The 56578-nt window shown below is 69.0% G+C and carries 48 protein-coding genes and 3 tRNA genes (1 of these 51 only partly in view); 29 read left to right on the top strand and 22 right to left on the bottom strand.

The window, feature by feature from the left end; genetic code table 11:
• On the top strand, positions 1–476 hold the 3' portion of the coding sequence (locus CYFUS_RS26205; protein ID WP_095987716.1) for an RluA family pseudouridine synthase. It extends 232 nt beyond the left edge of the window; 476 of the gene's 708 nt are visible here — the last part of the coding sequence; its start codon lies beyond the left edge, outside the window; it ends in the stop codon at positions 474–476.
• On the opposite strand, the gene CYFUS_RS26200 is transcribed toward CYFUS_RS26205, so the two are convergent.
• From CYFUS_RS26200 to CYFUS_RS26185, 4 genes are read right to left on the bottom strand one after another with little or no spacing between them, the layout of a single operon-like run.
• Positions 461–1828, bottom strand: a complete 1368-nt coding sequence (locus CYFUS_RS26200; protein WP_095987715.1) for a M50 family metallopeptidase — start codon at positions 1826–1828, stop codon at positions 461–463. The two genes, CYFUS_RS26205 and CYFUS_RS26200, sit on opposite strands and share 16 nt — an antisense overlap.
• Before the next feature lie 12 nt (positions 1829–1840).
• A complete protein-coding gene (locus tag CYFUS_RS26195) occupies positions 1841–2533 on the bottom strand; it encodes a hypothetical protein (protein WP_095987714.1) in 693 nt (230 codons plus the stop codon).
• The gene (locus CYFUS_RS26190; protein WP_095987713.1) at positions 2530–3942 is read right to left on the bottom strand and encodes a hypothetical protein; all 1413 of its coding nucleotides are present in this window, start codon (positions 3940–3942) and stop codon (positions 2530–2532) included. The genes CYFUS_RS26195 and CYFUS_RS26190 overlap by 4 nt, the downstream gene beginning before the upstream one ends.
• Before the next feature lie 40 nt (positions 3943–3982).
• Positions 3983–4561 carry a hypothetical protein gene (locus CYFUS_RS26185; protein WP_095987712.1) on the bottom strand — a complete coding sequence of 193 codons (579 nt, stop codon included), beginning with the start codon at positions 4559–4561 and terminating at the stop codon, positions 3983–3985.
• A gap of 290 nt (positions 4562–4851) precedes the next feature.
• Between CYFUS_RS26185 and CYFUS_RS26180 the strand changes: the two genes are divergently transcribed.
• From CYFUS_RS26180 to CYFUS_RS26150, 7 genes are all read left to right on the top strand, one after another.
• Positions 4852–5601, top strand: coding sequence for an MlaE family ABC transporter permease (locus CYFUS_RS26180; RefSeq protein WP_395848413.1), 750 nt, complete (start codon positions 4852–4854; stop codon positions 5599–5601).
• 26 nt (positions 5602–5627) lie between these two features.
• Positions 5628–6368 carry an ABC transporter ATP-binding protein gene (locus tag CYFUS_RS26175; protein WP_095987710.1) on the top strand — a complete coding sequence of 247 codons (741 nt, stop codon included), beginning with the start codon at positions 5628–5630 and terminating at the stop codon, positions 6366–6368.
• Positions 6369–6380: 12 nt separating this feature from the next.
• Positions 6381–7904 (top strand): MlaD family protein, encoded by a 1524-nt coding sequence (locus tag CYFUS_RS26170; RefSeq protein ID WP_095987709.1) that lies wholly within the window; start codon positions 6381–6383, stop codon positions 7902–7904.
• Positions 7905–7997: 93 nt separating this feature from the next.
• A complete protein-coding gene (locus CYFUS_RS26165) occupies positions 7998–8924 on the top strand; it encodes a PfkB family carbohydrate kinase (RefSeq protein WP_095987708.1) in 927 nt (308 codons plus the stop codon).
• A gap of 164 nt (positions 8925–9088) precedes the next feature.
• Positions 9089–9439, top strand: a complete 351-nt coding sequence (locus CYFUS_RS26160) for a TIGR02266 family protein (RefSeq protein ID WP_095992234.1) — start codon at positions 9089–9091, stop codon at positions 9437–9439.
• Positions 9440–9451: 12 nt separating this feature from the next.
• Positions 9452–10183 (top strand): metallophosphoesterase family protein, encoded by a 732-nt coding sequence (locus CYFUS_RS26155; RefSeq protein ID WP_095987707.1) that lies wholly within the window; start codon positions 9452–9454, stop codon positions 10181–10183.
• A gap of 119 nt (positions 10184–10302) precedes the next feature.
• Positions 10303–11256, top strand: coding sequence for an NADase-type glycan-binding domain-containing protein (locus tag CYFUS_RS26150; RefSeq protein ID WP_157758659.1), 954 nt, complete (start codon positions 10303–10305; stop codon positions 11254–11256).
• 33 nt (positions 11257–11289) lie between these two features.
• Here the strand turns inward: CYFUS_RS26150 and CYFUS_RS26145 are convergent, their stop codons facing one another.
• Positions 11290–13578: a hypothetical protein gene (locus tag CYFUS_RS26145; protein ID WP_095987705.1), complete on the bottom strand. Its 2289-nt coding sequence runs from the start codon at positions 13576–13578 to the stop codon at positions 11290–11292.
• 24 nt (positions 13579–13602) lie between these two features.
• Positions 13603–14253, bottom strand: coding sequence for a peptidoglycan-binding protein (locus CYFUS_RS26140; RefSeq protein ID WP_095987704.1), 651 nt, complete (start codon positions 14251–14253; stop codon positions 13603–13605).
• A 173-nt stretch (positions 14254–14426) separates the two neighbouring features.
• Between CYFUS_RS26140 and CYFUS_RS26135 the strand changes: the two genes are divergently transcribed.
• Positions 14427–15050: a Uma2 family endonuclease gene (locus CYFUS_RS26135; protein WP_232536804.1), complete on the top strand. Its 624-nt coding sequence runs from the start codon at positions 14427–14429 to the stop codon at positions 15048–15050.
• 301 nt (positions 15051–15351) lie between these two features.
• Positions 15352–16458, top strand: coding sequence for an NAD(P)/FAD-dependent oxidoreductase (locus CYFUS_RS26130; protein ID WP_095987702.1), 1107 nt, complete (start codon positions 15352–15354; stop codon positions 16456–16458).
• Positions 16459–16462: 4 nt separating this feature from the next.
• Here the strand turns inward: CYFUS_RS26130 and CYFUS_RS26125 are convergent, their stop codons facing one another.
• The 4 genes from CYFUS_RS26125 to CYFUS_RS26110 all read right to left on the bottom strand — a co-directional run bounded on the left by CYFUS_RS26125 (position 16463) and on the right by CYFUS_RS26110 (position 21994).
• Entirely contained in the window at positions 16463–17743 is a 1281-nt protein-coding gene (locus tag CYFUS_RS26125) for a tetratricopeptide repeat protein (protein WP_095987701.1), read from the bottom strand.
• A 104-nt stretch (positions 17744–17847) separates the two neighbouring features.
• On the bottom strand, positions 17848–18462 hold the full coding sequence (locus tag CYFUS_RS26120) for a PH domain-containing protein (protein WP_095987700.1): 615 nt from the start codon (positions 18460–18462) through the stop codon (positions 17848–17850).
• 171 nt (positions 18463–18633) lie between these two features.
• Entirely contained in the window at positions 18634–20013 is a 1380-nt protein-coding gene (locus CYFUS_RS26115; protein ID WP_232536803.1) for an SET domain-containing histone-lysine N-methyltransferase, read from the bottom strand.
• A gap of 58 nt (positions 20014–20071) precedes the next feature.
• Complete coding sequence (locus tag CYFUS_RS26110) at positions 20072–21994, bottom strand: RecQ family ATP-dependent DNA helicase (RefSeq protein ID WP_095987698.1); 1923 nt, start codon at positions 21992–21994, stop codon at positions 20072–20074.
• Between the two features lie 104 nt (positions 21995–22098).
• Here CYFUS_RS26110 and CYFUS_RS26105 point away from each other — a divergent pair, with 104 nt between their 5' ends.
• The 4 genes from CYFUS_RS26105 to miaA all read left to right on the top strand — a co-directional run bounded on the left by CYFUS_RS26105 (position 22099) and on the right by miaA (position 25954).
• Positions 22099–22821 (top strand): hypothetical protein, encoded by a 723-nt coding sequence (locus CYFUS_RS26105; RefSeq protein ID WP_095987697.1) that lies wholly within the window; start codon positions 22099–22101, stop codon positions 22819–22821.
• A gap of 62 nt (positions 22822–22883) precedes the next feature.
• Positions 22884–23726 carry an archaetidylserine decarboxylase gene (gene asd, locus CYFUS_RS26100; RefSeq protein ID WP_095987696.1) on the top strand — a complete coding sequence of 281 codons (843 nt, stop codon included), beginning with the start codon at positions 22884–22886 and terminating at the stop codon, positions 23724–23726.
• 23 nt (positions 23727–23749) lie between these two features.
• Positions 23750–24997 carry a histidine--tRNA ligase gene (gene hisS / locus CYFUS_RS26095; RefSeq protein ID WP_232537830.1) on the top strand — a complete coding sequence of 416 codons (1248 nt, stop codon included), beginning with the start codon at positions 23750–23752 and terminating at the stop codon, positions 24995–24997.
• Positions 24998–25045: 48 nt separating this feature from the next.
• Positions 25046–25954: a tRNA (adenosine(37)-N6)-dimethylallyltransferase MiaA gene (miaA, locus tag CYFUS_RS26090; protein ID WP_095987694.1), complete on the top strand. Its 909-nt coding sequence runs from the start codon at positions 25046–25048 to the stop codon at positions 25952–25954.
• Here miaA and CYFUS_RS26085 read toward each other — a convergent pair.
• From CYFUS_RS26085 to CYFUS_RS26075, 3 genes are all read right to left on the bottom strand, one after another.
• Positions 25942–27666: a response regulator gene (locus CYFUS_RS26085; protein ID WP_095987693.1), complete on the bottom strand. Its 1725-nt coding sequence runs from the start codon at positions 27664–27666 to the stop codon at positions 25942–25944. The genes miaA and CYFUS_RS26085 overlap by 13 nt on opposite strands.
• Positions 27667–27720: 54 nt before the next feature.
• On the bottom strand, positions 27721–28686 hold the full coding sequence (locus CYFUS_RS26080) for a diguanylate cyclase (protein WP_095992233.1): 966 nt from the start codon (positions 28684–28686) through the stop codon (positions 27721–27723).
• Positions 28687–29014: 328 nt separating this feature from the next.
• Complete coding sequence (locus tag CYFUS_RS26075) at positions 29015–29761, bottom strand: tetratricopeptide repeat protein (protein WP_095987692.1); 747 nt, start codon at positions 29759–29761, stop codon at positions 29015–29017.
• Positions 29762–29854: 93 nt separating this feature from the next.
• On the opposite strand from CYFUS_RS26075, the gene CYFUS_RS26070 reads away from it, so the two are divergent.
• From CYFUS_RS26070 to CYFUS_RS26045, 6 genes are all read left to right on the top strand, one after another.
• Positions 29855–29940: transfer RNA gene (locus CYFUS_RS26070), tRNA-Leu, on the top strand.
• Between the two features lie 63 nt (positions 29941–30003).
• A complete protein-coding gene (locus CYFUS_RS26065; protein WP_232536801.1) occupies positions 30004–30678 on the top strand; it encodes a response regulator in 675 nt (224 codons plus the stop codon).
• Positions 30675–32075 (top strand): RsmB/NOP family class I SAM-dependent RNA methyltransferase, encoded by a 1401-nt coding sequence (locus CYFUS_RS26060; protein WP_198316068.1) that lies wholly within the window; start codon positions 30675–30677, stop codon positions 32073–32075. Before CYFUS_RS26065 ends, CYFUS_RS26060 begins: the two co-directional genes overlap by 4 nt.
• A 61-nt stretch (positions 32076–32136) precedes the next feature.
• Positions 32137–32535, top strand: a complete 399-nt coding sequence (locus tag CYFUS_RS26055) for a hypothetical protein (protein WP_095987691.1) — start codon at positions 32137–32139, stop codon at positions 32533–32535.
• A gap of 51 nt (positions 32536–32586) precedes the next feature.
• Positions 32587–32659, top strand: a tRNA-Ala gene (locus tag CYFUS_RS26050).
• Positions 32660–32733: 74 nt separating this feature from the next.
• Positions 32734–32806 (top strand) — tRNA-Ala (locus tag CYFUS_RS26045).
• 195 nt (positions 32807–33001) lie between these two features.
• On the opposite strand, the gene CYFUS_RS26040 is transcribed toward CYFUS_RS26045, so the two are convergent.
• Complete coding sequence (locus CYFUS_RS26040) at positions 33002–34108, bottom strand: polyprenyl synthetase family protein (protein WP_232536800.1); 1107 nt, start codon at positions 34106–34108, stop codon at positions 33002–33004.
• Positions 34109–34475: 367 nt separating this feature from the next.
• On the bottom strand, positions 34476–35399 hold the full coding sequence (locus tag CYFUS_RS26035) for a class I fructose-bisphosphate aldolase (protein WP_095987689.1): 924 nt from the start codon (positions 35397–35399) through the stop codon (positions 34476–34478).
• Between the two features lie 219 nt (positions 35400–35618).
• On the opposite strand from CYFUS_RS26035, the gene CYFUS_RS26030 reads away from it, so the two are divergent.
• Positions 35619–37154: a TolC family protein gene (locus tag CYFUS_RS26030; protein ID WP_420042653.1), complete on the top strand. Its 1536-nt coding sequence runs from the start codon at positions 35619–35621 to the stop codon at positions 37152–37154.
• A gap of 76 nt (positions 37155–37230) precedes the next feature.
• Positions 37231–37797 carry an MlaC/ttg2D family ABC transporter substrate-binding protein gene (locus CYFUS_RS26025; RefSeq protein ID WP_095987687.1) on the top strand — a complete coding sequence of 189 codons (567 nt, stop codon included), beginning with the start codon at positions 37231–37233 and terminating at the stop codon, positions 37795–37797.
• A 50-nt stretch (positions 37798–37847) separates the two neighbouring features.
• Here CYFUS_RS26025 and CYFUS_RS26020 read toward each other — a convergent pair whose 3' ends face one another.
• On the bottom strand, positions 37848–39029 hold the full coding sequence (locus tag CYFUS_RS26020) for an N-acetyltransferase (RefSeq protein ID WP_095987686.1): 1182 nt from the start codon (positions 39027–39029) through the stop codon (positions 37848–37850).
• Positions 39030–39035: 6 nt separating this feature from the next.
• Positions 39036–40577: an aminotransferase class I/II-fold pyridoxal phosphate-dependent enzyme gene (locus CYFUS_RS26015; RefSeq protein ID WP_095987685.1), complete on the bottom strand. Its 1542-nt coding sequence runs from the start codon at positions 40575–40577 to the stop codon at positions 39036–39038.
• Positions 40578–40962: 385 nt separating this feature from the next.
• On the opposite strand from CYFUS_RS26015, the gene CYFUS_RS26010 reads away from it, so the two are divergent.
• From CYFUS_RS26010 to CYFUS_RS25990, 5 genes are all read left to right on the top strand, one after another.
• Positions 40963–43461, top strand: coding sequence for an efflux RND transporter permease subunit (locus CYFUS_RS26010; protein WP_095987684.1), 2499 nt, complete (start codon positions 40963–40965; stop codon positions 43459–43461).
• Positions 43458–44405 (top strand): phosphatase PAP2 family protein, encoded by a 948-nt coding sequence (locus CYFUS_RS26005; protein ID WP_095987683.1) that lies wholly within the window; start codon positions 43458–43460, stop codon positions 44403–44405. The genes CYFUS_RS26010 and CYFUS_RS26005 overlap by 4 nt, the downstream gene beginning before the upstream one ends.
• A 17-nt stretch (positions 44406–44422) precedes the next feature.
• Positions 44423–45616 (top strand): aminotransferase class I/II-fold pyridoxal phosphate-dependent enzyme, encoded by a 1194-nt coding sequence (locus CYFUS_RS26000; protein WP_095987682.1) that lies wholly within the window; start codon positions 44423–44425, stop codon positions 45614–45616.
• A 99-nt stretch (positions 45617–45715) separates the two neighbouring features.
• Positions 45716–46444 carry a class I SAM-dependent methyltransferase gene (locus CYFUS_RS25995; RefSeq protein WP_095987681.1) on the top strand — a complete coding sequence of 243 codons (729 nt, stop codon included), beginning with the start codon at positions 45716–45718 and terminating at the stop codon, positions 46442–46444.
• A gap of 155 nt (positions 46445–46599) precedes the next feature.
• Entirely contained in the window at positions 46600–47580 is a 981-nt protein-coding gene (locus CYFUS_RS25990; RefSeq protein ID WP_095987680.1) for a hydroxymethylglutaryl-CoA lyase, read from the top strand.
• A gap of 24 nt (positions 47581–47604) precedes the next feature.
• Here CYFUS_RS25990 and CYFUS_RS25985 read toward each other — a convergent pair whose 3' ends face one another.
• Positions 47605–49146 (bottom strand): LysM peptidoglycan-binding domain-containing protein, encoded by a 1542-nt coding sequence (locus tag CYFUS_RS25985; RefSeq protein ID WP_232536798.1) that lies wholly within the window; start codon positions 49144–49146, stop codon positions 47605–47607.
• 190 nt (positions 49147–49336) lie between these two features.
• On the opposite strand from CYFUS_RS25985, the gene CYFUS_RS25980 reads away from it, so the two are divergent.
• Complete coding sequence (locus tag CYFUS_RS25980; RefSeq protein ID WP_095987678.1) at positions 49337–52603, top strand: C45 family peptidase; 3267 nt, start codon at positions 49337–49339, stop codon at positions 52601–52603.
• Between the two features lie 49 nt (positions 52604–52652).
• On the opposite strand, the gene CYFUS_RS25975 is transcribed toward CYFUS_RS25980, so the two are convergent.
• The gene (locus tag CYFUS_RS25975; RefSeq protein WP_095987677.1) at positions 52653–53519 is read right to left on the bottom strand and encodes a DUF1206 domain-containing protein; all 867 of its coding nucleotides are present in this window, start codon (positions 53517–53519) and stop codon (positions 52653–52655) included.
• A gap of 285 nt (positions 53520–53804) precedes the next feature.
• Between CYFUS_RS25975 and CYFUS_RS25970 the strand changes: the two genes are divergently transcribed.
• The gene (locus CYFUS_RS25970) at positions 53805–54404 is read left to right on the top strand and encodes a hypothetical protein (protein WP_095987676.1); all 600 of its coding nucleotides are present in this window, start codon (positions 53805–53807) and stop codon (positions 54402–54404) included.
• Between the two features lie 12 nt (positions 54405–54416).
• On the opposite strand, the gene CYFUS_RS25965 is transcribed toward CYFUS_RS25970, so the two are convergent.
• From CYFUS_RS25965 to CYFUS_RS25955, 3 genes are all read right to left on the bottom strand, one after another.
• Positions 54417–55175 (bottom strand): hypothetical protein, encoded by a 759-nt coding sequence (locus tag CYFUS_RS25965; RefSeq protein ID WP_095987675.1) that lies wholly within the window; start codon positions 55173–55175, stop codon positions 54417–54419.
• A 355-nt stretch (positions 55176–55530) separates the two neighbouring features.
• Positions 55531–55845 carry a PilZ domain-containing protein gene (locus tag CYFUS_RS25960; protein ID WP_269770153.1) on the bottom strand — a complete coding sequence of 105 codons (315 nt, stop codon included), beginning with the start codon at positions 55843–55845 and terminating at the stop codon, positions 55531–55533.
• Positions 55846–55903: 58 nt separating this feature from the next.
• Positions 55904–56527, bottom strand: a complete 624-nt coding sequence (locus CYFUS_RS25955; RefSeq protein WP_095987673.1) for a DsbA family oxidoreductase — start codon at positions 56525–56527, stop codon at positions 55904–55906.
• Positions 56528–56578 lie beyond the last annotated feature (51 nt).

Here is a 56578-nt window from a genome sequence, read left to right as displayed (position 1 = left end):
TGGCCTTCGAGGCGGGAGCGGTGCACAAGCACTACCTGGCGTTGGTGGAGGGCCGGCTGGAGGCGCCCGTCGTGGTGGACGCGGCGCTCGCGCCCGCGCGCAAGGGCCGCATGCGGGTGGCCCGGCCGGGCGAGGAGGGCAAGCCCTCGACGACGCGGATTCAACCCGTGGAGGTGTTCTCCTCGGCCTCGCTCGTGGAGGCCGAGCCGCTCACGGGGCGCACGCACCAGATTCGCGTGCACCTGTTGTCCCTGGGACACCCGCTGCTCGTGGATCACCAGTACGGGCGGGACACGCCGTGGACGGCGCGCGAGCTGGGCGGGGAGGGGGAGGACGTGGTGCTGGCCCGCACGCCCCTGCACGCGGCCCGGTTGGAGTGGCCCGCGCTGCCGGGCGTGGGCGCGCGCCGCCTGGAGTCCCCGCTCCCCGGGGACATGGCGCGCACCGTGGAGCTCGCCCGTCAGGGCTTGCGCTGACCGAGCCGCGCGGCGATCTCCGGCGCGGAGCGCACGGGGGCGAGCGCGGGCTCCAGGCCGACGGCCTCGAGGTCGTCATACCCCGCGTCCAGCGCGCGCTTGAGCCACTCGGCGGCGCGCTCCAGTTGAGCGCTGCGCGCGTGGTTGAGGGCGGCCTGGTAGGCCTCCTCGGCGCGGCCGGTGCTCTCGAAGGTGGCCGCGAAGAGCGCCGCCGCCGCGTCGAAGTCTCCCCGGGCCACCGCGATGTCCGCGAGCAGCGCGTCGCGCCGGGCCAGGGACTTCCAGGCGAAGTCGCGCGCGGTGCGCTCGGCCTCTTCCAGCCGCCGTGCCTTCACGAGCAGACGCACCGCCAGCGCCACGACCGTCTCGGAGGGCTCGCGCTCGAGCGCGGCGAGCGCGGGCGCGAGGGCGCGATCCGGCAGGCCCGCGGCCTCGTAGGCCATGGCCCAGCTGAAGGGCCGCGTGTCCTGGGGCGGCTGCACCTTCTCCAGATGGGACAGGGCGGCGCGGGGGTTGCCCTCGGCGAGCGCCACCCAGGCGAGCAGATCCCTCGCCGCGTTGGTCTCCGCGCCCGGCCGGGCCGACGAGAGCGCCAGGTGGGCCAGCCGCGCCGCCTCGGTCTCCTGGCCCGAGCGCAGCGCCTGCCAGCCGCGCGCGAGCGCTTCCGGCTCGGGCTCCGCGGTCTGCACGGGGGGCAGCGGCTTGACGTCGCGGGTCACCGACAGGGCCTGCCAGCAGTCGTACGCCATGCGGCCGAACATGAAGGCGGAGAAGAACGCGCGCAGGAAGAGGAACAGGGCCGTCACCGCGCCCGCGAAAATCACCCCCACCCACAGGGTGAGTCGCTGCCGGGTGGGGCCCAGCACGCCGCGCAGAATCTGTCCGCCGTCCAGGGGGAGCACGGGCAGCAGGTTGATGATGCCCCAGCCGAAGTTCACCCACATGAGCTGGCGGAAGATGGTGTGGGCCAGCGGCGTCTGCGGGGGCACGAAGTGGTTGACGGCGATCATCAATCCGCCGAACAGGAAGCCCGCGGACGGTCCGGCGGCGGTGACGGCCACGTCGCGCCAGCGGCTGAGCATCCGGTCCGGGTACGTCAGTCCGCCGAAGGCATAGAGCCGGATGCCCGCCACGTCGCAGCCCAGGCTCATCGCCATGAGCGCGTGTCCCAGTTCATGCAGCAGGATGGAGACGAAACAGACGGCCACCCACGACAGCACGCGGCGCCAGTCGTCCATCTGGCCGTACAGGCCGAACATGGCGGTGATGAGCCAGAAGCTCGGCTCGACGACGACCGGGATGCGGCCGAGGTTGAAGTGCCAGGAGAAGGGAGAAGAAGAGTCCGTGCTCATGTGCCTCGTGAATCAGCTCTCGGAGGGAGCCACGGGGAAGGCGTTGGAAAACGCTTGCTCCCCAAGGGCGTCCTCGATCTTGGCGACGAAGTCGTCGCCGGACTGGTCGATGATGACCTCTTGCTGGATCTTGCCCGCCCCGAAGGGACCCAGCTGCACCTCGAAGGCGCTCTTGCCCCCGCTGTAGACCGCCAACACGGCGGTGCCCTCGTAGGGGGGCGCGCCCTCCACCTGTCCACGCACGTTGACGGTGATGGTGACGAGGAAGGGCCGGCCCTGGACCTGGGGCTCGATGCGCGTGAAATCGTACGTCGCTCGCGCCACCGGCAGCTCCGGCTGCACCGCCGTCACCACGTAGGGCGTGGCGAAGGTGGCCTCGCGCCCATCGCCCAGGTTCACGCCGACGGTGTATTGGCCCACCGCCAGCGGCTCCACGGTGCCCTCGAACAGGCCATGGCCCAGGTAGGTGAGGGGGAGGGTGCGCGAGCCCATCACCAGTTGGGGCTGTCCCACCATCCGGGCCGCGGGCTCGCCGTAGTCCACCAGGAAGGCCGGATCCGTGTCGAGCCGCACCCGGACACTCGTCGACTCGTTGGTCTTCTGGGTGAGGGGCGTCACGTCGAGGATCTGGAAGGGCTTCAGGGTGGAAGAGGGCTCGCACGCGCTCAGCACCGTGGCGAGCACCGGGATCAACCGCTTGCTCATAACCGGTACCTCAGGCCCACGCAGGCGGAAAGACCGCCGAGCTGGGCATCGACGAACGAGGCGCTCGCGGCGGCACGGCCCGCGCGGACCTCGAGAAGGGTGCTCACCGCGCCCAGACGCCAGACGGCCTGTGCCGCGACAAAGCCCATGAAGGTGCGCCCTTGCTGGACGAGCGGGGTGTCGAAGAAGGAGCCCGTCGCGCGGTGATTGTAGTACGTCGGCCCGGCGCCCACGCGGCCGTGCAGGGAAAAGCGTCCAAGCTCGAACGCCAGCCCCCTCACCGAGAACAACAGGGGGTAGGCCACCACCCGGGAGTCCACCGTGCCCAGGCCCTCCACGAGGGGGTGGGAGGTGGAGCGCCGCAGGCCCGCCTCGGTCTCCAGGGTGAAGCGACCGTGGAGGAGAGGAAGCTGGAAGCCCACGCCCAGCGAGGCCAGCGGCCCCCGGTTGTCCCCCCCGGCGAAAAAGCCCCCGGCCAACACCTGCACGGAAAAGGGGTGGGAAGGAGGCGGGGGACGGGGAGGAGCCACCACCACGGGCCCGAGGACGAGCCCGGGCATCACCTCGGCCAGGGGCACCACCAGGGCGGGGGGGGCGGGCGCGGGGGTGAAGCGTGCCACGGCCGCCACCACATGGGTCGTGAGACGCGCCGAGCCGGTGCCATCCGCCCGCTGGGCGTCCACCACGACCGCGTTCGCGCCGGGCTCCGGCTTCACGCGGAAGACACTGGGCAGCTCCTCCTGGGTACTGGCGCCCTGGACCCGCAGGCGCAGTTGCGAGCCCGGCACGGGCTGCTCCCCCATGAGGACGAGCCAGCCGCCCCCACCCGCGGGGAGGGACTCGGGGCTCATCACCGCGAGCAGGGGCTGCTCGGGGGGCACGTCGAGGGGGATGGTGCGCAGCGAGGGCCGCTGGCGCGTGGAGGTGACGCGCACACTGGCCTTGCTCACCCCCGGGGGCACCTGCACCGTCACCTTGGCCTTGCCCCGGCGGTCGGCGCGGGCGGGGCCGAAGCTGCGGCCAGCCACCTCCACCACCACCTGGGCGCCCGCGGCCGTGTCCACGGTGAGCTCGTTGCGGCCCAGCAGCGGAATGGGGACGCGGGTGATCTCCGGCGGGCCGTCGGGCGAGTCCGTCCAGAAGGCGAGCACCGCCAGCAGCGGGTAGCGGATGTCCGGTGGTGTCCAGATGAACAGGGACTCGCCGGGCTTGGAGGAGCGCTGGGGCGTGAGCCGACCCGTGGAGGCCGCGGCCCGGAGGGGCGGGGCGTCCGGTGGGGTCGCCACCCGCACCACCACCACCGGATCCCGGCCGAGCAACACCTCGGGGGGCAACAGCGTCACCGGCAAGGGCTCCGCCCCCGCCAGGCCCGGCAGGGCGAGCAGCAGCAGGGTCAGGAGCATGCGCATAGGCAAGGGCCCTTACCGTCCAGCCTCCCCGGCGTCCGTGTCAACCCTCGGCGGTGTCACCCGGGGCTTCGGCGGGCTCTTCCACGGGAGCCGTCATGGGCTTGTCCGCTGGGCCTGTCATCTTCGCGTTGGGCGGGCTGAAAGTGGGCTTCTCCGCGCTGGCGCCCCCCGTGGCGTGCACGAGCGTCTTGGTCTCGGACTTGAAGGTGATGTCCACCTTGTTGCCCCGCACCGCCGTCACCAGGCCGAGGCCGAAGGTGGGGTGCTGGATGACCTGATCCACCTTGTAGGTGTCCTTGGGGGTGTAGCGCGGGGCATTGGCGATGTCCTTGCCCGCCAGCTGCTCCTCGAAGGAGATGATGACCTTCTCCTCGTCCGACGCGCGGCTGGCGCGCGGGGCGCGGGGGGTGCTGGAGCCGCCGCCGCTCGAGCGCGACGAGGTGCTCGGCCGGTCCGTGGTGCCGGGCGCGGACCGGAAGGCGTGGTCGCCGTTGCAGGTGTTGCAGCGCACGCGAGCGATCTTCGTGCCCACCATCGCCAGGATGGTGTGTGCGAGCGTGAGCCTGCAGCGGGTGCAGAACGCGTCGACCTCGCCGCCGACCTTGAGTTGGGTCGCCATGGGTGTGTGCTTCTCGCTTCTCTATGTGGAGGGGGGATGAAAAGGGGGGCGCAACATAACGGCAACACCGCTCGGGAGAAACCCCCTTTGTCGGCCGAGGGGGGATGGTGCCTGGATGCCTGGGGTCCGGCAAGCCGGGGCACACATGGGGAGTGACGGGGGGGGGCGGAGCCTTTGCTTGTGCCTGGAGCCGGGGCACGTAGAGTAGGCCCCCGGTGGCGTCCGAGAGCACAGAGCAGAAGGTGGAGCAATCCCCGCGCACCTCGTGGATCGTCCGGGCCATCGAGAGCCTGGGGCGGGTGTTCGTCGAGGGAGTGGAGGAGCTTGGCCGGCTGGCGACGCTCGGAGCGGACGTGGCGCGCTGGAGTGTGCGCCCGCCGTTTCGCGCGGCCAACTTCTTCTTCCAGCTGGACTTCGTGGGCGTGGGCAGCGTCTTCATCGTGCTGCTCACCGGCCTGTTCACCGGCATGGTGTTCGCCAACCAGTCCGCGCGCGCCTTCGCCATGTTCGACGCCCAGAGCCTCGTGGGCCCCACGGTGGGTCTGGTGCTCACACGCGAGCTGGCCCCCGTGTTCTCCGCGTTGATGATGACCATGCGCGCCGGCTCCGCCATGTGCACGGAGCTGGGCACCATGCGCGTCACCGAGCAGGTGGATGCCCTGGAGACCATGGCCGTCAACCCCGTGCAGTACCTGCTGGTGCCCCGGGTGCTCGCCGGCCTGCTCATGGTGCCCGCGCTCACGCTGCTCTTCGACACCTCGGGCATCTTCGGCGCCTACATCGTCGCGGTGTCGGTGCAGAACGTGTCCCCCGGCACCTTCATCGCCCGCACGCAGCAGTGGTTGGATCCCATCGACGTCTACGAGGGCCTCATCAAGGGCGCCGTCTTCGGCCTGTCCGTGGCGCTCATCTGCTGCTTCAAGGGGTACAACGCCACCGGCGGTGCCAAGGGCGTGGGCCAGGCCACCACCGCCGCCATGGTCAACAGCGCCCTCTCCATCTTCATCCTCGACTTCATCGTCGGGGTGCTCCTGCACTGATGGGCGACCCGACTCCCGCGCGGCCGATGATCGACATCCGCGGCCTGCACAAGTCCTTCGGCCCGAACAAGGTCCTCACGGGCATCGATCTGGCCGTGCCCGAGGGCAGCACCTGCGTCATCCTCGGCGGCTCGGGCTCGGGCAAGACGGTGCTCATGAAGCACATGATCGGCCTGCTCAAGCCGGACTCGGGCCAGGTCCTCATCGACGGCGAGGACATCGTCCCCTTTGGCGCCGAGGGCCTCGAGCGCGTGCGCCACAAGTTCGGCATGGTGTTCCAGGCCGCGGCGCTCTTCGACTCGATGACCGTCTACGAGAACGTGGCCTTCCCCCTGCGCGAGCACCGCCGCCTGCCCGCCAACGAGGAGTACGCGCTCGTGCGCTCCAAGCTGGAGATCATGGGCCTGCCGCGCTCGGTGGAGTCGAAATTTCCCGCCGACCTGTCCGGCGGCATGCGCAAGCGCGTGGGCCTGGCACGCGCCATCGTGATGAATCCGAAGATCGTCCTCTACGACGAGCCCACCACGGGGTTGGATCCCATCACCACCGACTACGTGGACGAGATGATCCTCGCGGCCCAGCGCGAGCTGGGTATCACCAGCGTCGTCATCAGCCACGATGTCGCCTCGGCCTTCAACATCGCCAACCAGATCGCCTTCCTCAGCAAGGGCGTCATCCTGGAGCAGGGCTCCCCGGAGCAGTTGCGCGCCTCCGAGCAGCCCGCGGTGAAGATCTTCCTCCAGACGTGGTTTGGTAAGAACGACTAGGAGTCACTCCCGGTGAAGCGCTTCGTCACACCCTTCCGCGTCGGTCTGCTGGTGCTCATCGCCGGAGGATGCCTCATGGCCTTCATCCTCTTCACCCGCAAGGGCGGCATGGGCAGGGACGAGGCCATGGAGGCCCACGCCTACTTCCGCGATGCCTCGGGTCTGGGCACCAAGAGCCGCATCCAGATCGCCGGCATCCCCGTGGGCGAGGTGACGGGCGTCACCCTGGAGGGCACCCGCGCCAAGGTGACCGTGCGCGTGCGCCGCGACGTGGTGCTCCACCAGGACGCCGCCCTCATCAAACGCTCCGAGTCGCTGCTCGGCGACTACCTGCTGGACTTGAACCCCGGCACCGAGATGACCCCGCCGCTCAAGGACGGCGAGGAGATCCGCAAGGTGGTGGACGTGCAGGGCATGGAGGCCGCCTTCGCCTCGCTCAGTCAGATCACCGAGGACATCCAGCAGGTGACGGGCGCGCTGCGCGACGTGCTCGGCGGCGAGAAGGGCACGGGCTCGCTCGGGCGCATCGTGGACAACATGGTGCGCCTGTCGGACTCGGTGGACATGACGGTGCGCTCCAGCTCCGAGCGCCTGGACGCCATCCTTCGCAACTTCGAGGGCGTGAGCAAGGACGTGCGCGGCATGACGCACTCCAACGAGGAGAGCGTCGGCCACATCGTGAAGAACATCGAGGTCATCACCCAGGACACCCGCGAGGTGCTCGTCACGGTGCGCCAGATCATCGGCAGCGGGGAAGGGGACCTCAAGGACAGCGTGTCCAGCCTCAAGAAGACGATGGAGCGGTTGGATCGCTCGCTCGCCAACATCGAGGAGGTCACCACCAAGGTGAAGAACGGCGAGGGCGCCGTGGGCACGCTGCTGAGCGACGAGCGCCTGGGCCAGAAGCTCGCCGAGACCGTGGAGGACGTGTCCAGCCTCGCCTCCACCCTCACCGGCCTGCAGACCGAGGTGGGGCTCCAGGCCACGTGGCTCACCGGACAGGAGACGTCGAAGAACAGCCTGTCGGTGCGCCTGGCCCCCCGGCCGGACAAGTACTACCTGCTGGAGGTGGTGGACGATCCGCGCGGCATCACCGAGACGGTCTACACCCAGACCAACCCGCCCTCCTCGGGCGAGCCCGTGCTGCAGCAGCAGAAGATCACCCGCCAGGGCTTCACCTTCAGCGCGCAGTTCGCCAAGCGCTACTACTTCACCACGCTGCGCTTCGGCATCATCGAGTCCACGGGCGGCGTGGGCGCCGACTTCCACTTCTTCAAGGACCACCTGATGCTCAGGCTGGACGCCTTCAACTTCTCGGTGGACGAGCTGCGCTACCCGCGCATCCGCACCTCGCTCCGGGCCCAGGCCTTCGATCGCATCTTCGTCACCGTGGGCATGGACGACCTGCTCAACGCACCCCAGCGCGACATCAACACCCGGCGCATGCTCGCCGGCCGGGATTTCTTCTTCGGCGGTGGCCTCTACTTCACCGACGATGACCTCAAGGCGCTGCTGCCCGTCCTTCCCACCCCTTGACCTGACCGGCCCAAAAGTCGTACCTCGCCTCGGCACGGGCCCCTGGGAGCCCCCCGTGCCGTTGTCCGCCGGCCCGCTCCCCCTGGATGGCCCATGTCTCTTCTCGTCGTTGGCTCGGTCGCGCTGGATTCGGTGGAAACCCCCTTCGGGCTCAAGGAGGACGTCCTCGGTGGCTCGGCCAGCTACTTCTCCACCGCCGCCTCGTTCTTCACCCCCGTGCAGATGGTGGCCGTGGTGGGTGAGGACTTCCCCCAGGCCCACCTCGACTTCCTGCGCGCGCGCGGCGTGGACATCGATGGCGTGTCCCACGAGAAGGGCCGCACCTTCCGCTGGAAGGGCCGCTACGGCTGGCAGCTCAACGAGGCCGAGACGCTCGACACCCAGCTCAACGTCTTCCAGAGCTTCTCGCCCCAGTTGTCCGAGCGCCACCGCGACGCCCAGTACGTCATGCTCGGCAACATCCACCCCGAGCTCCAGGCGCGCGTGGTGGACCAGGTCAGGTCTCCCCGGCTCGTGGCCGCCGACACCATGAACTTCTGGATCAACGGCAGCCGGCCCGCGCTCCTCAAGACGCTCGAGCGCGTCAACCTGCTCTTCGTCAACGACGCCGAGGCGCGCCAGCTCTCCGGCGAGCACAACATCATCCGCGCCGCCCGCGCCATCCTCGCCATGGGCCCCCAGCGCGTGGTCATCAAGCGCGGCGAGTACGGCGCCATGCTCGTGGAGAAGGATCACCTCTTCGTCTGCCCCGCCATGCCCCTGGCCGACGTGTTCGATCCCACCGGTGCCGGAGACACCTTCGCCGGCGGCTTCATGGGCACGCTCGCCACCGCCGCCGGCTCCCTGGACATCCCCATGCTGCGCCGCGCCATGGTCATGGGCAGCGTCATGGCCTCCTTCACCGTGGAGAAGTTCAGCCTCGAGCGCCTGCGCGAAATCTCCCGCTCCGACCTCCACCAGCGCTTCTCCGAGTTCAAGCGCCTCACCCACTTCGACGACCTGCCCGTCATCGACGCCTGACCCGCCCCCCTCCAGCCAGCCCGCCAGACCCTCCCGGAATCGCCTCTTGACGGATTTTTACAATCCACCTAGAGTGGATTCCCGTTAATCCGGACTCCCTCGAAACCATGGGGAGGGCCGTGACATGGTGGGTCCGAGAGAACCGGGCTCTGGAGGGCAGCGGGGTGCCGATCGATAACCGGAAGACCACGCGGTTCACCTCGCGCCTGCGCTGCTGGTGCGAGTCGGAGGACATCACCCTCTATGCTCGGGTGGCCAACTTGAGCGAGGGGGGGATGTTCCTACAGACGAGCACACCCCTGGACGCGGGCCGTCGGGCGCGGGTGCGGCTGGGGGGCGGGGTGGTGCACGAGGTGACGGCCGAGGCCACGGTGATGTGGAATCGGTCCCGGCGTCAGGACAAGGGCCCGGCTGGGATGGGCCTGCGTTTCGAGGGGTTGGATTCTGGCGCCCAGGACTTGTTGAGGCGCATCATTTCCAACGAGCAACGGGGGCCCCCGTTCGGCCTTTCGTAGAGACTCCACCACATGCGAATCGCGATCATCTCCGACATCCATTCCAACATCGAGGCTCTCACGCAGGTCCTGCGCGTCACGGAAGAGCAGAAGGTGGACCGGATCGTGTCGCTGGGCGACATCGTGGGATACGGCGCCTCGCCCAACGCGTGCTGCGACCTGGTGCGCTCGGTGACGGAGGTGACGCTGCTGGGCAACCACGACGCGGCGGTGGCCGGGCGCATGGACTACTCGTACTACTACGACGCCGCCCGGCACGCGCTCGACTGGAGCGCGAGCGTGCTGTCCGACGAGAACATGGAGTGGCTCAAGACGCTGCCCTACACGTACCGGATTGGGGACGTGGGCTTCTGTCACGGCTCGCCGGTGGAGCCGCGGGCGTACGAGTACATCTTCGCGTTGGAGCAGGCGCGCGAGCTCGCGCCGTACGTGGAGCACCTGCCCGAGGTGACGTTCATCGGGCACAGCCACCTGTGCAAGGCGTTCGCCATCGGCAATGGCGAGGTGCATGACGTGGTGGCGCAGAAGTTCGGCATCCGCCGGGGCTACAAGTACATCATCTCGGTGGGCAGCGTGGGGCAGCCGCGCGACTACGACAACCGGGCGTGCTTCGTCATCTGCGACACGGGCGCGCGCACGGTGGAGTACATCCGGGTGGAGTACGACATCGAGTCGGCGGCGCAGAAGATCTTCGACGCCTCGCTCGCGCTCAACTTCGGCAAGCGCCTGTTCCTCGGGGTGTAGCGGCCGGGAGGGCCTGGCCCTGGGGGAGGGGAGTCCGTGGCGCGTGAGAGTGCCCGCGCCTCGTTGCTGGGGAGGGCGGTATGCGTGCGTGGAGCGCCAGGTGGGTGGCCTTGGGCTATGTGCTGCTGGGGCTCGAGGCCGCCGCGCAGACGGTCAACCCCACGGCGCAGGTGACGCTGCACGAGGTGCCCATCACCGTGACGGCGTCCTCGGTGTTGGAGGATGCGAAGAACGCCGGCCGGTATGCACCCGCCAACCTTCTCGATGAGGACCCGGGAACAATCTGGGCCGAGGGTGTGAAGGGCAATGGCGTGGGGGAGTGGGTCGAGCTGGGCTTCCCGCCGGGAACTCCGGTGGAGGCCTTCCTGGTGACACCCGGCAATCCCAAATCCCCGAAGCTCTACCAAGCCAATGCCCGCCCGAGAAAGGCTCGGCTGGAGCTGAAGCTCGAGGAAAACAAACAGCTGAACTACGAGTTCGAGTTCCCACGCAACTTCCCCGCCGGTGGGTCCATCTACGTGGCCTATGCGAGGAAGTTGGCTGTTCTCTCGGCGCGGCTGACGGTTGTCTCGGTCTGGCCCGGGAAGAAGTACCGCGACCTGTGCATCGCCAACTTCATCCCGGTGTTCCGGGACGCGGAGAAGTCGTTCCGGGGACAGGGCAAGGAACTCGCTCCCACGCTCGCGGTGTTCATGAGCCAGTCGACACCTGTCCAACATCTTCTGCCGTCCAAGGAGGGTGACGAGCCTGCATGGCTCCGGACCTACCAGAAGGTTCCCCACGATGGGCCACTGCGTTCACCGGTACAGGCGTCCGATCTGCGCAAGAAGCCCCTCAGTGAATGGGGTGATGAACGGCACGCGCTCTACGAGGATAGGGCCGGCGCCTGGGTACAAAGCGAGTTGTTCCGGCTTACACCGGCCCCGCGCGGAATGGGCTACGTGTTCGATCCCCTTCTTCCTCCCAAGCAACCCGACGCATTCGCGAACTTCAGGATTCGATGGCGCATGGTCGATGGGCAGTGGAGGATCTTGGAACTCGATCTGAAATACAGGGAAGAGACTCCGCCTTGAGCGGAGTGCGTTCCGGTCCGCCAAGGTGCCAATCTACTTCGCGGGCGATTTAACACGCGGCACCGCTGGTTTTGGGGGCTTGGGCGCGGGTGGTGATGCGTCCTGGGGGTACAAGGAGTTCCAGTCGCGGTCTCCCAGTTTCGATACGAACGCCTCCATGTTGGTTCGGGTGGTCTCGGCCAGCATGTAATCGAACTTGAAGCCGCAGGTGCCGAAATCACATGGCTCAAGTCCATCTACAAGGTACTCCTCGTACCTGTCTTCGATCTCGCGAGCATAATTACTCTTCACCCAGGCGTCCTTGGTCTCAATCAGCTTCTTGGTGAATTCCTCGATGCTCGCGTCGGCGGCCTTCTTGATGTCCTCTTCGGTGCTCTTGTCGCTCAATGCACTGAGCACCTTCTCCCGCGCGTAGTTCTGGAGCAGTGAATAGGTGTTCTTGTTGTAGTATTTCTCCGAGGGGAATTGTTTCCAGTAGGCCTTCTCCACCTGACTGGTGAACTCCTGGTGACTTTTGCTCTCGGCGAAGAGCTTTTCGACTGCTTCTCGGAGTCTCTTGGAGTCGGGAGTCGCAGCGGCCTTCGGCTCGTTGGGCGCAGACGTTTCGGCGGACGTTGGTGGGGAAAAACCTGTCCGGAGTGCCGGCTCCGCACTCTTCGCGAACTCATCGGGACAACCGCTGATGTAAGCGGTCATGTTCGCTCCGATGCCCTTCTCCACGTCTTCCACGGTGAGCTTCGCGCAGCATTTGTCGGTGCGGGATGGGCAATGCACGCGCTTGGACAGCATGGCCATCCGCATGAAGTGACGGAAGTCATTGGGAGAACGGAACACCTGACAACCTTCGGACCAGTTGTTCACCTCGCGATTCTTTCCCCAGGCCCCTCCTTCTTCCCTGGCCGAGCGGTGCATGTTCGTGCCAGCCGCGGTGCCAAAGGTCACGAGCACGTCATCCTTCGTCAGCGTCAACGTCCTGGGCGGCGGGGGAGTTGTCGCAGAGGCGCCAACGGCCGTGGAGGGGCTCGATGTCGGGGGCGGAGACTTGAAGACGAGCCGGACGCACACCCGGATGGGCGAGGTGTCGTCATCCGCCACTTCCATGCTCGAGACCTGGTTGCCCTCCTTGTCGAAATCCTGTGTCTCGGCGCCGCTGGGTGCCTCGAGCCGGATGTACCGCTCGTTCCCGCCGATCCGGGCCTTGAGCGCGTTGAGCACGGCCTTGGCCGCGTTCGTCCGAAGTTCGAGGAGCTTGGGCGCGTAGGACTCACGGTTGCGTGTGTCGAGTTCTTTCTTCACCGCTTTGTCGAAGGCGGCCTTTTCGGCCTTCGTTCCGCGCTTCATCTCCTTGAACTCTTCCTGGATGCTGGCGATGAGTTCCTTCTGGGCCTTGGCGTCCTTTCGGATGAGCGCCTTTCGGATGTCGTCGTCCGTCCCCTTGTTGAACGCGCTCTCCGCGCGTTTCAGGAAGCGGCCGATGGGGTAGCGCCGCCGGGCGGGAATCGAATCGAGGATGAGCTGGAGTGCGGCGAAGGAGTTGGGGGGCTTGCGCGCTCCCAGGTGCAATCCCACCCGGTAGGAGTTGTTGTAGATGCCGGGAGCGACCGCGCCGACCTCATCTGGAAGCAGGGAAAGGTCGTCGAAGTTGGGGAGCTGTTTTCCCTGTGCATCCTTCTTGGTGTGGGGCGCTTTGGGGTCGTACCCAGGCTCCGTGGTGATGGGAAAGGTGAGCACCCGCCAGTGCATGCACTGAAGGCATGAGACATCCGTCCCCGGGAGGGGCCAGTTCTTCAGGGGCGGGCGATCCTTGTCCGAGAGGATCTTGTCCACGAATCCCTGTGCATTCGCCAGGTTCTCCGGGCGCAGTTCCGGATCCTCCAGGACGGTCTTCTCTCCCTCCTTCAGCAGGGCGGGGTCGTAAAGCACGATCAGCAGGTCATCGAACTTGTTCGAGATGGAGCGCTCCCGGCGCAGTCCCACGAACTGGAGCGTGAGCGGCTTCGCGCGGAGGAACTCGATCTCCTCGTTGTCCTGGAGGTGGTACTTCTGGTTGGTCGGGTCGAGCTTCTTCTGTGCCCGGAGGCTCTCGCTGGTGTACTGCTTGAGCAGGCCGACCACGCAATCCGAGCATTTCGTCTCCTGGAGGGTCGCGTGGTGCGCCTCGTTCTCGGTGACCGTTGGCACGGCGGCCTTCTTGGGGGGGTCCGCCTGCCCGGCCTGCGCCTCTCCTGGCTGGGGCTGAGGCTCGGTGGCGGCTGGTTTCGCCTGAGGAGCACCCTGCTTGGGTGGGGCTCGGGTCTTCTTGGTCACGGCCTTGACTGCCATCGAAATCCTCGGCTGGAGGCGGGCTCAGCTTCCGTGCAGCTCGGTGAGCTTCTTGAGCGTGGTTTCATCCAGGCGGCCGGTGAGCTCGAGGCCGCTCCGATGCTGGAAGGCGCGGATGGCGCTGCGCAGCGCTGGCGTCATCTGGCCCGTGGGCTCAAGCCCGTAGCCCAGGTTGATGAGCCGGGCCTCCGCCCCCGAGATGCTCTCGTCCGGCACGCTCTCCAGTGGGTTGAGGTGTCCCAGTTCGAGTTGCCAGCTCCTCCCGTCGCATTGGAGCAGGGCGCGGGTCGCGGCGTATGGAACCCTCTGCTCGAGGAGCCCCTGGTCGTTGGTTCTTCCCTCTCGCGGCTCATTCCCGAGGGTGAGCGTGTAGGGCGTGTTGGCCAGGGGCTTTCCCTCGGCGTCCTTGAGGGCGAGTCTCACCAGCCGTGTCCTCAGTTGAAGGACGATGCGGTGGGACTGACCGGTGGAGAGACTCACCGTCATGCCCTTCGCGGAGGTGGGCTTCGGAATGACGATCTCGTCCCCGGGGAAGAGGACGTGGGGATTGGGGCGCTTCTCGCGCAGCTCCGCGTTGTCCGGGTGCTCGTAGAGCTTCTTGTAGTCCGCGAAGCCATGGCGCCGCGCAATCAGCAAGAGGCACTCGCCCTGTTTGACGACATGGGTCTTGGTCATCGCCAGAACCCCCCCTTCCAGGCACGTTAGCAGAAGCGGCGTGTCGCGAGAGCGGTAGCGGCTGGATGACAGGGAAGGGCGCTCGACGGGCGTCGGAGCTGATGACCTGGGATGTAGGGGAGCTGTACACGATGAGACACGTCATGGCCTTCGCGTTGCACCACGCGAGGGGCATGCGACATTCTTCATCCATGGCCCTCCGCCGCACTCCCGAGTCCGAGTCCACCGGGCGCAACGCCCCGTCCGTCGAGGCGGCCTTTCAGTCGGCCCCCGAGGAACTGGTGGCGGAGATCCTCGAGGGGGAACTGCACCTCAGCCCCCGTCCAGCCCGGCCCCACGCCAACGTCTACTACAACCTCGCGGGCCTGCTCTCGGGGCCCTTCAAGTTCGGCAAGGACGGGCCCGGCGGATGGGTCCTCCTCGCCGAGCCCGAACTCCATCTCGGCCCACGTCCGGACAAGGTCGTGCCGGACCTCGCCGGATGGCGGCGTGAGCGGCTGCCCCGTGCCGTCGGTGGCGCGGACGCTCCCGCGCATTATGAACTCGTTCCGGACTGGGCCTGCGAGATCCTCTCCCCGGGCACGCGGCGCGTGGACCAGGGGCCGAAGATGCGCACCTACGCTCGCGAGGGCGTGCGGCACTTGTGGCATGTGGATCCCCTCACGCGGACGCTCGAACTCTTCCAGCTCGCCGAGGGCCAGTGGCGGCGCGGCGAGTGCTTCACCGGCGAGGGCCGCGTCCGCGCCGAGCCCTTCGAGGCCGTCGAGCTGGACCTGGCGCTCGTCTGGTCCGAATGAGCGCCAGGGTTGTAGTGGCCGGTGTTGGGGTAGGGCATTGGCTGCGAGTTGCTCCGGTGGATGATCCGCATCCAGTTTTCGAAGGGGGTCGTCTTCAAGGAGCTGGAGGCCCGCTGAGTCCCCAGGCCTTCTGGACCAGGGCGTTGAGCCAACCTTGCCCGCATGGCGACGGAGTGACACCAGCTCCGACTTCTGCTCTCCAGTGAATAGGAGCACCGCGCCTTGGACGGACGAACCATGGACGGCCGAGCCGCCCGTTGGGTAGAGGGGAAGAACATTCCCCTCTGGAGGAGGCCCGCCCATGCCCAAGTCCGTCCTGGAAGCCGATGTCGCCATCGTGGGAGCGGGGCCCGCCGGGACGGCCGCCGCGCTGCACCTGGGTCAGCTCGGGGTGAAGCGGGTGGTGCTCGTGGACCGGGCGGACTTCCCTCGGGACAAGACCTGCGGCAGCGGGGTGAGCCCCAAGGGAATTGGTTGTCTGAAGACGCTGGGCGTCTGGGACGCGGTGGAGCCGCATGCCTATTGGGTGAAGGGCCTCCGGCTCACCACCCGGGGCAACGAGACGATGTTCCTGTCGGGTGGCGAGGCCGCCGCCGCCATCATCTGCAACCGCCGCACGCTCGATGAGATCCTGCTGCGCCGCGCGCAGTCGCTCGGAGTGGAGTTCGTCCCCAACTTCCTCGTGCGCTCGCTCATCGAGGAGGGCGGGCGAGTGGTGGGCTTCCAGGACGACGAGGGCCGCGAGGTGCGCGCACGCTACACGGTGGTCGCCGACGGCGGACACTCCAAGCTCATCCCCGAGCGGGGCCCCAAGTCCATCCTCCAGGCCATCATGGGCTGGTGGGAGGGCGTCGAGTTCACCCCCCACCACGTGGAGATGATCTTCGATCCGCGCGTGGCCCCCTGGTACGTCTGGCTCTTCCCGGAGAACGACACCCGGGTGAACATCGGCATCTGCTACCGGGACGACGCGCACCAGCACAACGCCCGCGCCCTGTTCCAGCAGATCCTCGACACCCACTTCGCCCCCCGCCTGCGGGGCGCGCGGCAGCTCGGCACCTGGAAGGGACACCCCATCCTCTACTCGTACACCATCGAGAAGCTGCACTCGCCCGGGCGCGTGGTGATCGGCGAGGCGGGTCGCATGGTGCATCCGGCCACCGGCGAGGGCATCTACCAGGGCATGCGCTCGGGCATCCTCGCGGCCGAGGCCCTGCGCGACGTGCTCACCGGCGCGAGCACCGAGGCGCGCGCCTTCGAGCGCTACGAGTCGCGCTGCCGCCTCGCGTACTCCGCGTCCTTCGCGGCGACCCGGCTGCTGCAACCCCTCATCGACTCGCCCGTGCTCGACACCGTGGCCAAGGTGCTGCCCAAATCCTTGCGCAACCGGGTGGCGGCCACGCCGTGAGGTCTCACCGCGAACGGCACGTCAGATCCGCCGGGGCGCCGCCCAGCTCGCTCAAGCCCTTGCAGCTCGCCAGGTCTCCGCCCTCACAGGCCGCGTGCAGCAGCCGCTCCCCCTCGGTGCTCTCGCCCTGTCGCAACGGGGGACTGAGGAACAGCACGCCCAGCACTCCACACGCCGAGGCCGACCCCGAGGCGCACCGCGGCCGGGCTGCTTGGGTCACCTCGTCGAGGAACTCGCACGCCTGGCCCGCTCCGAGCAGACACGCGCGCTTGAGCAGTCCGGGCAGCTCGAACACCGGCCGGACCGCGGGCGGCTCGTTGCGGAGCTCATCGTAGAGGGCGAGGCAGCCCAGTGCCGCGCCCCGGTCGCACGCGTGGCGGAAGAGCGCCCGCCGGTCCGTGGCGTTCTTCTGGCGTCCCTGGGAGTCGAGTGTCTCGAGCACCGTCAGCCGGCACGCCTCCGGCGAGCCGAGATCGCACCCCCGCGAGAGCAGTTGCTCGGCGCGCGGCTCGGCCCAGGGTCCTTCGGCTCGTAGGAGCATCCCCTGGCGCGCGCACGCCTCGCCATCGTTCGCCTCGCATGCGCGGGCGTAGAGCCCGGCGGCCTTGTCGGCATCCTGCGCGACGCCGCGCCCCGAGTAGAACGCCTCCCCGAGAATCCGGCAGGACAGGCCGTCACCGGCGTCACAGCCCCGCTGCGCGAACAGCGCCATCCATTCCCACTCGGGCTCCACGCCGTTGCGCAGGGCCTCCTCGGCGAGCCCTTGCACCGCGAGCCCACACGCGCTCCCGGGAAAGCGATCGCAGGCGTCCTCGAGCGCCGCCCGGGCCGCCACCGCGTCCCGCTCCACCCCTTGTCCCCGCAGCGTCATCAGCGCCTTCAGGGCACACCCCTCGCCGTCTCCCAGGGTGCAGGCCCGCTGGAACAGACCCGCGGCCGCGACGAGGTCCGGGCCGTTCTCCTTCGCCAGGCCCCGCGCCTCCCACCGTCCCAGCTCGGTGCAGCCCTCGGCCACGTCCAGCGCACAGGCCCCGCGGGCAAGTTCCACCCGCCGTTGCACCTCACACTCCGACAGGGTGTCCCGCGGCGAGTCCCGGAGTGCCTCGCGGCAGCCAGCCGCATCCGCGCAGGCCTCGGGGGAAGAAACGGCTGGAGACGCCACCTCCGGCACGAGCGGGGTTTTCGGGGGCGCGGTAGCGCAGCCGCCGAGGGCCAGCCCCAGGGTCAGGAGCGCGACGGAGAGGGAGCACGGCGCCTGGGAAGCCACGGGAGCACGAAGGTTCATGCTCCCATCACACCCCCGGCATCTTTCCGCGTCGTGACGCCTTCATGAAGAATCATGAAGAGGCGTGCCGGACATGGCCCGGAGCCGGGGGGAGTGTTTCCAGCTCAGGACTTGAGGTAGCGCTCGAACACGAAGCCGAAGTCCTTCACCCAGTACTTCTGCTGCGCGCCGAGGAACCAGGAGAAGGCGGCCTGGTTGAGTTCCTTGAAGGTCTCCACGAGCGGCGCGCTGCCCGCCTGGCCACGGCCCAGGGTGGTGGAGGCGAGCTCGATGCTGGTCTTGGCCAGACCGAGCGCCACCTCGTTCTCGTGCATCAGCTCGGAGATGCGGAAGAGGGCCTTGTAGAGATCCTTCACCTGCTCGAGGTGCTTCTTGTGCACGTCGATGGAGAAGCTCTTCGCGCCGAGCTGGAACTTGATCTCCACGTCCATGTCGATGGTGCCCGCGGTCTCGAGCCGCACGTTGGACACCGGGTGGGAACCATAGCTGTAGCGGTGCAGCATGCGCTTCTTGCTGGTGGCGCTGGTGCCATCCAGGTGGACGAGGGCCTTGTTGGTGAAGCAGTACTCGTCGGACTTGGACTTGATCAGGAAGAAGATCTTCTCCTGGTCCTCGTGCATCACGTAGTCGTCGGCATCCACCTTGTCGTAGTCGGCCGGAGCGATGACCGCGCCGATGTCACTGAGACCAAGGGCGTCGGCGGCGAGTTTTCCGAACATGTTCATTCTCCCGGAGTAGGGGCCGTGAGGCGGCCGCGCGAAGCATAGGCGAATGACCTGCCCTGAAAAGGGGACCCGCGGCAACTCCTGGGCGAACTCCGCGGCTGGGCGGAGTAGTAGCGGATGACGGCCTTGGTCACGAGCCGAGCCGACCATGCGTTCCAGGTCAGGTCACGCCTTCCGGCCCAGCAGCCCCAGCAGATCGTTGCGCACGTAGCCGTCGAACCATCCCCACGGCGAGTCGGCACGCGCGGCGAGCTGCTCGACTTCCTCGCGGGGCTGGCGCAGCAGGGCGCGGCCCGCGCGGGTCAGCTCCAGGTAGTCGCGCAGCAGCCGCTTCTCCTGGCGGCGCAGGAGTACGCCGCTGCGCTCGTTCGGCGACAGGGGCCCCTCGCGCAGCAGCCGCTCGTCCTCCTCCAGCGTGGTGGGGAATGCCTTCAACCGCTCCTCGCACGCCGCGGCCAGTGTCCCCAGCACCCGCTCCTCGCACGCCACGCTCACGGGCGCGATCGTCTTCGGGCCCGACAGCAGCCGGTTGGACAGGGCGAGGAACTCGTCGGGCGACGCGTGCGCCATGCGCAGGAAGGAGAACACCGACCAGGACGCGAGGTACTTGCCCTGGCGCGACACCTTGAAGGGATGTTTCGCCGTGGCCGAGCCGAGCCCGAACATCTGCTGCTTGATCGACGCCAGCGGATCCCCCGCGGGCAGCCCCACGGAGAGGTACACCTCGTCGTTCTCCTCGTTGCCGTCGGGCACGAAGCCCGAGTGGAGCAGGAACACGTCGCTGCTCTTGGCGCCGTAGTGTGTATGGATTTCCGCCCCGGCCGGCACCGCGCGCTGCGCGATCATCCGGAACGTCTGTCCATCCTCCGAGGTCGACCAGAGCACGTCGGGCGGTTGGCGGTGGTTGAACATGTCCGACAGCGGCACGAGGCTCGGTCCCTGCAGGCCCCCCTTGAGCGAGAACAGGCGCGAGTACAACGAAATCCGCGCCCAGACGTACTCCTCGAAGCCGAAGCGCTCGAACTCGGGCAGCTTCCCGTGCAACTGCGCGTACTCCTGCTCGAAGGACTGGCGCTGCACCTCCACCAGCCGCTCCAACTGCGAGCCCTTCAACTGCGCGCGCTCCTGCTCCGAGTAGAACAGGGGCACGTGGGGATAGGCCTCGGGCAGGCTGTCCACGAAGGGCTTCCAGAAGGAGTCCGCGCCCCGGTGCTTCTCCTCGAGCAGCCAGGAGGCCAGGTAGAGGAAGTCATTGTCCGGCTGGAGCTGGGACTGGATGCGGCGCCCGATCTCCGACGCCTTCGCGCGCTCCAGCGTGAACAGGTGCGTGGTGGGAATCTGGAGCACCACCTCGCCCTCGGCGATGTCCGAGCGCGCCAGCACCGAGCGCTCCCCATCCGCCTGCCGGACGATGTGCATCTTGGGAAAGAGCGCTCCGCCTTGCTCCATCCACCGCAGCAGGCTCGACAGCTTCTGCTCCGAGGACTCGGCGGAGGTCCTCAATCCAGACGTCGCGGGGGGGCTCGGGGGGGATGCGGAGTTCATGGGTGGCTGGGGACGCTACCCCAGGCCAGCACGAGCGCGGAAGTCGGCCGCGCGGGCCCTACCGCGAGGTGTCCTCCACGAAGGCGAGCACCTGCTGGAAGGGCACGTCCGACAGCAGGCCGAACAGCTCGTGGGAGGCGAGCCGCGCCCGGGAGACGCTCGGCGAGGCGATGCCACAGAGAAACCTCGTCAGTTGCCGGGGCGTGGCGAGGGCCTCGTGCCGCTCGGCGCGCAGTTGCTTCAGTCTCGCCACTTCCCGAGCCCCCGGGGCGGGGACGGCCAGGGCGGGCAGGGGGCCGGGACGCTCGCCCGCGCACCAGTCGCAGTGACCGCAGTCGGCCTCCAGATCCTCGCCGAAGTAGGTGAGCAGGAAGCGGGTGCGGCACCCCTCGTGGCCCGCGAAGTCCAGCACCTGGCGCAGCCGCCGCACGTCCCGGCGCTCGCGCTCGTCGAAGCGCTCGATCATCGTCCGGGTGAGCGTGGCGGCCTCGACGTCGCCGCGCGTGCGCCGGTAGCCCTGGCGCACCCCCGTCACCTGGAGCTTCAGCGCTCCCTGTTCCTCGAGGTAGTTGAGCGCGGCGATGATGCGCGCGCGCGGCTCGCCGAGTTTCCGGGAGATGTCGTCGAGCTTGAGCAGGGACCAGGTCCGCTTGGGCTCGGCGAGGGCGAACACGCGGCGCAGGAAGTCCGCCCGGGAGGCGTCGAAGCCGGCGAAGACCTCGTCGAGCGGTCGCAGGGCCTGGAACTTGTACTCGGTATAGAACGGACCCGTGGACTCGAGCACGCCGTCCAGCTCGAGGTAGGTCATCAGCGTCTCGATGACCAGCGGACGCACGTCGTGGGTCTGGGACAGCTCGTGGAGCGAGACGTCGAAGGTGTCGCCCTGGCCGAGCACGTGCTCGAGCACTCCGGCCACGGCCTCGGGCGTGGGCGTGTCGCCATAGGTGAAGTTCTCCAGGACGACCACGTCTTCCCGGGCCGCCAGCAGCTCGCAGTCCGAGGGCTGGCCGTCCCGTCCCGCGCGGCCGATCTCCTGGGCGTAGTTCTCCAGGCTCTTGGGCAGGTTGCAGTGGTAGACGGCCCGGATGTCGCTCTTGTCGATGCCCATGCCGAAGGCGATCGTGGCGACCACCACCGCGTCGGCCGAGTCCATGAACCAGTCCTGCACCTCGTGCCGCACCTCGGGCGCGAGGCCCGCGTGGTACGCCCGGGCGGGCAGGCCGTGGTCGGTGAGGAACCGGGCCGTCTCCTCCGCCGTGCGCTGGAGCGTGACGTAGACGATCGTCGCCCCCCGCGGGCGCGAGCGCAGGCGAGACAGCAGCAGCTCCCGGCGCGCGTCGCCACCGGGGGTGGGGGAGACGTGCAGCGTGAGGTTCTCCCGGTGGAAGCCCGTCTGGACGACATCCCCGGGGGCGATGCCGAACGCGCCCGCGATGTCCCGGGCGACCGAGGGCGTGGCGGTCGCGGTGAGCGCCAGCACCCGCTCCACCTTCAGCGTCCGGGCGAGCGGGGCGAGCTTCATGTAGTCGGGCCGGAAGTTGTGTCCCCACTCGCTGATGCAGTGGGCCTCATCCACCGCGAGCATGGAAATGCGCACGCCGCGCAGCGTCTGCAGGAAGCGCTCGTTGGCCAGCCGCTCCGGCGCGATGTAGAGCAGCTTGAGCGTGCCCGCCTTCAGGTCCGAGTAGAGTCGGCGGAGTTCCTCGGGCCCGAGCGTCGAGTCGAGCCGGGCGGCGGGGATGCCCCGGCCCTGGAGGAAGTCGATCTGATCCTTCATCAACGCGATGAGCGGGGAGATGACGAGCGTGAGGCCCTCCAGCATCAGCGCGGGGAGCTGGTAGCACAGGCTCTTGCCGGCCCCGGTGGGGAAGATGGCGAGCACGGACCGGGCCTCCAGCAGGCGCGAGACGACGGGCTCCTGCCCCTCGCGGAAGCCGGAGAAGCCGAAGACGGACTGGAGCACGTGGGCGGGGGAGGGCATCTGGGGCTCGGGAGGGGAGGAGGGACACGCAAGCATGCGGCGGTGGAGGGCCCCGCGCGAAAAAGGGGTGCGTCCGCCCGGAAATGGCGTAGAAAACCGGACCCATGCGCACCTACAGCCCTCGTGTTGGCCGGACGTTCGCTGCCCTCTTGACCGCCTTGCTGCTCGCCGCCCCCGCCGGCTGCCGCAAGCCCGCTCAGCCCTCGGAGGCCTATGTCGAGGCGCAGACGCGCTTTGGCAAGCTGTACGCGGCCAGGGGGGACGATGCGTTCGCGGACCCCGAGCTGACCGCCATCGAGGGGCTGCTCGCCCAGGTGCCCGCCAACAGCCTGGACGCTCCGGCGGCCAACGAGCTGCGCGCGCGCATCGAGGAGGGCAAGCAGCAGGCCCGTTCCCGGCAGCGCGCGCTGGAAGAGCTCCGCGGCAAGGCCAGCGAGCCGGCGCGGATGCCAGCGCAAGGGTATGGAGGCACCCCGTCGTTCCCTTCCTCGCGGCCCACCGAGCCCGCGGCCGAGGCCGAGGATGCCGGGACGGATGCCGGCACGGCGGGCGGCGCTCCGGGGATCGGCACGCCCGCGAAGGAGCTGGCGAGCGGCTTCTCCGGCTGCTTCAAGCAGGGTGAGTCCTTGCAGGTCCAGGGCCGGGGGCTGCGCGACCGCTGGGAGTTGTCCGACAGCCCGGCGTGCCGCGAGCAGTTCGCCACGCTCCAGGATCAGGTGTTGATCATCGAAGAGGGCAAGGTGCTCGCCCTGGCGCCCAGGAAGTCCATCCAGGCGGTTGCCACCGATGGGGGCACGCCGAGCCCCGCCGCGGACGCGGGCCGTTGAATGAAGCGCGTTCTCGCGCGGTTTCCTTTCTCCCACCCCTTTCCCTTCTCGTCGCGCCCCTCATGAACGAACAGACCTTCATGAAGTTGATGCAAGTGCTCCCCAAGTCCGCGCTGTCCACGGCGGTGGGGATGGCCACGCGTCTGCCCGCGCCCGCGCCGTTGCACCGGGCCGTCATCAAGACCTTCGCCCGGCTCTACAACGTGGACGTGGCCGAGGCCGAGCACACGCTGGAGCACTACCCCACGTTCGCGGAGTTCTTCACCCGCGGGCTCAAGGGCGGCGCGCGCCCCATCGATCCGGGGCAGAAGGTGGTGGTGTCCCCGGTGGATGGCGCGGTGTCCCAGGTGGGCTACTCCGAGCACGGCCGGGTGCTGCAGGCCAAGGGCATCCACTACACGGTGGGCGAGCTGCTCGGCGACGAGGCCGCGGCCAGGCCCTTCCACGGCGGTGCGTGGACGACCATCTACCTCTCGCCGCGCGACTACCACCGCATCCACGCTCCCCTGGGGGGCAAGGTGACCGGCTACGCCTACATTCCGGGCGAGTTCTGGCCCGTCAACCCGGCCTCGGTGAAGAACAAGCAGTCGCTCTTCTGCGTGAACGAGCGGCTCGTCACCTATCTGGACACGGTGGCCGGGCAGTGCGCGGTGGTGAAGGTGGGCGCCACGTGCGTGTCGCGCATCAAGGCGGCCTATGAGGACGTCATCACGCACCAGGGCAAGCCCGGCAAGGTGCACCGCTATGACACGGGGATTCCGGTGGACAAGGGTGGGGAGCTGGGGCGCTTCGAGATGGGCTCCACCGTCATCCTGCTGTTCGAGCCGGGCCGGGTGAAGTGGGACGACAGCCTGCAGCCCGAGGCGGTGGTGCGCATGGGTCGGCGCATCGGGGAGATTCCGTGAGCAAGATTTCCGGCGTCAAGGGCATGAACGACATCCTCCCCGGCCAGGTGGAGGTGTGGCAGCACGTGGAGCGCACGGCGCGCGACGTGTTCTCGCGCTTCGGCTACGGCGAGGTGCGCACCCCCACGGTGGAGGACACCGCGCTCTTCGTGCGCAGCGTGGGCGAGGAGACCGACATCGTCGGCAAGGAGATGTACACCTTCGAGGACAAGGGCGGCCGCAGCCTGTCCCTGCGCCCCGAGGGCACCGCTCCCGCGGCGCGCGCGTACATCGAGCACTCGGTGGTGAACCAGGAGCCGCTCACGCGCTGGTTCTACATGGGGCCCATGTTCCGCTACGAGCGCATGAAGACGGGCCGCTACCGTCAGTTCCACCAGATCGGCGCCGAGGCGTACGGCTCGAAGGAGCCCGCCCAGGACGTGGAGATCATCGACCTGGTGGTGCAGCTGCTCCAGACGCTCGGGCTCCGCGACGTGTCGCTCAACATCAACTCGCTGGGGGACGAGGCGTGCCGGCCCGCCTACCAGGAGAAGCTGGTGGGGCACCTGCGCGCCCACGTCGACGAGCTGTGCGCGGACTGCAAGGTGCGCCTGGAGCGCAACCCGCTGCGCGTGCTCGACTGCAAGGTGGAGCGCTGCCAGCAGATCGCACAGGCCGCGCCGAGCATCCTCGAGTCCCTGTGCGAGCCGTGCCGCGCGCACTTCGGCGACGTGCAGCGCAAGCTGGGGGCGCTGGGCATCAAGTACGAGGTCAACCACCGCATCATGCGCGGGCTGGACTACTACACGCGCACCACCTTCGAGTTCATCGCCGCGCACCCGGTGCTGGGCACGGCGAGCACGGTGGGCGGCGGGGGCCGCTACGACAAGCTGGTGAAGAGCCTCGGGGGGCCGGACGTGCCCGCGGTGGGCGTTGGCATCGGCCTGGACCGGCTGTGCATCCTCCTGCAGGAGAGTGGCCAGCGCTTCTCCCAGCCCACCCAGCTCTTCATCGCCGTGGCGGACGAGGGCTCGGCGGACGAGGCGCTCGTGCTGGCCAGCCGCCTGCGCCGCGAGGGGCTCCGGGTGGAGCTGGACACGCGCGGAGGCAGCCTCAAGAGCCAGATGAAGCGCGCGGACAAGGTGGGCGCCACCTACACCCTGGTGCTGGGTGAGCGGGAGCGCCAGAGCGGGGAAGCCCAGCTCAAGCCCATGGCGGGTGGAGATCCCCGGCCCGTGAAGCTCGCCGAGCTGGCCCAGGAGCTGCGCGCCTCGGGCAAGCCCGCCGCCTGAGAGCCTTCGGGGCTCCCGCGCGTCACGCCGCGCGGGGCCCGAGCGCCGATGAAGCCCTTCCTCACCGTCATCGCCGGACCCACCGCCTCGGGGAAGACCGCGCTCGCCGTGGAGCTCGCCCTGCGGCACGGGGGGGAGATCGTTGGCGCGGACTCGCAGCAGGTGTACCGCGAGTTCGACATCGGCACCGCCAAGCCCTCGGCCGAGGAGCGCGCCGCGGTGCCCCATCACCTCGTCTCCGTGGTGGAGCCGCTCGAGCCCTTCTCCGCCGCCGAGTACCAGCGCCGGGCGGACGCGGCCATCGCGGATATTGTTTCCCGGGGGCGGCGGGTGTTCGTCGTGGGCGGCACGGGCATGTACCTGCGCATCCTCCTGCATGGGCTCGTGGAGGCGCCCGGCGCGGATCCGACGTTGCGCGCCGAGCTGGAGGCGCTCGCCGCCGCCGAGGGCCGTGAGGCCGTGCACCGGCAGCTCGCCCAGGTGGATCCGGAGACGGCCGCGAAGCTGCCTCCGCGAGATCTGGTGCGCGTCATCCGGGCGTTGGAGATCCACCGCCAGACGGGCCGGCCCGCCTCCGAGTTCCGCCGGGAGCATGCCTTCGCCGCGAGCCGCTATCCCTTCCGGATGTACGTGCTCTCACCGCCGCGCGAGGCGCTGTACGAGGCCATCGATCGGCGTACGGAGGCGCTGTTCGAGCGGGGCCTGGTGGAGGAGGTGCGAGGGCTCCTCGCCCGGGGGTATGCCGAGGCGGCGCCCATGCGCAGCGTGGGCTACGCGCAGGCGAAGGCGGTGGTGGAGGGCCAGCTGTCGCTCGAGCGGGCGCGAGAGCTGGTGGCCCAGGAGACGCGCCGCTACGCCAAGCGGCAGCTCACGTGGTTCCGCAAGGAGCCCGGGGCGCTCTTCGTGGAGCCGCCCTATGACGCGCTGAGGGCCGCGGAGCTGCCTCAGGAGGCGTAGCGCCCCGTCTCCCCGGCCGAGTCGAGCGGCGCCTCGGTGGGAGCGGAGGAGGTGGGAGGCACCAGGCCCATGAGCTGGCGCAACAGGCGCTCGGGATCCACGGGCTTGGGCAGGAAGGCCTCGGCGCCGGCGTCGAGCGCGCGCTGGCGCACGTGGGGCCGGTTCATTCCGCTCATGACCACCACGCGCGTGTCACGCGTGAGCGGGTGTTGCTTGAGCCCCTCGCACAGCCGCAGTCCGTCCACCCAGTGCAGCACCACGTCCAGGAGGATGGCGGTGGGAGGCCGCCGGGCCACCGCGCAGAACAGGGCCAGCTCGTCGGCGAAGGCCACCACGTGGGCGCCCGTGGACTCGAGCAGCTGCGTCATGGCCTCGCGTTGATCCGGATCGTCGTCCACGATGTAGTAGAGGTCCGGCTCCATCGTGGGAATCGTCGTGGGCAGGGGCTCCACGGCGGTGCGGACCCAGGAGGACATCGTCTCGCGGATGCCGGCCCAGCGCGCCACGGACAGCAGCACCTGGGGAGAGGGGGCGGGGAGGCCCAGCACACCCGAGCCCACGGTGCCCGCCGCGGCGACGCGGTGACGAGCGGTGAGGAAGGCCTGGGGCGCGCGGCGTCCCGCGCGGCGCAGCCACGTCACGGCGCGTGCGCCCGCGGCCGCGTCATCCAGCAGATCCCCCAGGCCGTCGCGCACGTACCGGCGCTCCAGGGCGGGGGCCTCCAGGCCCGCGTCCAGCAGGGCCACGGCGGCGCGGCTGCACGAGGCGAGGGTGTCCGACAGGCCCACCTGGAGCGGGTGGCCGAACGCGGCCGCGCCCACCACGAGCTGTCCGGGTGCCACCAGCGAGCGGCCCGGCCCGTAGGGCAGGCGCGTGGTCTCCAGGGCGAGCAGCTCGAAGCCCTCCTCCACGAGCCCGTCGCGCGCGGCCATCATCAAGGCCTGGCACAGGTCCGCCGGCGTCACCGCGGGGCCATAGGCGAGCGCGTACACCGAGTGGGCGCCCGGCAGGAGCACGAGCCCATCCACGGAGGGCAGGGGAGACATCCACAGCCGGGCGAGCGGCGGAGGGCCCATGCGGGGCGAGGGCAGGCGCAGGCGTGCCTGCACGGCGGCCACGGACGGAGCGGGCTGGAAGCCCGGGAAGAAGGAGTCGCCGAGCGACGCGCCCGCGCCCGTGGCGAGGGCCACCGCGTGGAAGCGCTCGCCACTGCCCTGGGCGCGCACCACGAGGGGACCATTCTTGCGCACCACCGCGGGAGCATCCGGCGCCGAGGGCAGGTGCTCCACGCGCTCCACGCGCCGGGGCACGAAGCGCGCGCCCTGGGAGGTGGCCGTGCCCGCGAGCGCCTCGCGCACCAGCGCCAGTCCGCCCTGGCCCTGCGGCCACGCATCCACCACCCACAGGCCACCAGCCGACGCGGGCATCACCTCGCGCTGGCCATGGGAGAGCAGCTCCACGCCGCGCAACTCATGGACGCGCCACTCCTGGGGCACGCGGGCGCCGAGCGCGGCCAGGCGCGAGCGGCACTCGGGCGTGAGGATGGCGGGGGGAGCCACGGAGTCCGGATCCGTGCTCTCGTACACGCGCACATCGAGCGCGCACCCACGGGCCCGTCCGTTGAAGATCAGCGAAGCGGCGAGTCCCGCTCCGGCGATCCCCCCGCCGACGATGGCCACCCGTGATCCGCTCGCCAGCCTGCTGCCGCTCATCCGAGCCCTTGCTCCACCGTCCATCGCGACCTCTGGGGGTAGTGAAATCGTCTGTCAGTGCCGTTGTGCTGCCTTGGGGGACGCCAGATCCGAGGCGCCGTACACCACCACGCGATCCCGGCCCTCGCGCTTGGCTTCGTAGAGCGCCGCGTCCGCGGCCCTCAGCAACTCGTCGGTGCACGCGCGCGGCTGGGCGGGGGAGTGATCCGCGATGCCCACGCTCACGCTCAACCCGAAGGGGGCGGGCCGCCCATCGCTGCGCGTCACCTTCACCGTGCGCAGGCCCGTGCGGATGCGCTCGGCGAGCACCGCCGCCTCGGCGGCCGTCTGGTGGGGCAGGAGCGCCACGAACTCGTCGCCGCCGAAGCGCGCCGCGAAGTCCACCTCGCGCAGGTTGGTGCGCAGGAGGTTGGCGAGCGCCAGGATGGCGCGGTTGCCCACCTCATGGCCCATGCCGTCGTTGATGGCCTTGAGGTGATCCAAGTCGATGACCACCACGGACAGCGGGTAGTCGTAGCGGCTCGAGCGCTTGAACTCCTCGTCCAGCCGCATGGACAGCGCGCGGAAGTTGGCCAGGCCCGTGAGCGCGTCCGTCTGGGCCATGGCCTGCAGCCGCTGCTGCTGCTCGCTCTGGCGCAGCGCCCGGTTGATGCGGGCCATCAGCTCGCGCGCGCTCGCCGGCTTGTGCACGAAGTCCACCGCGCCCAGCTCCAGGCAGCGCTCGAGCGTGGCCTCGTCCGAGTCCCCGGTGAGGAAGATGACGGGCACGGACTCGGTGGCGCGGTCGTGCTGGAGCGACTCGAGCACGGCCAGACCGTCCTCGCCGCTCTCCAGGAAGCGATCCAGGAGGATGAGATCCGGGTGCCGCTCCCGGGCGAGCTCCACTCCGGACTGGCCATCACTGGCGCCCAGGACGTGGTAGCGGGCCGAGAGCAACTCCGTCAGGCTGTCACGGGTGCCCGCATCATCCTCCACGACCAGGATCAGGGGCCTCTCTCCGTGTCGGTCGCGCTGCCGCATGCTCTGCTCCGCTTCCTGCGCCTGGCCCTGGAATCCGGAGTGCGAGTCCCGAGCGAACCGCTCGGAGGCCTCGCCTGCCCGCTCTTCCTCCGCCGCCCTGCCCATGTCCTCCATCACCCAAGACCCCCGGCCGCCTGCTGATCCCCGGGGATTTCCTTCTCCGGGGATGAACCACTCAGGAGCAAGGGCCGTGCCGCTCGACCATCCCGATTTCGGACCGTGATTCCGAGGGGTTGCGATCAGCGAGTGGGCCGCCCGGCGGCGGGATAGGCAAGAGTTGCAGCATTACCGGGAATGAGGCCCGGTAGGAATTCCCGGCGGGGAGGGGTCAGCGTCGGGGATTGAACTGCACGCGCCGACCGCCACCACCCCCCATGATCTGAGGAGGAGGGGTCTCCAGCCCGAACTGCCACCACATGGGCTCGTAGGGCTTCATCTTCAATTTCTTGTCGTTCTGCAGGGCCGACAAGCTGCTCTTGAGCTTTTCGTCGGAGGGGTTGGCCTCGACCGCCCGCCCGAGCACCTTGAGAGCGCCGTCCTTGTCCTTGTTCTGCAGGAGGCACCAGGCGTAGACGGCCCACACCACGGACTCCTTCTTGCCGGAGACGACCGCGGCCTCGAAGGACTTCTTCATGGCGGCGCTGTCCTTCTTCTGGAAGAAGAGGGCGCCCTCCATGGCCTTGGCCAGGTAGTTGCGCGGGCTCGCGCGGGCGAAGTGCCCCTGGGCGCCCTCCAGGTCCTTCGACATGTACTTCAACATTCCAATCTGGGAGTGCACCTCCGCGCCCACGAGGAACTGCCACTTGTCGTAGACGAGACCGGACTCGAGCATCTTGACGGCCCGCTCGATGCGCGCCTGGGCTTCCTTCTGGCTGGTGGGCTGGCCCTGGAGCTCGCGCTGCACGGCGGCCATGATGGCCTGGAGCTTCTGCCCGATGCGTCGGCCGAGCCAGATGTAGGAGCCCACGAAGGCGAGGGTGCCCGGGACGAGGGCCGCCCAGATGTTGAAGCCGGCGAACTTGATACCCAAGGTGATGGCGAGGCCCACACCCAGGGCGATGAGGAGGTTGTACATGGCGCCCGTTTAGCGATCAGCGCGGGGGACCGCAATCTTCGGATGCGTCCGGCGCGGAGTCGCGGTATACGTCTGCCCGTCCCACCCCCAAGGGGCCCTCTGTCGAAATTGGTAGACGAGGCGGACTCAAAATCCGCTGCGGCTGACCCCGCGTCCCGGTTCGAGTCCGGGGAGGGCCACACCCGGGATGTTGTCGCCCAACGAGCAGAAGCACGCCTCCCAGGCGCGGATGAGTCCCTGACATGCCCGGCGAGAAGAGCCCGATGAAGGTGCTGCTGGTGGAGGATGACGCCGGTCTGCGCGAGGGGATGGCGGAGCTCATCGCCGAGCAGACCCTGGTGCGCGAGGCGGGCAGCGTGGCCGAGGCCCAGCGGGCGCTCCAGGAGGAATCCTTCGCCCTGGTGCTCACGGATCTGCGCATCGGCGACAGCGGAGGCGGCGGGCGCATCATCCTCGAGGCGGCGCGCAAGCGGCTGCAGCCGGTGGCCATCGTCAGCGCCTCGTCCGCCGAGGAAGTGGTGCGGGTGCTGCGGCCCCACGAGCCGGACGCGGTGCTCAACAAGCCCTTCCAGATCGAGGACATGATGCTCCTGGTGGAGCGCTTCGTGCGGTTGCGGCGCGAGGTGGAGCGCCTGGCCGCGGGGGACGTGCCGCCCGAGGACGCCTGGACGACGGAGCCCACCACGGGCCTGCGACTGTCGCAGCGACCGGACGGGGGCTCGTGGCTGCGCCTGGCGCCGGGCTCCACCTACCGCCCGCCCGTGAGCCGGGGCCGCGCGGCCCTGGTGGTGGAGGGCTCGCTCGAAGTGGACGGCGAGACGCTCGGGCGCGATCACTACTTCTTCCTGGCGACCGGACCGCGCGAGCTGCGCACCCAAGAGGGGTGCCTGGCCGTCTCGCTCCCCGTGGACGCGTGAGTCTCTGGCCCGACACCTTCCTGGACGAGGCGCGTCTGGGGCGACCCTCGCGGCGCGCGGCGACCGCGGCGCTCGAGGCCCACCTGGCCGTGCTCAAGGGCGAGCCCCTCAAGCTCTCGCTCGCCGAGGCCCTCAAGGACGCGGGAGGGCTGGGAGGCCAGGAGCGGCGCTTCACCGCGCTGGCGGTGCGCGAACTGTCCCGGCACCAGCGGCTCCTGGATCTGGCGGCGCGCACGTTGGGCCACGCGCCGAGCAAGATTGGACTGCTGGAGGATCAGGCGCTGGTGCGCTACGTGCTCTGGCGGAGGCTCTTCTGTGGCGCCAACTGGGCGCGCATCGGCCCCGAGGTGAAGCTGCCCGGCCCCGTGCGCCCGCGCACCCTGAAGGATGACTTCCTCCAGCGGGTGGTGGAGGCGCCGCTCGCCGAGCCCTCCTTGCCCGAGTCCGTCCCGGATCGTCTGGCGACGCGCTACTCCTTTCCCACCTGGCTGGTGCAGCGTCTGGCCGAGCTGCATCCGGAGCCCATGCTGGAGGCGATGCTGGCGGCGCTGGACGAGGAGCCCGCGCTGCACCTGCGCGCGCGCCCCACGGGCAGCCGCGACGAGGTGCTCGCGCGGCTGGCGGAGGAGGGCGTGGCGGCGGAGCCCGTGGTGCTGGCGCCGGGCGCGGTGCGCGTCGCCGAGGCGAGCCACAAGGTCTTCGAGACGCGGGTGATGCGCGAGGGGCGCCTGCAGGTGCAGGACGTGGGCAGCCAGCTCATCGTCGAGGCGTGCCGTCCCATCCCCATCATTGACGAGGGTGGGAACGGGGGCTCGCTCGCGGGGTGGACGGTGGCGGACGTGTGCGCGGGGGCGGGAGGCAAGACGCTCGCGCTGGCGGACGAGGTGGGCAAGGCGGGACGGGTGTTGGCCGGAGATCGCTCGCGCCGCCGGCTGGCGCATGCGCGCGAGCGGGCCCGGGAGTTGTCCCTGCGCCACGTGTCCTTTCCGCACCCGCTGCCCCTGGAGTCCGCGGACGTGGTGCTGGTGGACGCGCCATGCAGCGGCACGGGCTCGCTGGCGCGCGAGCCGGATCAGAAGTGGAAGCTCAGCGCCAAGGCCGTGGCGGAGTTCCACACGACGCAGCTCGAGTTGCTGCGCGAGCTGGCGCCCCAGGTGAAGCCCGGTGCGCTGGTGGTGTACGCCACGTGCTCGCTGCTGCCGGAGGAGAACGACACGGTGGTGCGCGACTTCCTCGCTCGGGAGTCCGGCTTCAGCCTGGAGCCCCTGGCGCCCGTCTTCGGCCCCGAGCGGGCGGCCCTGCTGTGCGACGGCCCCTTCCTGCGAGCCCTGCCGTCGCGGGTGCCCGGGGGCGGCTTCTTCGCCGCCCGGCTGCGCAAGGGGCCGGGGCCGGGTTGACAGTCCGGTCGCGCGCACGCTACGCAAGGAAAACCCCCTTTTTCCGCGAGGTTCGCGCCCGGTGGCAGCCGACCCCAAGCAGTCCGAAGCCCTGCGCCAGATCCAAGAGGCGTTCGAGTCCGCTCAGCAGAAGATGAGCCAGCTGCGCAAGCAGGTGGAGACGCACTCCGCGCTGGCGCAGGCGAAGGCGCGGAGCGACCTGCTCCAGCAGGAGAAGGAGCGGGTGATGCGCGAGCTGGGCGAGGCCGTGTTCAAGCAGGTGCAGAAGGGGCGCCTGGAGTTGCCCTCCTCGTTCGCCCCCCTGCTCAAGGCGATCGATCAGGTGCAGCTCAAGGTCGAGGCCCAGACGCGGGAGATCAGCGATCTGCTCCAGGAAGGGGAGGAAGCGGCCCAGCGCCTGAAACAGAAAAACACCGGGGCCGCGCATTCGGGAGTAGCGACCCGCACGAAGAAGTTGTAGAAGAGCGCCGCTTTCGACGGCGGCCACTCCCCAGGTGGCCAACCGAGTTGTGGGGCTATAGCTCAGCTGGGAGAGCGCTTGAATGGCATTCAAGAGGTCATCGGTTCGATCCCGATTAGCTCCACTGGAAGAAGAGACGAGGCCCGGTGGTCACCCCATCGGGCCTCGTCTCCCTCCGCCGAAGGCAACAGAAGATGAGGGGCTATAGCTCAGCTGGGAGAGCGCTTGAATGGCATTCAAGAGGTCATCGGTTCGATCCCGATTAGCTCCACAACGTGAAAGGCCCACCCGGTGAGAATCGGGTGGGCTTTTTGCTTTTCCGCCTCGTGAGGCTTGAAGGGCATTCAAGAGCACACCGGTGCGGATCCGGCCAGCCCCACAACGTGAAAAGCCCACCCGGTGAGAATCGGGTGGGCTTTGAATTTTTCACGCTTCCGAGGGGCCGCCCGGAGCGGCCCGGCCCTGCTCAGGCCTCGCGGATCATCAACATCTGCAGCAGGTCGCGCAGCATCTGCTTGAGACCTCCGGCCTCGGGCAGGGTCTGCAGGATGCGCGCGGCGGCGTTGGTGGAGCGCTCGATGATGCGCTCGGTGGCGGAGCGCCCGCCGTGGAGCTCCACCAGCTCGCGGGCGCGCTGCAGCATCGTCTCGTCCTTGGGGCCGGGGATGCAGAGCGTCTCCATCTCCTGGCGGGCCTCGGGCGTGGCGCGCAGGTAGGCGGCCAGCAGCGGGAAGGTGCGCTTGCCCTGCGCCAGGTCCGAGTCGGTGGGCTTGCCCACCACCGAGGATTGGCCGTACAGCCCCAGCAGATCGTCACGCAGCTGGTAGGCCGTGCCCACGTAGCGGCCGAAGCGCTCCAGCTTGTTGATGATCTCCGGCGCCGAGCCGGACAGCATGGCCCCGCAGACCAGCGGCGCGGTGAAGCCGTAGAGCGCCGTCTTCAGGTAGGCCACGCGCAGCGCGTTGTAGATGGACAGCTCGGCCAGGGGCTGGTGCGGCAGCCGGATGTCCATGTACTGCCCGGCGGCGGTGTAGCGGCACACCTTGAGGAAGTAGCGCGTGGCCACGTCCGCTTCCGGCAGGTTGCAGCCCAGCATCACCTCCAGCGAGCGCCCGTAGAGGTGATCCCCGATGACGATCGCCAGGTTCTCGCCCAGGCGCCCCTCGCCGAGCATCTTGTGCAGCGCCGCGCCGCCGCGGCGGGTGTCGGCCTGATCCGCCACGTCGTCGTGGATCAACATGAAGGTGTGGAGCAGCTCGGTGGCCGCCGCGAACCGCCACAACCCCGAGGGGGCTCGCGTGTCACCCCGTCCCAGCGCGTAGCCCACCAGCACCAGTGCCGGCCGGATGCGCTTGGAGGGCCGCAGGCTGTAGCTGCGCACCTGCTCGAGCACCTTGTTCCACGCGGGATCCAGATGGCGCTCGTCCTCCAGCTCCAGGATCTGATGCAACACCACCTGGGTCTGGTACTGGACCGTCTTCGCCCAGGAGGTGAAGTCAACGGGGGAGGGGGGAGCCTGCTGCTGCTCCGCCGCCGGCGCCTCGGCCTGGGTAGAAGACTTCCGCTCTTTCATGACCGAGTAGGGTGCACTCGAGGTTCCGCGCGTCGGCATTGTATCTTGCACTGCGGCCACCAGCGTCAGCATGTAGAACCTCCGGGGCTTACTTCGGGGATCAAGCTCGCCCCTCGGACATTCCTCGATATTTTACTATCAGAAAAATTTTCTTCGAGCAAACAACTTCTTCGTAGGGAAGGAATACTGCCGCTGAAAACGGCAAGGAAGAGCCCCGCTGTGGAAACGTGGCTTGGGTCACGCAATACCCGTGAGGTTCTTTCAGCGGCGGACGTTTCCCCGCTCCCGGAACGAACAAGCGGCCGAGCCCTCGAGGAGCTACGGCCGCCTGGGTGTGGGTCTGGGTGCGCTCGGGTGAGGGAGCGACTCAGGGGGCGTTCTTGAAGATGGCCATCACGTCCTTGAGCAGCTTGACGGACTCGGCATGGGGGCGCTGGAAGGCGTTGCGGCCCATGATGGAGCCGAAGCCACCGCCGGCGGCGATCTGACGGATCTCCTCGAGCAGGTCCTCGGTCTTCTTGGACTCGCCGCCGGAGAAGATGACGATGCGCTTGCCGTTGAAGGCGGACTTCACCACGTCGCGGATGCGGTCGGCCATGGTGGCGGTGGGGATCTTGAACTGCTCGTAGACCTTCTTGGCCTCGGCCTGCTCCAGGAAGTCCTGGGGCGGCTTGACCTTGATGATGTGCGCGCCGAGCTGGGCGCTGATCTGCGCCGCGTAGGAGATGACGTCGATGCCCGTCTCGCCCTGCTTGCTCATGTTGCCGCGTGCGTAGGCCCACACGATGGTGGGCAGGCCGTAGTCCTTGGCCTCGGCGATGATCTCGCGGAGATCCTCGTACATCTGGTTGCGCGCGCCGGAGCCCGGGTAGATGGTGTAGCCCACGGCCGAGCAGCCCAGGCGCACGGCATCACGCACCGAGGAGGTGATGGCGGAGATGGGGTAGTCCGTCTTGGCCAGCGTGTCCGAGTTGTTCAGCTTGAGCACGAGCGGGATCTCGCCCATGTACTTGCCGGCCACCGCCTCGAGGAAGCCCAGGGGCGCGGCGTAGGCGTTGCAGCCCGAGTCGATGGCGAGCTGGATGTGATAGTCCGGATCATAGCCGGCCGCGTTGGGCGCGAAGGAGCGCGCCGGGCCGTGCTCGAAGCCCTGATCCACGGGCAGGATGACCAGCTTGCCGGTGCCCGCGAGCGTGCCGGTGTTGAGCAGGCGGGCCAGGTTGGCCAGCGTGCCGGGGTTGTCAGACGGGTACCAGGAGAGGATCTGCTTGACGCGGTCGGTGTACGCCATGGGGTTCCTCGATAGGGGGGCTCGACGCCCCGAGACTGGATAGGCGGCGCGGATTCTTCCCACGCGAGCGGCCCACAACCAAGCGATCATTCATTTCTTCGTCACTCTGGTGTCTCTCTTGCGGGAACGATTCAGCCTCCCGGGAATTCCAGCCAGGAGATGCCGCGACGCGTCGAGCCGGATCCAGGGTATTCACGGGGCAACGGAGGGAAGTACGTGGTGGAACGCAGCACATCGCGACGTGTCATGGGGCTGGGCTGGGTGCTCACCGCGACGTTGGCGGGAGCGCAGATCGCGCCGCCCCCGGCGCCCGTCCCCAGCGGGCAGGTGGAGTCTCCCGCGGCGCCGGACGGGACGCCCCGGATGCCGGAGATCACCCCCCAGGTGGGCGAGGCGGCGGAGCAATCCGTGCCGGACGAGGGCCCGTCCTCGGCGCCCGGTGAGGTGAAACGCACGCCGCTCACGCTGGAGCAGCTCGTGCGGCGCGCGCGCGAGCAGGACGCGCGGGTGGAGGCCGCGCGCGCGGAGCTGCGCCGGTTGCACGCGCTGCTGAGCGAGGCGCGCTGGGCGTGGTTTCCCAAGTTCGAGACCCGGGTGGGCCTGGGCGGCCCCATTCCCGAGGCCCGCAACGACGGCCTGGGCGGTCCTCCCACCACTCATGCCTCGCTGGAGGGAGATCTCGACTTCGGCCGCGTGGGCGTGACGGCGTTCGTCGAGTCCAACGCCGTGCTGCCCCTCTATACCTTCGGGAAACTCAAGGCCCTGGAGCAGGCCGCGGAGCAGGGCCCCGTCATCGGCAAGGCGCTCCAGGCGCGCGCCGAGGACGAGGCGGGGTTCCAGGCCGCGCAGGCCTTCTACGGCTACCAGTTGGCGCGCTCGGGGCTCGTGCAGCTCGAGGAGACCTCCCAGCGGCTGGAGGACGCCGCCGGGCGCATCCAGGAGATGCTGGCGGCGAAGTCCGATCAGGTGTCGAGGATGGACCTGTACAAGGTCGGCTTCTTCCGCAAGCAGCTCGACGCGCGCCGCGCCCAGGCCGAGCAGGGCCGGCAGTTGGCGCTCGCCGCCATCCGCCTGCTCGCGGGCACCCCCGCGGACGAGCCCGTGGACGTGGCCGAGGTGGAGCTGGAGCCGGAGGAGGCCGAGGCACCACCCGCGCTCGAGCAGGCCCTGGCCACGGCCGAGCGACAGCGGCCGGAGATCGCCGGCATCGCCGCGGGCATCGTCGCGCGCGAGAAGGAAGTGTTCATCCGCGAGCGCAGCTTCTATCCGGATCTCGGCCTCGCGGGCTTCCTCACCCTGCGCTTCACGTCGAGCGCCACGCGGCAGCGGGATCCCTTCGCCTACGATCCGTACAACGATCGGGAGGCGGGGGTGGGGCTGGTGGCGCGCTACACCTTCGACATCCCCGTGAAGCAGGCGCAGTTGGATCAATCCCGGGCGGAGCTGGACAAGCTCAAGGCGCAGCAGCGGCTGTTGTTCTCGGCCATCCGCCTGGAGGTGACCCAGGTGCACGGGGCGCTGGTGGCGGCACGCGATCGCGCCCAGGCCCTCAGCCAGGCCGAGCGGGAAGCACGGCGCTGGGTGACGGCGGCCCTGAGCGCGTTCGAGCTCGGCACGGGAGGCACGCGGGATCTCATCGAGGCGTTCACGGCGTTCGCCCAGGCGTCGGCCGATCGGGCCCAGAGCTGGCATGACTTCCAGGTGGCCCGGGCACAGCTGGACCGGGTCCTGGGCCGGGTCCCCGGCGCGCCATGAATAACCCGGCCGCGCGGAGTGTCCTGGCCCTCATCGTCTCACCCCGTTTCACCCCTCAATGCCGGAGCCCCCATCCATGCTCGTCTCCCTGCTCACCGCCGTGCTCCTCACCGCCTCGCCTGGCCCGCTCGAGGTCGTGAAGGAGGGCAACACCAACGTCCAGAAGGTCGCCTCCGCCAAGGCGGCCACCGCGGAGCAGGTCTACCAGGTGGTGGAGCGCTTCGTGGACTTCGGTGAGCTGTCCAAGCGCGCGCTCGGCGAGACGTGGAACAAGCTCACCGCCGCCCAGCGCAAGGACTTCTCCAGCACCATGGAGGGCCTGCTGCGCGCCTCCTACGCCCAGAAGGCGCTCGGCCAGGGCCGCACCCAGGTGCACTACGGCAAGGAGTCCATCGAGGGCAACGAGGCCAGCGTGGACACCACCGTCAACGTCAACCGGGACAAGTACCCGGTGAACTACAAGCTCTACCGCTCGGGCGACCAGGCCGCATGGCGCATCTACGACGTGGTCACCGATGACGTCTCGCTCCTGGAGACCTACCAGGAGCAGTTCCGGAAGATCCTCGCCACCAAGGGCTTCGATGGGCTGCTCGCCACGCTCAAGGCCAAGCGGGCGCAGATCGAGAAGACCCTCATCCCCTGATGCGGGGACGAGAGGGCAGGGGCCCCCGATAGAGGGCCCCCCTTCGGCGGTTACAGGGGCTTCTCGTAGACGCGGAAGATCTTGGAGCGCTTGCCGCCCATGGACTCGATGGCGCGGTTGACGAGGTGGTTGTCCTCGAGCGTCCAGGAGATCTCCCCGCCCTCGAAGCCCAGCTCGCGCGCGGTGCGCAGCGTGTCCAGGTAGAGGATGGCGTCCAGGCCCCGGCGCCGATAGCCCTCGACGGTGCCGAGCAGGATGAGACGCAGCCGGCGGATCTTGCGCGAGGCCAGCAGCAGCTTCGCGAGCCCGATGGGCAGGCCGAACGTGGTGAGCCGACCGTTGGCGGCCTTGAGGGCCTCGTTGGCATCCGGGACGGTGAGCCCGAACGCCACCGGCTCACCCTTGACCTCGGCGATGAGCACCAGCTCCGGACGCACCATCTGCTTGAGCTCGCGCGCCAGGTTGTCGAACTCGGCCTCCGTCATCGGCACGAAGCCCCAGTTGTTCTCCCAGGCCTTGTTGTACATGGCCTTGATGCGGGCCACCTCGCCGTCGAAGTCCTTGAGGTTCACCGGGCGCACGGTGACGCCCTCGCGCTGACGGATCTTCTCCGCCACGCGCGCCACCTTCTCCGGCGGCGGGGTGGCGGAGGACAGCTCCCACGCGTACAGATCCTTCACCTTCGCGTAGCCGTTGGCCTCGATGAGCGCGGCGTACCAGGGCGGGTTGTACGTCGTCATGATGGCCGGCGGGGTGGAGAACCCCTCGACGAGCAACCCCACCTCGTGGTTGGTCGAGTAGCTCATCGGGCCGATCACCGAGGTGAAGCCCTTGGCGCGCAGCCAGCCCGCCGCGGCCTCGAACAGCGCCCGGGCCACGCCCGCGTCGTTCACGCACTCGAAGAGCCCGAAGAAGCCGACGTTCGTCTTCTGGAACTCGTTGTAGCGCGGGTTGTTCACCGCGGCGATGCGTCCCACCACCTGTCCCTCCCGGCGGGCGAGGAAGAACTCCACCTCGCCGAACTCGAAGAAGGGGTTCTTGCGCGGGTCGATGAAGTCCCGGCGCTCCATCTCCAGGTGGGGCACCCAGTTCGGGTCCCCCCGGTAGATGGTGTAGGGGAAGCGGATGAAGGCCGTGCGCTCCGCCGAGGTGCGCACGGGCGTCACCTCCACGTTGGCGGGGAGGGGAGGCAGGGGAGTGCCTGCTGCGGTGGACGGTTCGGCGGCGGCCATGGGTGACTAGCTCCTGTCTTCGCGACCGTTGCGGATGAAGAGGTTGGCGCCCTTCTCCAGCAACAGCCCGGGGATGTTCGCGCGCTTCTCCCACAGCTTCAGCGGCATCTGCCCGAGCTTGCGCAGATCCTCGGACTGGAGGTTGGCGGCGCGCCAGGTGAGGTTCTCCACCGCGTCGAAGAGCCGGCCGGCCACCTCGCGCGAGGACATGCGCGAGAGCTGATCCAACGAGAAGCCGTTGGGGGCGAGCTCCCCGGCGGCCGCGGCGGCCCACTTGTCCGACGCCTTGTTGTTGCGCACGAAGGTGTGGGGACGGGCGATCTGCACCGGCGTGTAGCTGGAGGGCCGCGTCTGGGGGATGACGTCCATCTTCTTGCCAATCTGCTCGAAGATGTCGAGCACCCGATCGAGCTGCTCGTCGGTGTGCGTGGCCATGTAGCTGGTGCGGATGAGCGCGTGGCCCGGCTCCACCGCGGGCGGAATCACGGGGTTGGCGAACACGCCCGCCTCGTGCAGCGCCTTCCAGAAGCGGAAGCACTTGACCTGATCGCCGATGAGCACCGGCACCACCGGCGTCACCGACACGCCCGTGTCGAAGCCCATGGCGCGGAAGCCGTTGTGCATCTTCTCCGCGATGTCCATCAGGCGCGCGCGCCGCTCGGGCTCGGCCTGGATGATCTCCAGCGCCTTGAGCGCGCTCGCCACGGAGGCGGGCGTCATGGACGCGGAGAAGATGACCGAGCGCGACTTGTGGCGCATGTAGTTGATGACGTCCTGGGGCCCGGCGAGCACGCCACCCAGCGACGCGAAGCTCTTGGAGAACGTGCCCATGACCAGGTCCGTCTCCGCCTCCAGGCCGAAGTACTCGGAGGTGCCCCGGCCCTTCTCGCCGAGCACGCCCATGGCGTGCGCGTCATCCGTCATCACCCGCGCGTTGTACTTCTTCGACAGCTCCACGATGCGCGGCAGGTCGCAGATGTCGCCCTCCATGGAGAACACACCGTCGGTGACGATGATGCGCCCGGCCTTGGGCTCCTTCTCCACCGACTGCTGCAGGAGCTGCTCGAGGTGCTCCAGGTCGTTGTGGCGGTACTTGCGCTCGGTGGAGAAGGACAGGCGCACGCCGTCCACCAGCGAGGCGTGGTTCTGCCGGTCCGCGAAGACGATGTCGTGGCGGCCCAGGATGGAGGCCATGGCCAGGTTCGTCTGGAAGCCCGTGGAGATGACGAGCGCCGACTCACGGTTGAGGAACTTCGCGAACTGGTGCTCCAGCTCCTCGTGCAGCGCGAGCGTGCCGTTGAGCAGGCGCGAGCCCGAGCACGTGGTGCCGTAGCGCTCCACCGCCTTGATCGCCGCCTCCTTCACCCGCGGGTCCGCGCTCAGGCCCAGGTAGTTGTTCGAGCCCACCATGATGACGCGGCGGCCCTCGATCTGGACCTCGGTGGCGCCAAAGGACTCCTCGATGGCACGGAAGTACGGGTAGAGTCCCGTGGCCTTGGCGATGCGGTAGTCGTTCCAGTTGCGGCACTTGTCGAACACGTCACTCATGGCGGTCTTCTCTGAATCCGGGGCGCACGCCGGGGCCGTGGGGTATCCGGGCCTCGCGACGAGGGTCCTTCTCGGGGGGGCGGCGTGGCGTCAATATTGAGTCACCTCCCGGGTGTCAAGGCATCGGCCCCTCCCACGGGCTCCCTCCTCGGTGGCACTCGGTGCCTCCCCGGCTCGTGACGACTCCCACCCGTGCCCTTGCCGTGCGTCCGAGTGCGCAACCGGCTGCACACCCGGACTCGATTGCCCTGGTTGCGGGGGGGCGAGCCCCGGGGTTGGCCGGAAGGCCCGGAGCGGGGGAGGGGTTCGAACTGGAATCGGGAGGTCCGTGACAGGAATCCGGAAGTTTGCTCTTTGAGGGCCTCCACTGGATTGGGGTCAAGGCTTGGCAGAGTCGCATCGACAGCGGTGGTTCGAGACCTTCCTGCGGGCGTCGCTCACGCGGCCTGGGCGGGTGCTCCTCGCGTTCACGCTCCTCGCGCTGGGAGGCGCCCTGCTGGCCGGACGCCTCGAGTTCCGCGGCTCCTTCGTGGAGCTGCTGCCCGACGAAGCACGCGAGGTGAAGGATCTCGCACGCGTGGCGCAGAAGTCCGGCGGCGACGGCTACCTGGTGGTGCGCGCACAGGGCCTGCCGCCCGAGCAGCTGCGCGCCTTCGCCGGCACGCTGGCGCGCCAGCTCGAGACGCTGCCCGAGGTGCGCTACGTGGAGCACCACTTCGACGTGGGCTTCTTCGAGGAGCGCGGCCTGTGGCTGCTGCCCATCGAGAAGCTGCGCGAGCTGCGCAAGGAGGCGGAGGCGCGGCTGCGCTACGAGAAGCAGAAGGCGCTCGCGGTGGACCTGCTCGACGAGCAGGACGCGCCGCCGGACTTCGAGGCGCTCGTGAAGAAGTACAGCCCCGAGGCGCCCATGCGCGAGTACCTCTCCAGCCGGGACGGCACGGAGATGTACCTCATGGTGAAGCCGGACGGCACGGCGGCCGATCTGGTGTTCGCGCAGAAGCTCGTGGATGACGTGCGGCGCGAGGCCGAGCAGCTCGCGCGCGGCACGCCCGGCGTGAAGCTCGACTACGGAGGGGCCTTCCAGGCGCGGTTGGAGGAGGACGCGGTGATGCGCACGGACCTCACGCGCGCGGGCGTGCTCTCGGCGCTGATGGCGGTGGGCATCATCCTCCTGGCCACGCGGCGGCTGTGGGCGCTGGCCGTGGTGGGCGTGCCCGTGGTGTTCGGCGTGGCGTTCACGTTCGCCTTCGCCGAGCTGGCGATCGGCCACCTCAACATCGTCACGGGCTTCCTGGTGGCCATCCTCATCGGCCTGGGCCTGGAGTACGGCATCCACCTGGCCATGCGCTACTGGGAGGAGCGGCGTGAACTCCCGGTGTCCGAGGCGCTCTCCGCGGCCGTGCGGGGCACCTTCTCCGGCGCGCTCACCTCGGGGCTGACGAACGCGGCGGCCTTCTTCGTGCTCGTGTTCGCCCAGTTCACCGCCTTCCAGCAGTTCGGGCTGCTCGCCGGGGTGGGCGTCCTGCTGGCGGTGCTCAGCGCCTATGCCCTGGGCCCCGCGCTGCTCGTGCTCGCCGAGCGGCTGCGCCCGGGACGTCAGGCGGCGCGGGAGCATGCCCCCGAGCCGTCCACGCCGGCCTTCGTGCCCTCCGGCAAGAGCTGGCCCACGGCGGGAGTCGCCAGCATCCTCGTGGCGGTGCTGAGCCTGGCGGCCTGGTCGCTCTACGTGTCACCCCGCGTGGGCTTCGAGACCGACATGCGCAAGCTCAAGGGGGACTCGCCCACCGTGCGGCTGGACGAGCACATCATCCAGGAGACCGGCACATCGCTCAATCCCGCCATCCTCCTGGTGAAGGACTTGGAGGAGGCCCGGGTGGTGCGGGAGGTCATCCAGGAGGTGAAGCAGCGGCATGGCGCCGACTCGGCCATCAAGATGTCCGCGTCGCTCAATGATCTGCTGCCCCAGGACGTGCCGGCGCACGCCGAGCAGATCTCCGCCCTGCGTGCCTCGCTCGACAAGCTGCCCGAGGATGTCCGGGCGGACTCCCGCGTGGTCACCGTGACGAAGATGCTCGAGTCCCAGCCCCATGGGCCCGGCCAGGTGCCCCTGGAGGTGCGGCGCCGCTTCGAGGCGCTCGATGGCAAGGGCCTGTTCCTCCTGCTCCTGCCCTCGGTGTCCAACCACGACACGCGCGAGCTCGCGGCGTGGTCCTCGCAGGTGGGCGAGGTGATCGACGGGGCCCAGGCCCGGGGCGTGGACCTGGCGGTGCTGGACAGCAACCTCATCGCCGCGCGCATCTTCTCCATGGTGCGCGCCGACGGGCCCTTCATCCTCTGGTCGGCCGCAGCGGTGGTGTTCCTCGCGCTGCTCGTCAGCCTGCGCAGCTTCAAGCGTGCCTGCCTGGTGGCCGGGCCGCTGTTCCTGGGCATGCTCTGCCTGGCGGGGGGGATGTACCTCTTCGACGTCAAGCTCAACTTCATCAATGCCGTGGTGTTGCCCAACCTGCTCGCCATCGCCGTGGACAACTCGGTGCACCTCTTCCACCGCTACGAGGAAGAGGGGCCGGGCTCGCTCGGCCATGTCGTGCGGCACACGGGGCTGGCGGCCGTGGTGGCAACCCTGTCCAACGCCGCGGGGTATGGCGCTCTGTTGATTTCCCACCACGCGGGCTTGAGATCGATTGGTCAGATTGCACTTCTGGGCGTCATGTGCACCTTCCTGGGCACCACGGTGTTCTTTCCGGCCCTGCTCGCGTTGCTCGAGCGACAGAAGGGTCGGAAGGGTGGTGGGGTCGAGGTTGGGGCGGGTCGGGTTCAGAGCCTGGAAATCGGCGCTCCCCCCGGGGAGGTGGCCGTAGAGCCAGGGGAGCGTAAATCTGCGTGAAGACAGCGACATTGGAGCGCCGCGTCCTTCCGGACGCGCCTGAGGTTCGGTTCAAGCCCGTCGACGTCGTCATCATCGTCGCCTGTGCCTGTGCCGCATTCCTGCTCGTGGGGCCCTACCGGTGGGCTCCCGGCGCGGCCAGCTCCGCTGTCACCTTCTTCATCTTCGCGCTCGGCCCCCTGGTGCTGCGCACCCTGGAGTCCTACTTTCCCCGCCAGCGCCTGCTCTCCTTCGTGGCCTCCTTCTGGCTGCTGCCCGTGGTGGCCCTGGGCCATGGCGCCATGTGTCCGCTGGTGACCGCCGTGTCGCCCGGACTGCAGGACGCACAGCTCGCCACCCTGGATCAGCGCTTGTTCGGCGCGCAGGTGTCGGTGGTGCTTGGCCAGCTCTCGCCGCCCTGGCTCACCGAGCTGCTCATGCTCTGCTACTACGGCTACTTCCTGTGGCCGCTGGTGCTCGGGGCGACGCTCTACTTCGCCAGCAAGCGCGAGGCCTTCGACGAGTACCTCCTGGCGCTCAGCCTCTTCTTCGCCTTCAACTTCGTGCTGTACTCGCTCGTGCCGGCCATCGGCCCGCGCTACTTCCTCTTCGCGGCCTTCCCCGAGACGCTCCAGGGCCTGTGGTTCACGCCCTACCTGGAGTCGGCCATGCGCCAGCCGGGGTTCGCCAAGGATTGCTTCCCCTCGGGCCACACCGGGGCCACGCTCGTGGTGCTGGTGTACGCCCTGCGCTTCGAGCGGCGCGTCTTCCGGGTGATGCTGCTGCCGGGGCTGGGCCTCATCGCGGCGACGCTCGTGGGCCGCTTCCACTACGCCACGGACCTGATGTGCGCCGTGCCCCTGCTGCTCGGGGTGGTGGGCTTCGCCATGGCCTATACCCGTTCGATGGCGCGGCGCGGAACTGTGGAGCGTCCGGTGGGAATGGACGCTATCGTGCGCTCCTGAACAAGGGAGCGTGACGCATGAGCAGGCCGGTACTCGCGGGTAGGGTGGCCCCCCTGGGCACCACCGTGTTCTCGGAATTCAGCGCGCTGGCCCTCCAGCATGGCGCGGTGAACCTGGGACAGGGCTTCCCGGACTTCGATGGGCCCGAGGCCGTCAAGGAGGCCGCGCGCACGGCCATCACCGAGGGGATCAATCAGTACGCCCCGGGCATTGGCCTGCGCGCGCTGCGCGTGGCCATCGCCGAGCACGCCGCGCGCTTCTACGGCCAGCAGCTCGATCCGGACACCATGGTGACCGTCACCAGCGGCGCCACCGAGGCCATCCTCTGTGTGCTGCTGGGGCTGGTGGACCCGGGCGACGAGGTGGTGCTCTTCGAGCCCTTCTACGACTCGTACGACGCCAACGTCACCTTCGTCGGAGCCCGGCCGCGCTACGTGCCCCTGCGCCCCCCGGATGCCACGCACGCCACGTGGTGGTTCGATCGCGACGAGGTGCGCGCGGCGTTCGGCCCCCGCACGCGCCTGCTCATCATCAACTCGCCCCACAATCCCACCGGCAAGGTGTTCACCCGCGAGGAGCTCGAGTTCCTCGGCGGCCTGTGCGCCGAGCACGACGCGCGCGTGCTCTCGGACGAGGTGTACGAGCACATCGTCTTCGGCCCGGCGCGGCACGTGCGCGCCGCCACGCTGCCCGTGCTCGCCGACCGCACGGTGACGGTGAGCAGCGGGGGCAAGACGTTCAGCCTCACCGGCTGGAAGGTGGGGTGGTTCATCGCGCCCCCCGCGCTCAACGACGCCGTGCGGCGCGCGCACCAGTTCGTCACGTTCGCCACCGCCTCGCCCCTGCAGGTCGCCATGGCGGCGGCGCTGCGGCTGCCGGACTCGTACTTCCAGGAGCTGAGCCACACCTACCACGCCCGGCGCGAGCGCCTGCTCGCGGGCCTCACGCGCGCGGGGCTCAAGGCCCACTCCCCCGAGGGCAGCTACTTCATCCTCGCGGACATCTCCGGACAGGGGCACGGCGACGATGTGGCCTTCTGCCGCCACCTGGTGACGCACGTGGGCGTCGCCGCCATTCCGCCGAGCGTCTTCTACGGGCCCGAGCACCGGCACCTGGGACGGGGCTTCGCGCGCTTCGCCTTCTGCAAGACCGACGCGGTGCTCGATGAAGCGACCCGCCGGCTGAAGGAAGGGCTCGCCCCGTCACGCTGAGGGCCTCCCACGCGCCGGGCGCTCGCTTCGCGGCTGGCTCGATCCGGATGCCCGCTCCAGCTACAACGCCCGCGCCATCCAACGAAAGGGCGGTCCGCTCTGAGCTTCTTCGGCGAGTTGTACCTGCGCTCCACGCTGCCCTTCCTCTCCCCGGAGACGACGGAGAGGGAAGTGGCCTACCTCGAACGTGCCTTCCAGGGCCTCGCGCTCCCGGGCCCCCTCGTGGACCTGGGCTGTGGCCATGGCCGGCACGCCGCTCCGCTGAACACCCGGGGTGCCCTGGCGGGCCGCATCCTCGGCCTGGAGCTGGATGCCCTCACCCTGCGCGAGCGCCTCCCGGGCTTTCCCGTGGTGCGCGCCGATCTGCGCTCGCTTCCCTTCCGCCCCGGCTCCCTGGCCGGGGCCTACGCCTGGTACTCGACCCTGTTCGTCTTCTCCGACGAGGAGCACGTGGCGCTGTTGCGCGAGGTGGCGCGCAGTCTGCGACCGGGAGGCCTGCTGGTGTTGCACACCGTGCCGCGCGAGCGCCTGGAGTCCGAGCCCCAGGCGTCCTTCTCGGGCCAGTTGCCCGACGGCAGCCACCTGGAAGAGCAGAGCCGCTTCGACGCGGTGCGTGGTCGGGACGAGGCCACCCGCCGCTTGACGCTGCCCGACGGGCGCGTGCTCTCGGGCCGGTACGCCATCCGCTACTACCGGCTCGAGGAGTTGACCCAACTGCTGGAATCCACGGGGTTTTCGGTGGACTGGATCCACGGCGGGCTGGAGGGGGAGCCGCCCTCGGAGTCCTCCCTGGATCTCATCGTGGGCGCGCGGGTGCGGCCTGCCTGACATGAGGGGCGGGAAGAACCTCGCGATAGTCTTGCGCGACGCGGCCCGGGAGATCATCTACACAGGGGGCACCCGACGCCCCCCAGGTGTTTGTCGGCGCCCTCCAGGAAGACGTCGAGGCGGTCGGCGGGAAGCTCGACGCAGGACATCATCCAGTGGACTCGAACCAACATCGCGGCCCTCGCGTCACAGGGCTTGGCAGTCTTCCGCGGCGGGTGGACCTCTACGAGGTCGGCCCGCGCGACGGCTTGCAGAACGAATTGCGCACACTTCCCACGCGCGACAAGGCACGTCTCATCGAGGCGTTGATCGCCGCGGGCGAGAAGCGCATCGAAGTCACGTCCTTCGTCCACCCCAAGTGGATTCCCCAGCTGTCGGACGCCGAGGAGCTCCTGCGGCTGGTGGGGCGGCGCGAGGGCGTCACGTTCTCCGCCCTGGTGCCCAACCTCAAGGGCCTGGCGCGCGCGAAGGAAGCGGGGCTGGAGGAGGCGGCGATCTTCATCTCCGCGTCCGAGGCCCACTCGCAAAAGAACATCAACAAGAGCATCGCCGAGGCGGTGGCCGAGGCTCGGCAGACGAGTGAAGCGGCGCTCAAGGCCGGCCTGCGGGTGCGCGGCTACCTGTCCACGGTGTGGGGCTGCCCCTACGAGGGCGAGGTGCCCGTCTCACGCGTGGTGGAGATCAGCCGGGCGCTCATCTCCGACGGCATCTATCAGTTGAGCCTCGGGGACACGATCGGCGTGGGCACGCCCCGGCAGACGGAGACGATCCTCTCCGCGCTGCTCGAGCACCTGCCGGTGGAGAGTCTGGCGCTGCACCTGCACGACACGCGCGGCACGGCCCTGGCCAACGCGCTGGTGGGCCTGCAGATGGGCGTGACGACGTTCGATGCCAGCATCGGCGGACTGGGCGGCTGCCCCTATGCCCCGGGCGCGGCGGGCAACCTCGCCACCGAGGACATCGTCTACATGTTGCACGGCATGGGCGTGGAGACGGGCATCAACCTGGATCGCCTCGTCGAGGCGGGCATGGTGGCCCAGGAGCTCATCGGCCGGAAGCTGGCGGGGAAGTTCCTCCAGGCCGCGCTCGGCGAGCGCGAGAAGAAGGCGAGTCGCCGGGCCCGTAGCCAGGCCTGACCGTCGCTCGTCCTCTCGTTCGGACTACTGCACGGTCCCGGCCGCGCTGCCCGCGGTCAGGGGGCCGCGCTCGGACTTCTCCGCCGGGGACGCCGCGTGCGCGGGCATCTCCGTGGGGGCGGGCTCCGTCGTCTCGACTGGCCGCAGGGCCGGCGTGGGCTCCGCGGCCACCGGGGGCTCCTGCGCGCTCAGGACCGCGGGCTCGCTGGTGGGCGTGGGCTCGGCGGGAGCGGGCGTGGACTCGGCGGAGGCCGCGGCCGTCTCGGTGGGGTTGGCCGAGGGCGTGGGCTCGACGGGGGCCACGGCCGTTTCGACCGGAGCGGGGGAGGGCGCGGGCGTGCTGGCCACGGCGGGGGCCTCCGGGGCGAGTCCTGGCGGCAGCTTGCGCGGCGGGACGATGACGGGGGGCGGCACGGGGCAGCGGGTGCAGGGGCCGCGCAGGGGCACCGCGAGCACCTGGCCGATCCGCAAGAGGATGCTGCGCAGCCGGCTGGCCTTCTTGATGGCCTGCACGCCGGAGCCGTAGCGCAGGGCGATGCCGCCGAGCGTGTCACCCGAGCGCACCCGGTGCATGACCATGTTCTGATCCGGCTGGAGCGCGAGCAGCGGGGCGATGCGCCAGCCCAGCTCCTGGGCGCGCGGGTTGTAGAAGCGCACGTGGAAGTGATCGCGGTGGCCGCGCGCGTGCTTGATGAGGGCCGAGTCCCCGAAGAGCGAGGCGACCCACTTCGGATCCTCGCCCTTGCTCAGGGCGTACTCGCGCAGGACCTTCTGCACGCGCTTGTCCACGAGGATCATCTGCACGTCGGTGTGCTGGATGAGCGACTTGATGAGCGCCCAGTTGAGCTCGAGATCGATGTACTTCTCGCGCTCGCGCGCCCGGATGGGATCCACCGTGGGGTAGTAGAAGCCGAGGTCCAGGTCCCGGCCGGACTGGTGGCTCTTGTGCGGGCGCAGATAGCCGCCGTCGCGGGAGCTGATCTGATTGACCCGGAGGGCGGGGGCCTTGGGGTAGGCGGCGCGGACCTCGCGGATGGCCCGGATGGTGTAGTCGATCGTCTCCTGGGTGGCCCACGCCAGCTCGGGCGACACGACGATCCACGCATCCCCCTGCGGGAACTGGACCGAGTTCACCATCCGGCCGCTGTGCACGAAGCCCACCGAGATGGAGCCGAGCTCCTTGGGCTGCTTCTTCCACATCTCCGTGAGCGCTTCGTCCGAGTACTCGGCCGTATAGAAGGGCCCCGAGGGCATCGAGGAGTCCGCGCTCGTCTCGGTCTCCTCCTCGCCCTCCGCGCCCTCGGAGGCGTCCGCCGACTCCTCGTCGTCCTCTTCCTCCACCTCGGTGCTCGGGGTGGCCGGGGAGGGCGCCGTGGCGAGCGTCTCGACCGGGGTGCTCGTCACCGGGATCGCCTCGGGCGAGGGGGACACCGAGGGAGCCGGAGCCTCGGCTGGCGGCGGGCCTTCCGAGGAGGCGGTCGTCACCGGGGGGGCGGGGACGGTGGACGCGACATGCGCGGTGCAACCCGCGCACAGCAACAGGACTATCCAGGATGGGGAACGCACTGAGTCACAGCATCGCCTGAAATTCCTGGTCCACCAAACAAAGGATCCAACCTGGCGGTACAGCAGGCGAGCAGGCGGGAAGAACCCGGGGGGTAGGGAGGCGGCGTGCCGGGCATGCCGGACGGGTTGACGCCCGGAGGGAAGCAGGGGGAGAAGCGTGCGTCTTCCTCACCCTCGCCTCGGGACGGACATGACCGCTCTCCGCCTTTCCTCGCGCCTGCCAGGCCTCTGGTGGCTCATCGCGACAGCCCTGTCCGCCGTGCCCGCCCGGGCCGCGCCCGTGTCCCTGTCCAACGCCGGCTTCGAGACGCGTCTGGCCACCGGGCGGCCCTCGGGGTGGAGCGTGAGTGGCCCGGGCCGGGTGGAATCCAGCGCGGACGTGCGGTCCGAGGGCACGGTGGGGCTCGTCATCGCGCACCCGGAGGCGGGCGCCGAGACCACCGTCGAGTCCGAGCCGGTGAAGCTCCAGGTGGGCCACCTCTACCGCCTCAGTGCGTGGGTGCGCACCCGGGGCGTGCGGGCGGACGCCCAGGCGCGCTACCCCACGGCGCTCGGGGCGTGCGTGTCCATGCAGAGCTTTCCCTTCACCAACTGCTCGCCCTCGCTGGGGGCGGAGCAGGAGGGCCGCGTCTCGGTGCTCTTCTTCGCGCCCCAGGCCACGGACAAGGTGCGGCTGCACCTGGGCCGCAACGGCGCGGCCACGGGCTCGGCGTGGTTCGATGACGTGCGCCTGGAGGAGGTGGACGACATCGGCGCGTACATCCCCCCGGAGTCCGTGCGGTGGGCGGGCAAGGGCTTCCGCTACGACGACGGCGGGTGGAAGTACGTCCACATCGAGGGCGCGCCGTACGAGCGGGGCCAGCAATACGGCGAGCTCGTGGCGGAGGACATCGTGCGCTACATGGAGAAGCTCGGCACGCAGAAGAACCGCCAGGATCTGGTCAACGGATGGGAGCAGGTGCGGCTGCTGACCGACTCGCTCTTCCTGCGCCGCTACGATCCCGAGTTCCTCGAGGAGATGCGTGGCATCGCGGACGGGGTGAACCGGGCGGGGGTGAAGTTCAAGAACCGGGAGCTGGAGCTGCTGGACATCGCGGCGCTGAACTCGGCGGTGGACCTGGGCCAGCTCGAGAGCGCCAACCGGGTGAGCGCCACGCCCTTGTCGGGCCGCACCTTCCTCAAGGCCGAGGACGAGACGGCGCGCGCGGGCGAGGGAGACCATTGCTCGTCCTTCGTGGCCACGAAGTCCGCCACGCGCGGGGGCGACTTCATCATGGGCCAGATCTTCATGTGGAACGGCTACACCGGGGTGCACTGGGACGTGATGCTGGACGTGCAGCCCACGAAGGGCCACCGCTTCATCATGCAGACGTTCCCCGGAGGCATCCACAGCGGCGCCGACTGGTTCATCAACGACGCGGGGATCGTCATCGGCGAGACGACGGTGGGCCAGACGCCCTTCGATCCCGACGGCACGCCCCAGAGCAACCGCATCCGCAAGGCCGCCCAGTACGCGTCCTCCATCGACGAGGTGGCGAAGCTGCTCAAGGAGCGCAACAACGGCCTGTACACCAATGACTGGACGCTCGCGGATACGAAGACGGGCGAGGGTGCCTGCTTCACGCTCGGCACCAAGACGTCGCGCATGTGGCGCACCGGCGACGCGAAGCACGCCGCGGACACCCCGGGAGGGCTCAAGGACTTCATCTGGGCCAACAACAACAACCGCGATCTGGAGATGCGCAAGGAGTCCATCGCCAACCCCCTGAACGCCCCGGTGGACCTGGCCTTCAACACCTGGAATCGGGACATCGCCTTCCAGAAGTACTTCGAGCAGCACGGCCGGGGTGGCATCGACCTGGACAACGCCATCCGCATGCTGGCCTCCAGCCCCATCAACCGCCCGCATGCGTGTGACGGGAAGATCACCACCGGGGAGATGGCGCGCCAGCTCATGTTCCTCGCCCATTACGGCAAGACGACGCTGCGCGAGAAGAAGGTGGGGGGCCGGTGGATCGCGGACCTGCCCGGCGCCACGCCCCACCTGACGCTCGGCTACACCACCTTCAGCCCGGTGTTCGTGGCGGACAAGCTCAAGGCGGCCCGGCGTGCGAAGGAGACGAAGGCTCCGGCCGGCAAGCGCGACCTCACGAAGCTCCAGGAGTCGCTCGGTTTCGACGAGAAGCGCCTGTGGGCCAACACGGTGTTTCCCGCCACGGACGGGGAGAACTGGCTGGTGAGTGGCACGGCGGCCTATTGGAACCTGCTCCACGATGCGCCGGACGAGGCGGACAAGGTGTTCGAGGCGCGGCGCGATTCCCTGGCGGAGCTCAACGCGCGCTATCTCTATCTCACCTCACGCGAGGAAGACGTGGTGCCGGTGGCCGCGCGCACCTCGTACAGCCGCTATGGCACGTATGCCATTCCCCGCATCAAGGGCACCTTCCTGTTGCACCAGTTGCGGCTGCTCCTGGGCAACGCGTCCTTCGCGAAGGTGATGCGCACGGTCCACGAGCGCTACACCCAGAAGAACATCACCACGAAGGACTTCGTGCGCACCGCGTCCGAGGCGGCCGGGAGGGATCTGGCGCCCTTCGTCTCACAGTGGGTGGAGCGTGCGGGACTGCCCGCGCCCCGGCTGCGCGCGAGCGTGGCGAAGGCGAGGGAGGGCCATGACGTGACGCTCGAGGTGGAGCAGGGCGGGGTGCCCTACCACTTCGTCACCGCCGTGGAGCTGGTGACGGACAAGGGCTCGGTGCTGGAGCGCGTGGAGGTGAAGGGGGCCCGGCAGTCCTTCACCTTCCACGTGGCCGAGTGGCCGGTGCGCGTGGTGTTCAACCCCACCAACGACATCCCCGTGCCGCGCGAGCACTTCCAGGTGCTCTCCAATGCCCTGGATGACTTCAGCCAGCTGCTCTTCGTGCACGGCACCGCGCGAGGGGTGGAGGCCGGCCGCACCCTGGCGCTCGAGTTCCGCGACACCGTGGCGGATGCCTTCACGGATCAGCTCTCGCCGCTCAAACCAGACGCCGAGGTGACGGACGCGGAGCTGGCCGGACGCGATCTGTTCGTGCTCGGAGGGGCCGAGGACAACGCGCTGGTGGCGAGGCTGGCGGCGGAGAAGAAGCTGCCGGTGGAGCCGGGCCGTCGCTTCTTCCGCTGGCGGGGCCAGACGTATGGCCGCCCCGAGGATGGACTCGCGGTGGCGCTGCCCAATCCGTGGAACCCGAAGCGGATGCTCTACCTGTACCTGGCCAACAGCGGCACGCAGCTCTGGCACATGACGCGCGCCTTCCAACCGGGACAGCTGCGCGGCTGGGCGCTCTATCGCAACGGCGAGGTGACCGCCAAGGGCTACCATGATCTCGATGCCCTGGCGGTGGAACTGCCCGCGCCCGCCGCCGCCCCCGAGGCGCCCCAGGTGAAGCCACTCGGAGCGGCAACGGAGACGAACTGAACCCCGGGAGAGTGGGGGCGGGCGGGTTCTCGGACCCGCCGGGACCGGGTCACGCCCCCTGGAACCTGCGGTAGCGGGAGACGACGGCCATGTACACCGCGTAGGCCACGAGTCCCGCGGCGGCCAGGGTCAACAACACGTCGCCATACGGCTGGCGCGCCAGTGTCGCCAGGGTTCCATCCAACCCCCGGGCCTCGCTCGGGTTGGAGCGCAGCGCCGCGATCAGGAAGAAGAAGCCCATCATCACGAACACGACGCCCCGGGCGGCGATGCCTCCCTTGCACACGCGCATCGCCCAGCGCTCCTGCGAGGCATTCAAGTCCCGCAGGCTCAGCTTGCGGCGGAACTTCTCCGTCCACGCCTTGGTGAGCTGCGCCACGCCCATGCCCGCGATCACCAGCCCGACCACCGCCACGAGCGCCTGTCCGAACGGCTCCGACAGCAACTTCGCCGTCCACGACTGCATGCTCTGGTCACCATGCTGGCCCGCGCCGCCGCGGCCCAGCACCAGCCGGAAGGCCGCCACCGCCAGCGAGGCGTGAATCACCGCGCTCACCCCATAGGCCGCCCGCACCACCAGCCCCTTGGTCCCCGAGCCCTTGCCATCCGGATCCATCCACGCCTGCACCACCCGCCACAGCACGTAGCCCAGCAGGCCCACGGCCACCACCGCCAGCAGTGCCGTGCCCCACGTCCCGCGAGCCAGCGAGGCCAGCGCCCCGCGCGTGTCCGTCATCTCTCCGCCCTGGCCAAAGGCCACCTGCAGCGCCAGCACTCCAACCACGGCGTACACCACGCCCTTGGCCAGGTAGCCCATGCGCGCCAGCGGCACCATCCAGGGGTGATGCAGCGCCTTCGCGCCGAGTCGATCCCCCTGGTTCTTCAGCTCCACGGCTTTGCGGCCCAGTTCGTTCATCCCCGTTCCCCCTCATGCCCGGAAGTGCGCGGAATCCTCGTCCGGTCGTCCGTGCCGGAAGGTAGGCACCCGCCGTGGAATGTCTCGGCGAGCGCACGTCCGGCGGCGCCCAGACCAGCCGGACGAGCCCGTGTGGATGTAGAGATCCGCTCCGGCCAAACCTCGGCCGCGGGGTGATCTCCAGCGTAGGGGAGAGGCGAACAAGCGATCCTTGCCGCCTCTTGCGCCTCATGCTGGACTGATGGAGCAAGCTCTCTCACCCCCTTGCCAGCCGGTGATCCGCCCATGAAGAACTACGATGCCCTCGCGCCCTTCCAGGTCCTCGGCGCCAACATCCAGAACATCCTCGATGCCTTCGGTGCCTTCTCCGTGCTCGCGGGCAAGATCATGCTCGATGAGCAGCTCGGTACCCAGGCCGCGGATGGCTCCATCCTGTTCGATCCGGAGAAGTGGTACCCGCTGGCCAACAACCTGCGGGCGATCGAACGCATCCAGAACGAGTACGGCAGCATCGTCATCCGCCAGATGAGCGCGGCCCTGCTGCGCAACGCGAAGTTCCCGCCCACCGTGACCAACATCGAGAGCGGACTGAACTCCATCGACGTGGTCTACCACATGAACCACGCCAAGAACGGCGCGGCCCTGTTCACCCCGTCGACGGGACAGATGGGCGAGGGCATTGGTCACTACACGTGCAAGCCCGTCGCGGGGAAGAAGCAGATCATCTGTGAGACGAACACGCCCTACTCGTGCGTCTTCGATCAGGGTGTCGTCCTGGCCATGGCCCATCGCTTCCAGCCCACGGCCACCCTGGTGCACCAGAACCCCGCGCAGTGCCGCAACAGCGGCTTCCCGTCCTGCTCCTACTCGGTGACCTGGAAGTAGGGCGCGAGGGGCTCACATGGTGGCGGTGGACCAGGAGACCTCGGCCCACTTGCCCATGCCGGACATGTCCCGGTGGAAGTTGCCCGTCCACAGGGCGTACTCGAGCAGCTCGTCGAACATGCCCTGGAAGAGCGTGTACACCTCGTCCACCGCGTCCAGGGCCGCCGTGAGCTGCTCTTCGGTCAGCTCGTGGCGGGTCATCATCTCCTCCACGGCGTCGCTGGTGATGGTGTGGTTGGCCTCCATCATGTCGTGCGTCTTGCCGAAGTAGTGCAGCTTCTTGCTCGTCTGCGCCTCGAAGTCCTCCGCCGCCTTGCAGAAGGCGTCGAACGCCACGTCGGCGGTGCCCTCCACCGCCTCGACGATGAGGAAGCGGATGCGCGGATCCGGGTGGCGCGTCACCAGGCGCGTCAGCTCGTACGCCAGCATCCGCGTGTGCCGGCAGTGCTTGCCCCAGAGCATCCTCAGCACGCTGGCCAGGTCCATCGTCGTGTTCATGTTCAGCGTGCGCAGATCCTTCACGTACATCCGCCAGTGCTCATCCTCCTCGCGGCTGTGCACGTTGAGCATCTGCTGAACCGGATCCTGCGAGCTGTCATCCCGGATGACGTACTTGTTGAGATCCATGAAAGCCATCGCGAAGGGCGCCAGACACGGCACGAAGGCGAAGCGTTCGCGCGCCTCGATCGACGAGTCCTCGATGAAGCTGAGGAATGAGGACCGGGACAGCTCCTGCTTCTTCTTCTCGATGTGATCCAAGACACGCTTCATGGCCTTCTCCTCGCAAGGAAAAAGTGGAATCCGGCTCTTGAGGGTGGGTCACTGGTCACCCCCGGCCCTCATTCGCGTGTGTGAAAAATTACCCCGGCATTTCATGGAAGTCAAAAGTATACAAGGCAGAAAGAATGGATTCTCGCGCCTTTCCCTCTGAAGGTTCACCTGTTCGTCACATGTAAACGTGCACGAGTGGAAAAAAACTGGCGCGCAGGTCAGAAGTGACTCATCTGGTGGGTTTGACCCAGTCCGGACACGCGAAAGCCCGCACGTGCGCGGCGCGTCCCCCCTCTGGAAAACGGGGGAGGGACGCCGACTTCAGGCGCGGAGCGTGTGGGGGAGGGGGGCGCGACTACTGCCGGGACAGCCGGCTCAGGGTGGTGGATTCCACCGCCGAGCCCTCATCGAAGCGGGTCGCGACGGTGTATTCGCCCTCGGGGGTCGCCTGGCTGCGCAACACGTACAGCGTCGTCCGGGGAACACCCAGCAGGGGAATGCTCGCCTCGAGCACGTCTCCCACCTCCAGCGGGACGGACATGAGCAACAGGCAGCCGCCTTCCGAGGCGTTGATGACGTGGGCCGACAGTTGCGCGCCGTCCCGGTACAGCGTGATGGGTAGCCTCAGGGGGTAGCGCATATGCCGACGGCGTTCATCCTCGTGGGACACGGGTTGCGCTCCTCTCGACCATGGGCGGGCTGACCAGCAGTGAATGTAGCACGTCCCATCATCCGGTCACGGCCCGCTGAATCGCTTCACGGAACACGCTCTCCGGCTGCGCGCCCGACACGGCGAAGCGCTCGTTGAAGACGAAGAAGGGGACGCCGCGGATGCCCCGCTGGTGGGCCTCGTCCGACTCGCGCTGGGTGAGCTCGTACTCGCGCGGATCCTCGAGCAGGCGCGTGGCCTCCTCGTCCGAGAAACCGTGCGCGATGGCCAGGCGCCGCAGCTCCACCGGATCGGCGATGTTCCGGCCCTCGAGGAAATACGCGCCGAAGAGCGCGCGGGCGAGCGCCTTCTGGGTGCCCTTGGGTCCCGCGTGCCGCAGGAGCGTGTGGGCCCACTGGGTGGGGTAGGTGAGGGGCTGCCTGGACAGCTCCAGGGAGATGCCACTCTCCCGGGCGGCGGACTCGACCCGCTCGAACATCGCCTGGGGATCCACGCCGTACTTCGCGCGCAGTTCCTCGTGGAGATTGTTCCCGGTGCGGGGCGTGTCGGACCGGAGCATGAAGGCATGGTGTTCCACCCGGGCCGTGGAGGCCATGCCGAGCGAGTCCAGCGCACGAGCGAGCCGCTCCGTGCCGATGAAGCACCACGGGCAGACGATGTCGGAAAATACGTCGATCTTCATGGGGCCATCCTGTGGGCGTCCGCAGGTTGACGCAACACGTTGTCGCGCTCC

The organism is Cystobacter fuscus (assembly GCF_002305875.1).
Taxonomy (GTDB): Bacteria; Myxococcota; Myxococcia; order Myxococcales; family Myxococcaceae; genus Cystobacter; species Cystobacter fuscus_A.
The sequence above is the reverse complement of the archived record's forward strand: the minus strand, read 5'-3'. Positions and strand labels throughout refer to the sequence as shown.

Bases quoted from the DNA above. Each gene is read 5' to 3' on its own strand.
- CYFUS_RS26200 (WP_095987715.1), bottom strand. From the start codon at position 1,828: ATGAGCACGGACTCTTCTTCTCCCTTCTCCTGGCACTTCAACCTCGGC.
- CYFUS_RS26195 (WP_095987714.1), bottom strand. From the start codon at position 2,533: ATGAGCAAGCGGTTGATCCCGGTGCTCGCCACGGTGCTGAGCGCGTGC.
- CYFUS_RS26190 (WP_095987713.1), bottom strand. From the start codon at position 3,942: ATGCGCATGCTCCTGACCCTGCTGCTGCTCGCCCTGCCGGGCCTGGCG.
- CYFUS_RS26185 (WP_095987712.1), bottom strand. From the start codon at position 4,561: ATGGCGACCCAACTCAAGGTCGGCGGCGAGGTCGACGCGTTCTGCACC.
- CYFUS_RS26175 (WP_095987710.1), top strand. From the start codon at position 5,628: ATGATCGACATCCGCGGCCTGCACAAGTCCTTCGGCCCGAACAAGGTC.
- CYFUS_RS26165 (WP_095987708.1), top strand. From the start codon at position 7,998: ATGTCTCTTCTCGTCGTTGGCTCGGTCGCGCTGGATTCGGTGGAAACC.
- CYFUS_RS26155 (WP_095987707.1), top strand. From the start codon at position 9,452: ATGCGAATCGCGATCATCTCCGACATCCATTCCAACATCGAGGCTCTC.
- CYFUS_RS26145 (WP_095987705.1), bottom strand. From the start codon at position 13,578: ATGGCAGTCAAGGCCGTGACCAAGAAGACCCGAGCCCCACCCAAGCAG.
- CYFUS_RS26140 (WP_095987704.1), bottom strand. From the start codon at position 14,253: ATGACCAAGACCCATGTCGTCAAACAGGGCGAGTGCCTCTTGCTGATT.
- CYFUS_RS26135 (WP_232536804.1), top strand. From the start codon at position 14,427: ATGCGACATTCTTCATCCATGGCCCTCCGCCGCACTCCCGAGTCCGAG.
- CYFUS_RS26130 (WP_095987702.1), top strand. From the start codon at position 15,352: ATGCCCAAGTCCGTCCTGGAAGCCGATGTCGCCATCGTGGGAGCGGGG.
- CYFUS_RS26125 (WP_095987701.1), bottom strand. From the start codon at position 17,743: ATGAACCTTCGTGCTCCCGTGGCTTCCCAGGCGCCGTGCTCCCTCTCC.
- CYFUS_RS26120 (WP_095987700.1), bottom strand. From the start codon at position 18,462: ATGTTCGGAAAACTCGCCGCCGACGCCCTTGGTCTCAGTGACATCGGC.
- CYFUS_RS26115 (WP_232536803.1), bottom strand. From the start codon at position 20,013: ATGAACTCCGCATCCCCCCCGAGCCCCCCCGCGACGTCTGGATTGAGG.
- CYFUS_RS26110 (WP_095987698.1), bottom strand. From the start codon at position 21,994: ATGCCCTCCCCCGCCCACGTGCTCCAGTCCGTCTTCGGCTTCTCCGGC.
- CYFUS_RS26105 (WP_095987697.1), top strand. From the start codon at position 22,099: ATGCGCACCTACAGCCCTCGTGTTGGCCGGACGTTCGCTGCCCTCTTG.
- asd (WP_095987696.1), top strand. From the start codon at position 22,884: ATGAACGAACAGACCTTCATGAAGTTGATGCAAGTGCTCCCCAAGTCC.
- hisS (WP_232537830.1), top strand. From the start codon at position 23,750: ATGAACGACATCCTCCCCGGCCAGGTGGAGGTGTGGCAGCACGTGGAG.
- miaA (WP_095987694.1), top strand. From the start codon at position 25,046: ATGAAGCCCTTCCTCACCGTCATCGCCGGACCCACCGCCTCGGGGAAG.
- CYFUS_RS26085 (WP_095987693.1), bottom strand. From the start codon at position 27,666: ATGAGCGGCAGCAGGCTGGCGAGCGGATCACGGGTGGCCATCGTCGGC.
- CYFUS_RS26080 (WP_095992233.1), bottom strand. From the start codon at position 28,686: ATGCGGCAGCGCGACCGACACGGAGAGAGGCCCCTGATCCTGGTCGTG.
- CYFUS_RS26075 (WP_095987692.1), bottom strand. From the start codon at position 29,761: ATGTACAACCTCCTCATCGCCCTGGGTGTGGGCCTCGCCATCACCTTG.
- CYFUS_RS26065 (WP_232536801.1), top strand. From the start codon at position 30,004: ATGCCCGGCGAGAAGAGCCCGATGAAGGTGCTGCTGGTGGAGGATGAC.
- CYFUS_RS26040 (WP_232536800.1), bottom strand. From the start codon at position 34,108: ATGAAAGAGCGGAAGTCTTCTACCCAGGCCGAGGCGCCGGCGGCGGAG.
- CYFUS_RS26035 (WP_095987689.1), bottom strand. From the start codon at position 35,399: ATGGCGTACACCGACCGCGTCAAGCAGATCCTCTCCTGGTACCCGTCT.
- CYFUS_RS26025 (WP_095987687.1), top strand. From the start codon at position 37,231: ATGCTCGTCTCCCTGCTCACCGCCGTGCTCCTCACCGCCTCGCCTGGC.
- CYFUS_RS26020 (WP_095987686.1), bottom strand. From the start codon at position 39,029: ATGGCCGCCGCCGAACCGTCCACCGCAGCAGGCACTCCCCTGCCTCCC.
- CYFUS_RS26015 (WP_095987685.1), bottom strand. From the start codon at position 40,577: ATGAGTGACGTGTTCGACAAGTGCCGCAACTGGAACGACTACCGCATC.
- CYFUS_RS26000 (WP_095987682.1), top strand. From the start codon at position 44,423: ATGAGCAGGCCGGTACTCGCGGGTAGGGTGGCCCCCCTGGGCACCACC.
- CYFUS_RS25980 (WP_095987678.1), top strand. From the start codon at position 49,337: ATGACCGCTCTCCGCCTTTCCTCGCGCCTGCCAGGCCTCTGGTGGCTC.
- CYFUS_RS25975 (WP_095987677.1), bottom strand. From the start codon at position 53,519: ATGAACGAACTGGGCCGCAAAGCCGTGGAGCTGAAGAACCAGGGGGAT.
- CYFUS_RS25970 (WP_095987676.1), top strand. From the start codon at position 53,805: ATGAAGAACTACGATGCCCTCGCGCCCTTCCAGGTCCTCGGCGCCAAC.
- CYFUS_RS25965 (WP_095987675.1), bottom strand. From the start codon at position 55,175: ATGAAGCGTGTCTTGGATCACATCGAGAAGAAGAAGCAGGAGCTGTCC.
- CYFUS_RS25955 (WP_095987673.1), bottom strand. From the start codon at position 56,527: ATGAAGATCGACGTATTTTCCGACATCGTCTGCCCGTGGTGCTTCATC.